This window comes from Mycolicibacter longobardus, from assembly GCF_002102265.1.
Taxonomy (GTDB): Bacteria; Actinomycetota; Actinomycetes; order Mycobacteriales; family Mycobacteriaceae; genus Mycobacterium; species Mycobacterium longobardum.
In genome coordinates, this window is record NZ_LQPG01000019.1 from 56512 (window position 1) to 112445 (window position 55934).

55 protein-coding genes, 1 pseudogene and 2 riboswitches (2 of these 58 only partly in view) are annotated in these 55934 nt (G+C 68.8%); of the genes and pseudogenes, 28 read left to right on the forward strand and 28 right to left on the reverse strand.

The window, feature by feature from the left end; genetic code table 11:
- Both AWC16_RS11090 and AWC16_RS11095 read left to right on the forward strand, forming a co-directional pair.
- Positions 1 to 437, forward strand: partial view of a M28 family peptidase gene (locus AWC16_RS11090; protein WP_085264800.1) — the 3' portion only. It extends 1021 nt beyond the left edge of the window; 437 of the gene's 1458 nt are visible here — the last part of the coding sequence; its start codon lies beyond the left edge, outside the window; its stop codon occupies positions 435 to 437.
- Between the two features lie 156 nt (positions 438 to 593).
- Complete coding sequence (locus tag AWC16_RS11095; protein WP_085264922.1) at positions 594 to 1832, forward strand: TetR/AcrR family transcriptional regulator; 1239 nt, start codon at positions 594 to 596, stop codon at positions 1830 to 1832.
- A gap of 19 nt (positions 1833 to 1851) precedes the next feature.
- Here the strand turns inward: AWC16_RS11095 and AWC16_RS11100 are convergent, their stop codons facing one another.
- Positions 1852 to 3336 (reverse strand): flavin-containing monooxygenase, encoded by a 1485-nt coding sequence (locus AWC16_RS11100; protein WP_085264801.1) that lies wholly within the window; start codon positions 3334 to 3336, stop codon positions 1852 to 1854.
- Positions 3337 to 3442: 106 nt separating this feature from the next.
- On the opposite strand from AWC16_RS11100, the gene AWC16_RS11105 reads away from it, so the two are divergent.
- Both AWC16_RS11105 and AWC16_RS11110 read left to right on the forward strand, forming a co-directional pair.
- Positions 3443 to 3631, forward strand: coding sequence for a hypothetical protein (locus AWC16_RS11105; RefSeq protein WP_085264802.1), 189 nt, complete (start codon positions 3443 to 3445; stop codon positions 3629 to 3631).
- A gap of 129 nt (positions 3632 to 3760) precedes the next feature.
- Complete coding sequence (locus AWC16_RS11110; protein ID WP_085264803.1) at positions 3761 to 4762, forward strand: beta-ketoacyl-ACP synthase III; 1002 nt, start codon at positions 3761 to 3763, stop codon at positions 4760 to 4762.
- A 5-nt stretch (positions 4763 to 4767) separates the two neighbouring features.
- Here AWC16_RS11110 and AWC16_RS11115 read toward each other — a convergent pair whose 3' ends face one another.
- From AWC16_RS11115 to thiC, 3 genes are read right to left on the reverse strand one after another with little or no spacing between them, the layout of a single operon-like run.
- The gene (locus AWC16_RS11115) at positions 4768 to 5385 is read right to left on the reverse strand and encodes an alpha/beta hydrolase family protein (RefSeq protein ID WP_085264804.1); all 618 of its coding nucleotides are present in this window, start codon (positions 5383 to 5385) and stop codon (positions 4768 to 4770) included.
- Entirely contained in the window at positions 5385 to 6221 is an 837-nt protein-coding gene (gene thiD / locus AWC16_RS11120; RefSeq protein WP_085264923.1) for a bifunctional hydroxymethylpyrimidine kinase/phosphomethylpyrimidine kinase, read from the reverse strand. Before thiD ends, AWC16_RS11115 begins: the two co-directional genes overlap by 1 nt.
- Positions 6222 to 6277: 56 nt before the next feature.
- Positions 6278 to 7918 (reverse strand): phosphomethylpyrimidine synthase ThiC, encoded by a 1641-nt coding sequence (thiC, locus tag AWC16_RS11125; RefSeq protein WP_109561369.1) that lies wholly within the window; start codon positions 7916 to 7918, stop codon positions 6278 to 6280.
- 5 nt (positions 7919 to 7923) lie between these two features.
- Positions 7924 to 8028, reverse strand: a riboswitch (TPP riboswitch).
- A 146-nt stretch (positions 8029 to 8174) separates the two neighbouring features.
- On the opposite strand from thiC, the gene AWC16_RS11130 reads away from it, so the two are divergent.
- Together AWC16_RS11130 and AWC16_RS11135 are read left to right on the forward strand one after the other, a co-directional pair.
- Complete coding sequence (locus tag AWC16_RS11130; RefSeq protein ID WP_085264805.1) at positions 8175 to 9920, forward strand: MFS transporter; 1746 nt, start codon at positions 8175 to 8177, stop codon at positions 9918 to 9920.
- Between the two features lie 81 nt (positions 9921 to 10001).
- Positions 10002 to 10169: riboswitch (M-box (ykoK) riboswitch) on the forward strand.
- 231 nt (positions 10170 to 10400) lie between these two features.
- Positions 10401 to 10595, forward strand: a complete 195-nt coding sequence (locus AWC16_RS11135; protein ID WP_085264806.1) for an Rv1535 family protein — start codon at positions 10401 to 10403, stop codon at positions 10593 to 10595.
- A 53-nt stretch (positions 10596 to 10648) separates the two neighbouring features.
- Here AWC16_RS11135 and AWC16_RS11140 read toward each other — a convergent pair whose 3' ends face one another.
- The 6 genes from AWC16_RS11140 to AWC16_RS11165 all read right to left on the reverse strand — a co-directional run bounded on the left by AWC16_RS11140 (position 10649) and on the right by AWC16_RS11165 (position 18401).
- On the reverse strand, positions 10649 to 10927 hold the full coding sequence (locus AWC16_RS11140; RefSeq protein ID WP_085264807.1) for a hypothetical protein: 279 nt from the start codon (positions 10925 to 10927) through the stop codon (positions 10649 to 10651).
- Entirely contained in the window at positions 10924 to 15396 is a 4473-nt protein-coding gene (locus AWC16_RS11145; RefSeq protein ID WP_207572305.1) for a cation-translocating P-type ATPase, read from the reverse strand. Before AWC16_RS11145 ends, AWC16_RS11140 begins: the two co-directional genes overlap by 4 nt.
- Positions 15397 to 15406: 10 nt before the next feature.
- Positions 15407 to 15898: a hypothetical protein gene (locus tag AWC16_RS11150; RefSeq protein WP_085264808.1), complete on the reverse strand. Its 492-nt coding sequence runs from the start codon at positions 15896 to 15898 to the stop codon at positions 15407 to 15409.
- Positions 15899 to 16058: 160 nt separating this feature from the next.
- Positions 16059 to 16862 carry an exodeoxyribonuclease III gene (locus AWC16_RS11155; protein ID WP_165759211.1) on the reverse strand — a complete coding sequence of 268 codons (804 nt, stop codon included), beginning with the start codon at positions 16860 to 16862 and terminating at the stop codon, positions 16059 to 16061.
- Between the two features lie 19 nt (positions 16863 to 16881).
- Complete coding sequence (locus AWC16_RS11160) at positions 16882 to 17796, reverse strand: N-acetylglutamate synthase, CG3035 family (protein ID WP_085264810.1); 915 nt, start codon at positions 17794 to 17796, stop codon at positions 16882 to 16884.
- A gap of 11 nt (positions 17797 to 17807) precedes the next feature.
- The gene (locus tag AWC16_RS11165) at positions 17808 to 18401 is read right to left on the reverse strand and encodes a peptide deformylase (protein WP_085264811.1); all 594 of its coding nucleotides are present in this window, start codon (positions 18399 to 18401) and stop codon (positions 17808 to 17810) included.
- Between the two features lie 245 nt (positions 18402 to 18646).
- On the opposite strand from AWC16_RS11165, the gene AWC16_RS11170 reads away from it, so the two are divergent.
- From AWC16_RS11170 to AWC16_RS11190, 5 genes are all read left to right on the forward strand, one after another.
- A complete protein-coding gene (locus AWC16_RS11170) occupies positions 18647 to 18955 on the forward strand; it encodes a DUF3263 domain-containing protein (RefSeq protein WP_024440118.1) in 309 nt (102 codons plus the stop codon).
- A gap of 77 nt (positions 18956 to 19032) precedes the next feature.
- Complete coding sequence (locus AWC16_RS11175; RefSeq protein WP_109561363.1) at positions 19033 to 19503, forward strand: LytR C-terminal domain-containing protein; 471 nt, start codon at positions 19033 to 19035, stop codon at positions 19501 to 19503.
- Between the two features lie 9 nt (positions 19504 to 19512).
- On the forward strand, positions 19513 to 20223 hold the full coding sequence (sodC, locus tag AWC16_RS11180) for a superoxide dismutase[Cu-Zn] (RefSeq protein ID WP_085264813.1): 711 nt from the start codon (positions 19513 to 19515) through the stop codon (positions 20221 to 20223).
- Positions 20180 to 21370, forward strand: coding sequence for a glutamate--cysteine ligase (locus tag AWC16_RS11185; RefSeq protein WP_234812219.1), 1191 nt, complete (start codon positions 20180 to 20182; stop codon positions 21368 to 21370). The genes sodC and AWC16_RS11185 overlap by 44 nt, the downstream gene beginning before the upstream one ends.
- The gene (locus AWC16_RS11190; protein WP_109561364.1) at positions 21370 to 21999 is read left to right on the forward strand and encodes an LON peptidase substrate-binding domain-containing protein; all 630 of its coding nucleotides are present in this window, start codon (positions 21370 to 21372) and stop codon (positions 21997 to 21999) included. Before AWC16_RS11185 ends, AWC16_RS11190 begins: the two co-directional genes overlap by 1 nt.
- A 172-nt stretch (positions 22000 to 22171) precedes the next feature.
- Here AWC16_RS11190 and AWC16_RS11195 read toward each other — a convergent pair whose 3' ends face one another.
- A complete protein-coding gene (locus AWC16_RS11195; protein WP_234812228.1) occupies positions 22172 to 22714 on the reverse strand; it encodes a TetR/AcrR family transcriptional regulator in 543 nt (180 codons plus the stop codon).
- 176 nt (positions 22715 to 22890) lie between these two features.
- Here AWC16_RS11195 and AWC16_RS11200 point away from each other — a divergent pair, with 176 nt between their 5' ends.
- Positions 22891 to 24171 (forward strand): cytochrome P450, encoded by a 1281-nt coding sequence (locus tag AWC16_RS11200; RefSeq protein WP_085264926.1) that lies wholly within the window; start codon positions 22891 to 22893, stop codon positions 24169 to 24171.
- Between the two features lie 7 nt (positions 24172 to 24178).
- On the opposite strand, the gene AWC16_RS11205 is transcribed toward AWC16_RS11200, so the two are convergent.
- A complete protein-coding gene (locus tag AWC16_RS11205; protein WP_085264817.1) occupies positions 24179 to 24568 on the reverse strand; it encodes a hypothetical protein in 390 nt (129 codons plus the stop codon).
- A 21-nt stretch (positions 24569 to 24589) separates the two neighbouring features.
- Here AWC16_RS11205 and AWC16_RS11210 point away from each other — a divergent pair, with 21 nt between their 5' ends.
- The 3 genes and pseudogenes from AWC16_RS11210 to AWC16_RS25085 all read left to right on the forward strand — a co-directional run bounded on the left by AWC16_RS11210 (position 24590) and on the right by AWC16_RS25085 (position 26006).
- Positions 24590 to 25195, forward strand: coding sequence for a TetR/AcrR family transcriptional regulator (locus tag AWC16_RS11210; protein WP_085264818.1), 606 nt, complete (start codon positions 24590 to 24592; stop codon positions 25193 to 25195).
- A 10-nt stretch (positions 25196 to 25205) separates the two neighbouring features.
- Positions 25206 to 25568: pseudogene (locus AWC16_RS25725) on the forward strand (bleomycin resistance protein); the annotation flags it as partial.
- Positions 25563 to 26006 (forward strand): SRPBCC family protein, encoded by a 444-nt coding sequence (locus AWC16_RS25085; protein ID WP_234812229.1) that lies wholly within the window; start codon positions 25563 to 25565, stop codon positions 26004 to 26006. The pseudogene AWC16_RS25725 and the gene AWC16_RS25085, both read left to right, overlap by 6 nt.
- A gap of 13 nt (positions 26007 to 26019) precedes the next feature.
- On the opposite strand, the gene AWC16_RS11220 is transcribed toward AWC16_RS25085, so the two are convergent.
- The 3 genes from AWC16_RS11220 to AWC16_RS24315 are packed head-to-tail and all read right to left on the reverse strand — an operon-like array spanning position 26020 to position 28843.
- Positions 26020 to 28212 carry an AAA family ATPase gene (locus AWC16_RS11220; protein WP_085264820.1) on the reverse strand — a complete coding sequence of 731 codons (2193 nt, stop codon included), beginning with the start codon at positions 28210 to 28212 and terminating at the stop codon, positions 26020 to 26022.
- Between the two features lie 44 nt (positions 28213 to 28256).
- Positions 28257 to 28601, reverse strand: a complete 345-nt coding sequence (locus AWC16_RS24310; RefSeq protein ID WP_165759208.1) for a type II toxin-antitoxin system PemK/MazF family toxin — start codon at positions 28599 to 28601, stop codon at positions 28257 to 28259.
- A complete protein-coding gene (locus AWC16_RS24315; RefSeq protein ID WP_165759209.1) occupies positions 28598 to 28843 on the reverse strand; it encodes a hypothetical protein in 246 nt (81 codons plus the stop codon). The genes AWC16_RS24310 and AWC16_RS24315 overlap by 4 nt, the downstream gene beginning before the upstream one ends.
- Before the next feature lie 86 nt (positions 28844 to 28929).
- Between AWC16_RS24315 and AWC16_RS11230 the strand changes: the two genes are divergently transcribed.
- Positions 28930 to 29490, forward strand: coding sequence for a chorismate mutase (locus AWC16_RS11230; protein ID WP_234812220.1), 561 nt, complete (start codon positions 28930 to 28932; stop codon positions 29488 to 29490).
- Position 29491: 1 nt separating this feature from the next.
- Here AWC16_RS11230 and pssA read toward each other — a convergent pair whose 3' ends face one another.
- From pssA to AWC16_RS11250, 4 genes are read right to left on the reverse strand one after another with little or no spacing between them, the layout of a single operon-like run.
- Entirely contained in the window at positions 29492 to 30397 is a 906-nt protein-coding gene (pssA, locus tag AWC16_RS11235) for a CDP-diacylglycerol--serine O-phosphatidyltransferase (RefSeq protein WP_085264823.1), read from the reverse strand.
- Positions 30394 to 31101 carry a phosphatidylserine decarboxylase gene (locus AWC16_RS11240; protein ID WP_085264824.1) on the reverse strand — a complete coding sequence of 236 codons (708 nt, stop codon included), beginning with the start codon at positions 31099 to 31101 and terminating at the stop codon, positions 30394 to 30396. The genes pssA and AWC16_RS11240 overlap by 4 nt, the downstream gene beginning before the upstream one ends.
- 9 nt (positions 31102 to 31110) lie before the next feature.
- Complete coding sequence (gene moeA, locus AWC16_RS11245; protein ID WP_085264825.1) at positions 31111 to 32346, reverse strand: molybdopterin molybdotransferase MoeA; 1236 nt, start codon at positions 32344 to 32346, stop codon at positions 31111 to 31113.
- Positions 32347 to 32360: 14 nt separating this feature from the next.
- Positions 32361 to 33284 (reverse strand): SDR family NAD(P)-dependent oxidoreductase, encoded by a 924-nt coding sequence (locus AWC16_RS11250; RefSeq protein ID WP_085264826.1) that lies wholly within the window; start codon positions 33282 to 33284, stop codon positions 32361 to 32363.
- 94 nt (positions 33285 to 33378) lie between these two features.
- Here AWC16_RS11250 and AWC16_RS11255 point away from each other — a divergent pair, with 94 nt between their 5' ends.
- Positions 33379 to 33891: a PH domain-containing protein gene (locus AWC16_RS11255; protein ID WP_109561370.1), complete on the forward strand. Its 513-nt coding sequence runs from the start codon at positions 33379 to 33381 to the stop codon at positions 33889 to 33891.
- Positions 33892 to 33984: 93 nt separating this feature from the next.
- Here AWC16_RS11255 and AWC16_RS11260 read toward each other — a convergent pair whose 3' ends face one another.
- The 3 genes from AWC16_RS11260 to AWC16_RS11270 are packed head-to-tail and all read right to left on the reverse strand — an operon-like array spanning position 33985 to position 36677.
- Positions 33985 to 34623, reverse strand: coding sequence for a hypothetical protein (locus AWC16_RS11260; protein WP_234812221.1), 639 nt, complete (start codon positions 34621 to 34623; stop codon positions 33985 to 33987).
- Between the two features lie 5 nt (positions 34624 to 34628).
- Positions 34629 to 36305: an alpha/beta hydrolase gene (locus AWC16_RS11265; RefSeq protein ID WP_085264828.1), complete on the reverse strand. Its 1677-nt coding sequence runs from the start codon at positions 36303 to 36305 to the stop codon at positions 34629 to 34631.
- A gap of 6 nt (positions 36306 to 36311) precedes the next feature.
- Complete coding sequence (locus tag AWC16_RS11270; RefSeq protein ID WP_085264829.1) at positions 36312 to 36677, reverse strand: type VII secretion target; 366 nt, start codon at positions 36675 to 36677, stop codon at positions 36312 to 36314.
- Positions 36678 to 36985: 308 nt separating this feature from the next.
- Between AWC16_RS11270 and AWC16_RS11275 the strand changes: the two genes are divergently transcribed.
- Complete coding sequence (locus AWC16_RS11275; protein WP_085264830.1) at positions 36986 to 38473, forward strand: PH domain-containing protein; 1488 nt, start codon at positions 36986 to 36988, stop codon at positions 38471 to 38473.
- 94 nt (positions 38474 to 38567) lie between these two features.
- On the opposite strand, the gene AWC16_RS11280 is transcribed toward AWC16_RS11275, so the two are convergent.
- Entirely contained in the window at positions 38568 to 40250 is a 1683-nt protein-coding gene (locus tag AWC16_RS11280; RefSeq protein WP_085264831.1) for a DEAD/DEAH box helicase, read from the reverse strand.
- 55 nt (positions 40251 to 40305) lie between these two features.
- On the opposite strand from AWC16_RS11280, the gene AWC16_RS11285 reads away from it, so the two are divergent.
- The 3 genes from AWC16_RS11285 to AWC16_RS11295 all read left to right on the forward strand — a co-directional run bounded on the left by AWC16_RS11285 (position 40306) and on the right by AWC16_RS11295 (position 44276).
- Positions 40306 to 41007: a M24 family metallopeptidase gene (locus AWC16_RS11285; protein ID WP_085264832.1), complete on the forward strand. Its 702-nt coding sequence runs from the start codon at positions 40306 to 40308 to the stop codon at positions 41005 to 41007.
- Between the two features lie 180 nt (positions 41008 to 41187).
- On the forward strand, positions 41188 to 42813 hold the full coding sequence (groL, locus tag AWC16_RS11290) for a chaperonin GroEL (protein WP_085264833.1): 1626 nt from the start codon (positions 41188 to 41190) through the stop codon (positions 42811 to 42813).
- 131 nt (positions 42814 to 42944) lie between these two features.
- Complete coding sequence (locus AWC16_RS11295; RefSeq protein ID WP_085264834.1) at positions 42945 to 44276, forward strand: bifunctional adenosylcobinamide kinase/adenosylcobinamide-phosphate guanylyltransferase; 1332 nt, start codon at positions 42945 to 42947, stop codon at positions 44274 to 44276.
- On the opposite strand, the gene AWC16_RS11300 is transcribed toward AWC16_RS11295, so the two are convergent.
- Both AWC16_RS11300 and AWC16_RS11305 read right to left on the reverse strand, forming a co-directional pair.
- Positions 44257 to 44658, reverse strand: coding sequence for a pyridoxamine 5'-phosphate oxidase family protein (locus tag AWC16_RS11300; protein WP_085264835.1), 402 nt, complete (start codon positions 44656 to 44658; stop codon positions 44257 to 44259). The two genes, AWC16_RS11295 and AWC16_RS11300, sit on opposite strands and share 20 nt — an antisense overlap.
- Before the next feature lie 26 nt (positions 44659 to 44684).
- Complete coding sequence (locus tag AWC16_RS11305; RefSeq protein WP_085264836.1) at positions 44685 to 45071, reverse strand: hypothetical protein; 387 nt, start codon at positions 45069 to 45071, stop codon at positions 44685 to 44687.
- Positions 45072 to 45132: 61 nt separating this feature from the next.
- Between AWC16_RS11305 and AWC16_RS11310 the strand changes: the two genes are divergently transcribed.
- Positions 45133 to 46149: an aldo/keto reductase family protein gene (locus AWC16_RS11310; protein ID WP_085264837.1), complete on the forward strand. Its 1017-nt coding sequence runs from the start codon at positions 45133 to 45135 to the stop codon at positions 46147 to 46149.
- 15 nt (positions 46150 to 46164) lie between these two features.
- On the opposite strand, the gene AWC16_RS11315 is transcribed toward AWC16_RS11310, so the two are convergent.
- Positions 46165 to 46977 carry a class I SAM-dependent methyltransferase gene (locus AWC16_RS11315; protein WP_234812222.1) on the reverse strand — a complete coding sequence of 271 codons (813 nt, stop codon included), beginning with the start codon at positions 46975 to 46977 and terminating at the stop codon, positions 46165 to 46167.
- A gap of 46 nt (positions 46978 to 47023) precedes the next feature.
- On the reverse strand, positions 47024 to 48748 hold the full coding sequence (locus tag AWC16_RS11320; protein WP_085264839.1) for an N-acyl-D-amino-acid deacylase family protein: 1725 nt from the start codon (positions 48746 to 48748) through the stop codon (positions 47024 to 47026).
- Between the two features lie 45 nt (positions 48749 to 48793).
- On the opposite strand from AWC16_RS11320, the gene AWC16_RS11325 reads away from it, so the two are divergent.
- From AWC16_RS11325 to AWC16_RS11340, 4 genes are read left to right on the forward strand one after another with little or no spacing between them, the layout of a single operon-like run.
- On the forward strand, positions 48794 to 49171 hold the full coding sequence (locus AWC16_RS11325) for a VOC family protein (protein WP_085264840.1): 378 nt from the start codon (positions 48794 to 48796) through the stop codon (positions 49169 to 49171).
- An 11-nt stretch (positions 49172 to 49182) separates the two neighbouring features.
- Complete coding sequence (locus tag AWC16_RS11330; RefSeq protein ID WP_085264841.1) at positions 49183 to 49725, forward strand: mycothiol transferase; 543 nt, start codon at positions 49183 to 49185, stop codon at positions 49723 to 49725.
- Between the two features lie 53 nt (positions 49726 to 49778).
- Positions 49779 to 51302: an aldehyde dehydrogenase family protein gene (locus tag AWC16_RS11335; RefSeq protein ID WP_085264842.1), complete on the forward strand. Its 1524-nt coding sequence runs from the start codon at positions 49779 to 49781 to the stop codon at positions 51300 to 51302.
- The gene (locus AWC16_RS11340; protein ID WP_085264843.1) at positions 51302 to 52132 is read left to right on the forward strand and encodes a hypothetical protein; all 831 of its coding nucleotides are present in this window, start codon (positions 51302 to 51304) and stop codon (positions 52130 to 52132) included. Before AWC16_RS11335 ends, AWC16_RS11340 begins: the two co-directional genes overlap by 1 nt.
- A 13-nt stretch (positions 52133 to 52145) precedes the next feature.
- Here the strand turns inward: AWC16_RS11340 and AWC16_RS11345 are convergent, their stop codons facing one another.
- Complete coding sequence (locus AWC16_RS11345) at positions 52146 to 54179, reverse strand: prolyl oligopeptidase family serine peptidase (RefSeq protein WP_085264844.1); 2034 nt, start codon at positions 54177 to 54179, stop codon at positions 52146 to 52148.
- Positions 54180 to 54244: 65 nt separating this feature from the next.
- Between AWC16_RS11345 and adh the strand changes: the two genes are divergently transcribed.
- Positions 54245 to 55768: an aldehyde dehydrogenase gene (gene adh, locus AWC16_RS11350; protein WP_085264845.1), complete on the forward strand. Its 1524-nt coding sequence runs from the start codon at positions 54245 to 54247 to the stop codon at positions 55766 to 55768.
- Positions 55768 to 55934, forward strand: the 5' portion of a protein-coding gene (locus tag AWC16_RS11355) for a DUF779 domain-containing protein (protein ID WP_085264846.1). Its footprint extends 235 nt past the window's final position; only the first 167 of its 402 coding nucleotides appear in the window; the start codon lies at positions 55768 to 55770; its stop codon lies off the right edge, out of view. The genes adh and AWC16_RS11355 overlap by 1 nt, the downstream gene beginning before the upstream one ends.

Here is a 55934-nt window from a genome sequence, read left to right on the forward strand (position 1 = left end):
CCTACGACGGTGATCAGTCCGCGCTGCCGAGCCGCGACATCACCCCCGACGACGTCCCGGCCGGATCGGCCGGTGTCGAACGCACCCTGGCCGGATACCTCAACCTGGTGGGCGTGCGGCCCGCCGACATGCCGCTGAGCAGCGACACCGATTACAGCCCGTTCGTGGTGGCCGGGGTGCCCATCGGGGGAATCACCACCGGCGCATCCCAACTCAAGACCACCGCGCAGGCTCGGCTGTGGGGCGGAAAGGCCGGTGCGCCGTTCGACCCGAACTACCACGGCCCCGGCGACACCGTCGAGGCGATCAACCAGCACGCGCTGGCGCTGACCGGTTCCGCGGTGGCGTTCGCGGTGGCGAACTACGCGCAATCCATCGGGGGGCCCAACGGTGTCCCGCCCCGCGACAAGCGCCACCGGGCACCATTGGGCCCCTGACCAAACGGGGCGGGATGTACGGCGCGGCCTCCTCTGCGGTACAAGATAGGCTGTGCTAATAATGCTGTGCTAACAAAAGAGTTGACCTGAGTTGATCGGGGGGTGGGTACCACGCTTGGTGACACGAACGACCCGGCGGGCCAGACCGGTGCCCGTATGAGGCGACGCCCCAAGGACCGCAAGGCGCAGATCACCCGTGCGGCCGCGGAGACTTTCAGCGCACAGGGCTACCACGCGGCCAGTATGGAGGCGATCGCCGCCAAGGTCGGAATCTCCGCCCCGGCGCTGTACCGGCACTATCCCAGCAAGTACGAGATGTTCGCCGTCGTCGTCGGCGCACTCGGACAGCAACTGGTCGACTCCACAGCTTTCATCGACGACATGACCGATGCCGAATTGGCACAAGATCCGCAGGCGGTACTGGACCGGCTGGTCGACGGACTCATCACATCGACGATTCTCAACCGTGAGGCCGGCGCGCTGTTCCGGTGGCAGGCCCGCTACCTGCACCCCGACGACCAAGCCAAGCTGTTCAGCCAGATGGAGACGGTCGGCAGGCGTGTGCAACGTCCACTCGCCGCGCTGCGCCCCGGGCTGACCCCGGTGGAACGGTGGACCTTGTCGTTGGGCCTGATCAGTATCTCCCGCAGCATCATCGGGCATCGGCTGCAGCTCCCAGATGAGGAAGTCAGGCCATTGCTCATCGCGGCGGCGCGGGCAGTCGCCGCAACACAACTTCCCCAAGCCGAAGACCTCGGGGTCAATCGTCCGTCGGTGTGGCGCATCTTCACACCGGACGCCGGACCCTATGAGGCGCTGTTGCACTCGGCGATTCTGCTGTTCGGCAGGCAGGGATATGCCGAGACCGGCGTCACCGAGATCGCCGAAGCCGTCGGTGTCCCAGCCTCCGGCGTCTACCGGTATTTCTCGAGCAAGGGCGACATCCTGACGACAGGCCTGCAGCGTGCCCTCGACCGGATCGCCGGGGAGATGGCGGCTATCGCGGGTGTCTTCGCCGAGCCGGCCGAGGCGCTGCATCGGCTGGTCGAGGCATACGTGGCCACGGTGTTCGCCAACCCCGAACTGGCGGCGGTCTATGACACCGAGCGGGTGAACCTGGCACCCGCCGAGCGGGGACGGCTGCGGGATTCCGAGCAGGCCTTCATCGATACCTGGACACAGCCGATGATGGCGGTCAGACCGGATCTGGATCCGGCGCACGCGAAGTTCTTGGTGCACGCTCTGGCCGCACTCGTGGACGACTTGGGCCGGGTGGCCCGGGGCGGCGAGGAGCAGACCGACGGCATGGTCCCGTGGAGCCCGGGTTACGCCCAGGCCTGCCTGCGTGAACTGATCGAGTCCATCGTGTTCGGCAGGACCGGCGACGACAACTGACGCCGAATACCCTTAGAGGTCAGGCGATTTGATAGTCCTCTAACGGGAAGTGGGAACCGTCGCGCACAGCGTTGCGCACCGTGGTGGGCCGCAGCAGGGTCGCTTCGCCGCTGGGATTGAAGTAGTAGGACCGTGACCCGGCGCAACTGCCGGCGTAAAAGACCGAGCGGTCCAGCCGCTTGGTCATGTCGTCGAGGAAGCGGGTGTTGGCGGCCTCGGTGACTTCGAAGGTCTTCGCGTCGCGGCGCTGCAGCTCGCCGAACAGCCGGCCGATGTGCCGCATCTGGTACTCCATCGTGTTGAAGAACGACAGACCGCAGAACGCGTAGGGGCTGGCCAGGCTCAGGAAATTCGGGAACGCCGGAATCGACACACCCTGGTAAGCCTGGAACCGGTTCTCCCGCCACCACTTCCCCAGATTGCGCCCGCCCTTTCCGACGATCTCGATCGCCGGGAAGTTGGCCTCCCACATGTCGAAGCCGGTGGCCAGCACCAGCGTGTCGATCTCGCTCTTGCGCCCGTCGAGGGTCACGATGCCGTTCGGCTCGATGTGATCGATCCCGGCTGTCTCCAGGTGTACGTGCGCCTTGTTGAAGGTGCGGTAGTAGTCGTTGGACCAGCTGGGCCGTTTGCAGCCGATGTCGTAGCTCGGGGTCAGCTTGGCCCGCAGCTCCTTGTCCCGGATCGAGATGAACCGGTGGATCTTGCACAGGTCCATGGCGCCGATCGACAGCCGGCGGAAATAGGGGAAGTTGAGGATCCCGACGAACGTCATGAACCCCAGCAGACCGTCGGTCACATACCGCACCGCGCGTTGGGTCATCGGAAGCCGGGCGAACAGTTTCTGCACGGCGGGGGAGATCCCGAAGTCCAGCTTGGGTGCCACCCAGATCGGCGTGCGCTGGTACACCGTGAGGTCGGCGACCGTCTTCGCCAGCTCCGGGATCAGCTGCACCGCGGTGGCGCCGGTGCCGATCAGGCCGACCCGGCGGCCATGGAAGTCGTGGCTGTCATCCCAGGCGGTGGTGTGCACCACCTTGCCGCCGAAATCGGCGATGCCGGGGATGTCCGGGGTGTGCGGCTGAGACAGGAAACCCGTCGCGGTGATCAGGTAGCGGGCGCTCAGGGTGGAGCCGTCGGCCAGACCCACCTGCCAGCGCTGGGCCTCCTCGTCCCAGCGCGCGCCCTCGACGGTGGTGTTGAAGCGCATGTGCCGGCGCACGTCGTACTTGTCGGCGACGTGTTCGGCATAGCGCTTGAGCTCCGAGCCGGTGGCGAACACCCGCGACCAGTGCGGGTTGGGCTCGAACCAGTAGGAGTAGGTGGTCGAGGGGATGTCGACCGCCAGACCGGGGTAGCGGTTGACATGCCACGTTCCGCCGAGATCGTCCTCACGCTCGAGCAGAACGATGTCGTCGTAGCCGAGCTTCTTCAGCTCGATCGCCGCGCCCATCCCGCCGAAACCCGCACCCACGATGACGACGTCGAACAGCTCCGTACTCATGAAATCACGGTACCTGACTCACCGGTAAGCAGCGAAGCTCCTCAGGCGGGCCGGGCGATGGGGGACAATAACGGTGCATGCTGTTCAGGGAGTACGGGAGGCGATCATGACCATCCGCGACAGCGAAGTCAGCGACGTGGATCTGGCCGGTCAGGCGGTGCCGATAGCGGAGCCGGATGAGGAGCGGCCGGATGCCGAGATCACCGCAGACCGCTACGCCGACCGTGCCGCCGAAGCCGATGTGATCGAGCAGCACCAGGGCGTGCCCCTGGGGGAGGACGACTACGACCGCTGAGCGGTCACCGGCTTTGCGCAGTGCCACTGAGATCCCGCGGGGTATCGGGGTCACCTGCGGCCGACGTTGGACGGTATTGTCTAGACGGTTTAACTAGCCGCCGCCGGCCCGCCACTGAAAGATCTTTCCTTGAGCGAGATTCGCCATCCTGCCGCCGCCCGACCGGTCGGCCTGCTCGGGGTCGGCGCGTGCCGCCCGCCGCGGGTGGTCACCAACGACGAGATCTGCCTGCGCATCGACTCCTCCGACGAGTGGATCTACTCGCGTACCGGGATCAGGTCCCGCCGGTTCGCCGGTCAGGGCGACACCGTCGCCGGTCTGGCCGTCGAAGCCGGCCGCAACGCGTTGTCCAGCGCCGGGATTGACGGATCCGCGGTGGAGGCGGTGATCGTCGCGACCAGCACGAACTTCCGCCAGACCCCGTCGTGCGCGCCGAGCGTGGCGGTCGCCCTCGGTGCGTCGGGAATACCCGCGTTCGACGTCGCCACCGGCTGCGCGGGGTTCGGCTACGCGCTGGGGGTGGCCGCCGACCTGCTGCGTGCCCGAACGATCAACAACGCGTTGGTCATCGGCTCCGAGGTGCTCTCGACGACCATCGACATGGAGGACCGCTCGAACTGCTTCATCTTCGGCGACGGGGCCGGCGCTGTGGTGATCGGTGAGACGCCGGTGAACGGCATCGGGCCGACGGTGTGGGGCAGCGACGGCGAGAACTGCGACGCCATTCGCCAGGACATCGACTGGATCAGCTACACCGAGCATCCCGACGGGCCCCGGCCCTTTCTGCGGATGGACGGCGGCGCCGTATTCCGTTGGGCGGCATTCGAGATGAGCGGCGTCGGCAAACGCGCGCTGGCGGCCGCCGGCCTGGAACCGCACGACATCGATGTCTTCATTCCGCACCAGGCCAACAGCAGGATCAACGCCGTCATCGCCAAGAGCATGGAACTGCGATCCGATGTCGTCATCGCCAACGACATCGAGACCACCGGCAACACCTCCGCGGCATCCATCCCGCTGGCGATGGAGCAGCTGCTGTCCACCGGCGCCGCCAAGTCCGGTGACCTGGCCCTGCTGCTCGGATACGGATCGGGCCTGAGCTACGCCGCCAGTGTCGTCGTCCTGCCCTGAGCGGTTCAGCCCAGCAGCCGTAGCGCCGCGTCGACCGCCAGCGCCGGGACATCGAGTGTTTTGGACGCCAGATCGTGGCGGGCGCCGGTGATCTCGACGACCTCGTGCCCGGCGGGCACCAGCGCGGCGGCGGCGTGGATCTCCGCCAACGTGCCGAAGGGATCCGAGCTGCCGTGGGTGAACACCGTGGGCACGCCGATCTCGGGCAGGTGCTCGGTGCGAGCACGCTCGGGCTTGCCGGGCGGATGCAGCGGATAGGAGAACAGCGCGAGCAGATCCACCGCAACGCCGCCGGCGGCCACCACCATCGAGGTCTGCCGTCCGCCGTAGGAGTGCCCGCCGGCGATCAGCGGACCGTCGGCCAGGCCACGGGCATACTCGATGGCCGCGGTGATGCCGTCCCGGTCGCCGGCGCCCGATCCCGACGGCGGGCCCTTGGGGCGGCGCCGCCGAAACGGCAGGTTGTAGCGGATCGCCAGGAGACCGCGGCGTGCCCACTCTTCGCAAAGGCGTTGCAGCATCGGCGAATCCCGGTTGCCACCGGCGCCGTGGGTCAGCAGCACCACACCGGTCGGGGTGCCGTCGGGACGGTGCGCGATGCCGGCGACGTCTGCCAGGCTCATCAGCGGCCCCGACCCAACCGGAACAACGGCGAGACCGGGCCGTGCCCGTGGCCCAGCGGATAGGCGGCGCGCAGGCATTCGGTCACCCACCGTTTGGCCAACGCCACCGCATCCGGTACGGAAAACCCGTGCGCCAGCGCGGCCGCCGTGGCCGCGGCCAGCGTGTCGCCGGCGCCGTGGTCGTCGGCGGTGGCCACCCGCGGCCCGGGGAACTCCAGGAAGTCGTTGCCGTCATAGAGCAGGTCCGGGCTGTGCTGCGCCGACGGCAGGTGTCCCCCCTTGACCAGCGCCCATCGCGGTCCCAGGGCGTGCAGCGCTCGCGCGGCCGCGCGCTGGGATTCGGTGTCGACCACCTCGATCCCGACCAGCAACCGCACCTCATGCAGATTCGGGGTGACCAGGGTGGCCAGCGGAAACAAGGTGTCGCGCAGTGCGTCCAGCGCCGACGCCGCCAGCAGCGCATCACCGTGCATGGAGGCCGACACCGGATCGACCACCAGCGGAACCGTCAGCCCGAGCTCTCGCCACGTCGCGGCCACCGCGGTGATGATCTGCGCCGACGCCAGCATTCCGGTCTTGGCGGCCTGGATCCCGATGTCGGGCACCACCGCCTTGATCTGGGCGGCGACGGTGTCGGCGGGAACCTCATGAAAGCTTTTGACTCCCACGGTGTTCTGCACCGTCACCGCCGTGACGGCGACGCAGGCGTGCACGCCGAGCAGCGCGCACGTGCGCATGTCCGCCTGAATGCCCGCACCGCCGCCGGAGTCCGATCCGGCCACGGTGAGAACCCGTGCCGGTGTCGACCCCGGCGGCGCCAGCGGCAGAAAATCCACTGTGCTGGATGAGTGGCGACCCGCTTCGCCCGGCTCCGCCGCGCTTGCGATCACCACTAGGACGAGATGGGCAGGTACACCCGATTGCCGTGGTCGGCGAATTCGGCCGACTTCGCGTCCATGCCCTCCTGGATCGCGGCGTCGATGTCCTCCTGGGTGTGCAACCCGTGCTCGGTGGCGTAGTCGCGCACGTCCTGGCTGATCCGCATCGAGCAGAACTTCGGGCCGCACATCGAGCAGAAGTGCGCGGACTTGGCCGGCTCGGCGGGCAGCGTCTCGTCGTGGTATTCGCGTGCGGTGTCGGGGTCCAGGGACAGCGCGAACTGGTCATACCAACGAAATTCGAAGCGGGCCTTGGACAGTGCGTTGTCGCGGTCCTGGGCGTGCGGGTGCCCCTTGGCCAGGTCGGCGGCGTGTGCGGCGATCTTGTAGGCGATCACCCCGTCCTTGACGTCCTTGCGATCCGGCAGGCCCAGGTGCTCCTTGGGAGTCACGTAGCACAGCATCGCGGTGCCGGCCTGGGCGATGATGGCCGCGCCGATCGCCGAGGTGATGTGGTCGTAGGCGGGCGCGATGTCGGTGGCCAGCGGCCCCAGGGTGTAGAAGGGCGCCTCGTCGCACCACTCCTCCTCCAGCCGCACGTTCTCGACGATCTTGTGCATGGGGACGTGGCCGGGACCCTCGATCATCACCTGCGCGCCACGGGATTTGGCGATCTTGGTCAGTTCGCCCAGGGTGCGCAGTTCGGCGAACTGGGCTTCGTCATTGGCGTCGGCGATCGAACCGGGCCGCAGCCCGTCGCCGAGGGAGAACGTGACGTCGTAGCTGGCCAGGATGTCGGCCAGCTCTTCGAAGTTGGTGTAGAGGAACGATTCCTGATGCCGCGACAGGCACCACGACGCCATGATGGAGCCGCCGCGGGACACGATGCCGGTGACCCGCTTGGCGGTCAGCGGCACATACCGCAACAGCACCCCGGCGTGCACCGTCATGTAGTCCACACCCTGCTCGCACTGCTCGATCACGGTGTCGCGGTACAGCTCCCAGGTCAGCTTGGTCGGGTCGCCGTTGACCTTCTCCAGGGCCTGATAGATCGGCACGGTCCCGATCGGAACCGGGGAGTTGCGCAGAATCCACTCGCGGGTCTCGTGGATGTCCTTTCCGGTGGACAGGTCCATGACGTTGTCGGCGCCCCAGCGGGTCGCCCATACCAGCTTGTCGACCTCTTCGGCGATCGAACTGGTGACCGCGGAGTTGCCGATATTGGCGTTGATCTTCACCTTGAAGGCCTTGCCGATGATCATCGGCTCCAGCTCGGGGTGGTTGTGGTTGGCCGGGATCACCGCCCGTCCGCGGGCGACCTCATCGCGGACCAGTTCCGCCGGTAATCCCTCGCGGGCAGCGATGAATGCCATCTCGGCGGTGATCTCGCCGGCCTGGGCCCGCTGCAGCTGGGTGCCGCGATCGGTCACCACGCCCGGCCGCGGCGGTAGGCCGCGGTGCAGGTCGATGTCGGCGTGGGCGTCGGTGTAGGGCCCGGAGGTGTCGTAGACGTCGAAGTGCTCACCGTTGGTCAGGTTGATCCGGCGGAACGGCACCTTCATCGTCACGCCGCCGGGAGCTTCGATCTCCCGGTAGGCCTTCTCGCTGTACGGGATGGGCCCGGTGGTCACCTGCGGCTCCACAGGTGCGTTCAAGACATCAGTCATGGTCTTCCTCTCCCTTGCCGGCATTACCCGGTCAGGTTCGTACGGTCGACGGCCCCGGCCGTCCTCTCAGCGCACTGGTTGCGCTCCCGCGGATCGGTGAATTTCTGCACTGCTCGTTCCTGCACTGCCACGCTATCGCAGCGCGGCACCGGGCGTAAGGCGCCGATCAGGGCACCTGTGACGCGGATTAGGCATCTGATCCTTTGATTAGCTAACATAAACGCTTCGGACCGAGGGAGCTTCGATGACGGCGCAGATCGAGCGGGTGAGCCCCGACGTTCAGGACCCGGGCGCCGCCCCTCGCCGTTTGCGCTACGACCGAGACCACCCCCGCTACAAGTGGATCGCACTGTCCAACACCACGCTCGGGGTGCTGCTGGCCACCATCAACGGCTCGATCGTGCTGATCTCGATGCCGGCGATCTTCCGTGGCATCGGCCTGAACCCGCTGGACCCGGCGAACGTCAGCTACCTGCTGTGGATGTTGATGGGATACCTGCTGGTCTCGGCAGTGCTGGTGGTGTTCTTCGGCCGGCTCGGCGACATGTTCGGCCGGGTGCGCATCTACAACTGGGGTTTCGTGGTCTTCACGGTCGCGGCGATCGCGCTGTCGATCGACCCGTTCGACATGGGCCGCGGCGCCCAGTGGCTGATCGCCTGGCGGGTGGTGCAGGGCGTCGGCGGGGCGATGCTGATGGCGTCGTCGTCGGCGATCCTCACCGACGCGTTCCCAGCCAATCAGCGCGGCATGGCGCTCGGCGTCAACCAGGTGGCCGCGGTCGCCGGGTCCTTCGTGGGCCTGCTGATCGGCGGGCTGCTGTCGGAGTGGGACTGGCGGGCGGTGTTCTGGGTCGGGGTGCCGATCGGAGTGCTGGGGACCGTCTGGTCACTGCGCTCACTGCACGAACTCGGTGAACCGGCACCGGCCAGGCTGGACTGGGCGGGTACCGCGACGCTGGGACTCGGCCTGACCGTGGTGCTGACCGCCATCACCTACAGCATTCAGCCGCACGGGGCTTCGCCGACCAGCTGGACCAGCCCCGCGGTGGTGGGCTCGCTGGTGCTCGGGCTGGCGCTGCTGGTGCTGTTCTGCTTCATCGAACTGCGGGTGGACGCTCCGTTGCTCGATGTGCGGCTGTTCGCGATTCCGGCGTTCGGGTTGGCCAACGTGGCGGGGCTGATGTCGGCGATCGGGCGCGGCGGCATGCAGTTCATGCTGATCATCTGGCTGCAGGGCATCTGGCTGCCGCTGCACGGCTATAGCTATGAATCCACCCCGCTGTGGTCGGGCATCTACCTGCTGCCGATGACGGCGGGCTTCCTGCTGGCCGGCCCGTTGGCCGGGTCGCTGTCGGACCGGCACGGCGCCCGCCCGTTCACGGTCGGCGGCATGCTGCTGATGGCGGCGACGTTCGTCGCGTTGGTTCTGCTTCCGGTGGACTTCGACTACCGAGTGTTCGCCGCGCTGGTGTTTCTCAACGGGCTCGGGGGCGGGATCTTCACCGCTCCCAACAGTGCCGTGGTCATGTCCAGCGTTCCGGCCGACCAGCGCGGGGCGGCCTCGGGCGTGCGGGCCACGTTCTTCAACGCCGGCACCTCGCTGTCGATCGGCATCTTCTTCTCGCTGATGGTGATCGGGCTGGCCAACACGCTGCCGACGGCGATGGACGCCGGATTGCAGCAGCAGGGGGTGTCGGCCGGGGTCGCCGACCAGGTGGCTCACACGCCGCCGGTGGGCAGCCTGTTCGCGGCGTTCCTGGGGTACAACCCGATCGCCGAACTGCTGGCGCCCTCCGGTGCGTTGACGCAGCCCGGCGTCGACGCCCAGGTGCTGACCGGGCACAGCTTCTTCCCGCAGTTGATCTCCGGGCCGTTCCACACCGGGCTGGCGGTGGTGTTCGCCGCCGCGGCGGTGATGATGCTGCTCGGAGCGCTCACGTCGTGGATGACACCGGGGCGCTACGCAAGCCAGGAACTGGTACGCAAGTGACTGGTGTGACTAGCGCACGCAACACGCCCGGGAATTTTCCCGAGTTGACCGCGGGCTCGTCGGCAGGCACTATGGACCTTGCAAGCACCTCGTTAGGTGAGGCGTCTGCACGGACATAGGCCACTGACCCCGAACGTCGAAAGACGCCCCGGGTCAGGACAGCTCCTCCCGGCTTAAGGGTTGAGCCCAAGTGGCTTCCCGTTAGGGACACGCCGTGCAGTGCCAAAGCTCTGACGAGAGGGGTGCGGTCTCCCGACAGTGGTCGGAGCTGCCTCCCAAAGCATGCGGTGAAACCGGTACGCCTGTGCGCGTGCCCGCGACCGAGAGGAGGTGAGGGACGAATGAGTTCCGGTGATAGTCCGAGCCGATATCTGACTTCTGTTCCGTCCCCATCCGAACGGTCGCATACCGCCTCCAGCTGAGCCACGATTCCGGCCTCCAGCTGAGCGCGTAGCGCCGTTACGCGACTAGGAGGCAATCATGGTTGCAATCGCATACACCGACATCTCGGCTCCGGCCCCGCGCGCCACGAGCACGCCCAAGAAGCTGGACCGGCGCCCGGCCGCGCCCGCGTCGGACCCGTTGGTCGACATGACCACCCGGCTGCTCAGCGGTCCGTTGCACCAGATGTACGCACTCCTGTGGCGCGCCGGAGTGCTGACCGTCAACAACTGAGCTCAAGCGTCGGCGAGGCCTTGGGGGGCCGAGCTGAGGCGGCTACTCCGCCTCTACTCAGCGTCCTCCAGGGCCTCGCCGAGTTGTTCGAGCACCTCGTTGTGCTGGTTGCTGGCCAGAATGTGGCCGGCAGCCACCGCGACGGCCACCGGCCAGTCGATGATCTCGAACGCGGCCAGCAGCGCCAGCCCGCCGTAATAGGCCAGTTGCTCAGGCCGCGGCACCGTCACCTTGCCGAACAGCGGCAACTCGACGGCGAAGCCCTCCGCCTGGCGAATGTGGGCCACCGCCTCCCGCTGGGACGCGCTGCGGCGCGGCTTGTCCGCCATCATGAACCTCCTGGTGGCGACGGGTCGCCGGATGATCGGGCCGCGACCGTTCCGCGGCGAGAACCAGTGTCCCCATTGTGCACAAGCCGCAACCGGGGTGCGGGGTGGTCATCGGGTGCCGGGGTGCCGTCCGGCCGCCGCGGCCCGGGAACCATGAACTCCTTGGGCACCGGCGCGTCGTCCCGCAGCGCGGACAGCAGCCGCGGTACCACGGCCGCGCCGACGGTCGCGACCGTCGCGGTACCCAGGGCCTGAGCCCAGCCCAGCGGGCCCAGCGGGGTGCAGCCCAGCAGTTGGCTGACACCCGGGATGGTGATCAACGTTCCCATCACGCCGAGCGAGCCCACAGCGGTTGCCACCACCAGCGGATCGTGCGAGTCCAGCAGCGTCTGGCCCAGCTGCGTGGCGACCAGCGACACCAGCGCGACCGTCGAGGCTCGCTGCTGGCGCCCGGTGACCGAGGCCAGGCCCCACGCACCCACCGCGGCCGAGGCCGTCGTCACCCCGCGCACCGCCACCGTGCGCCACAGCGCGCGCTCATCGGGACCGTGTCCGCCGTCGGCGGCGGTCTCGTTGAGGGAGCTGACAGCCAGCGCGGTGGCCGGCAGGGCGTCGGTCAGCATGTTGACCAGCAGCAGCTGGCGAGCGTTCAGCGGTGAGCGTCCGGTCAGTGCGCTGCCGATGATCGCGAATGCGACCTCACCGGCGTTACCGCCCAGCAGCACCGCCACCGCCGCCTGCACCCGCTGCCACAGCTCGCGGCCTTCGTCCAACGCGTCGAGCAGGGTCTCGATCCGGCCGTCGAGCAGAACCACGTCAGCAGCGGTGCTGGCCGCCTCGCTGCCGTGCGCCACCACGGCGATCCCGACGGTGGCGGCCCGGATCGCCGCGGCGTCGTTGGCGCCGTCACCGACCATCGCCGACACCTTGCCGGAGCGTTCCAGGGTCTGCACGATCTGCACCTTGTTCTCCGGCGACATCCGGGCGAACACCACCCGGTCGGCCACCGCCCGCTCCTGATCCTTGCGGGACAACGCATCCCACTGCGCGCCGCTGATCACCTGATCGCTGCTGACGTCCAGGCCCAGCTCCCGGGCGATCGCCGTGGCGGTCAGCGGGTGGTCACCGGTGATGAGCCGCACCGGGATTCGGCGACGCTCCAGGTCGGCGAGCAGTTCGGCGGCCTCTTCGCGCGGGGTGTCGGACAGCCCCAGCAGGCCGACGAACGTCAGTCCGTCGCTGCAGAACTCGGCGATCTCATCGGGTTCCGGGTCGTCGCCAAGCGATTTGCGCTCCCCGGGTGTCAGGTCGCGGCGGGCCACCGCGATCACCCGCAAGCCGTCGGCAGCCAGCGCAGCCACCGACTTCCGGACGGCCGGTCCGGCGCCGGTGCACGCCAGCACCACTTCCGGGGCGCCCTTGAGCGTCAACTCGGATCCGCGCACCGAGGCCGAGAACGCGCGCCCGGAGCGGAACGGCAGGTGCGCCGCGGGACCCTCGGGTGCCGGTGCACCGGCGGAGACCGCAGCCTCGATGATGGCGTTGTCGGTGGCGTGCACCTGGCGGGTGCCGTTGGACACCGGGGCCGCGCTCGCCGCGTAGCGCAGCACCTCCTCGTCGGTGAAGCCGGCCGCCGGATGCACCTGCGCCACCCGAAGCCGGTTGCGGCTCAGCGTCCCGGTCTTGTCGAAGCAGACCACGTCGACCCGGCCCAGCGCCTCGACCGAACGCGGCACCCGCACCAGCACGCCGGCCTTGGTCAACCTTCGGGCCGAGGCCTGCTGGGCCAGGGTGGCCACCAGCGGCAGCCCTTCCGGAATGGCCGCAACGCTGACCGCGATACCGCTGGACACCGCCTGACGCAATCCGATGCGGCGGGCCATGCCCAGTCCGGTCACCAGCGCGCCGCCGGCCAGGCTGATCCGCCACGCCTTGCTGGTGAGCAGGCTCAGTTGATGCTGCAGCCCGATCGCGGACTGGTCGCCGGCCACCAGCTCGGCGGCCCGGCGGCCCTGGGTGTCGGCGCCGGTGGCGGTCACCAGCGCCACGGCGGTGCCGGTCACCACGGTGGTGCCCGCGTAGACCATGCATTCCCGGTCCGCCAGATCGGCACCCGGAGTGGCCTCGACCTGCTTGACCACGGTCAGCGACTCACCGGTCAGCGACGATTCGTCGACTTCCAGATCGATCGCCTCGATCAGTCGTCCATCGGCGGGCACCACCTCGTGGGAGTGGACCTCGATCACATCGCCGGGGCGCAGCTCCGCGGCGGCGACCTCGCAGTGGCTGCCGTCGGGCAGGACCTTGCGGGCCGGTGGGACCTGTTCGTTCAGCAGCACACTGAGCCGGCGTTCGGCGACGAGTCGCTGCGCGGCCGCCAGCATCGCGTTGCCCCCCAACACCGAACCGACCAGCATCGCGTCCACCGGCGAACCCAGCACCGCGCTGGCCGCGGCTCCCAGTGCCAGCACCGGAGTGATCGGGTCGGACAGTTCACTGCGCACGGCATGGGCGAACTGCCAGAACAGTCGGGGCGGCGCGGTCCGCTGGGCGCCGCGGCGAGCCAGATCAACCGCCGCCAGCGCAGCCGCCGCAGCGGGTGCATGCTCGGTCTTGCTCGCAACCACCAGGTCCGGCGTGGGAAGCACCGTCCGCACCTGCTCGACTGACATCGCGTGCCACTCGTGCACCGGCGCCGGCCGCGGCGCTGCGGCGTCCACGGCACGGCGGGCCAGCCAGTAACCCGACAGTGCGCCGGCCGCCGCCCCGGTGGTCACCGGACCCGGCCCGCTGCCGCGCACCCCGGGCAGCATCAGCAACGACCCCAATATCGAAGCCCCGGTGGAGATCTCGATACCGCGGCTACTGGCGGACCGGGCGGCCGGCAGCGCATGCAGCACCCGCCACACCGCGGCCAGGTCGGTCAGCAGCACATCGGCGCACCAGGGCGGGGACCCCCCACCCGGCAGTACGCCCAGCGCAACGTCTGCTGCCGCCAGAGCCTCGACGGCAGCCGAGGACAGCACCGCGACGTCATGGCCATCGGCTTGGTAGGCGGCCACCGCGGCCGCCAGCGCCTCGTCCACCGAGGCGCCGTCCAGCGGCCGGATCTCATCGAAGATCGGCCGCAGCTCCCCAAGCGCCTCGGCCTCGACCGAGATCACCTCGACGTCGGCGTGCCGGGCCTCGGTCACCACCGCGGTGGCCAGCGGCAGCAGCGCGGGTTGGAACGACGCTTCCACGCCGGGGTGCGGGCCGACCCGGTGCCAGCCCGGTGTCAGCCCGGTGTCGCTCAGCCGGGATTGGGCCTGCGCCCACGCGGCGCGCAGTTCGTCGTCGTCGGCGCCGCGCACCTGCACCACCCTCAGGTCCTGGCCGCACAACACCCGCGGGTCGATGATCACGGTGTCGACCCGGTCGAGCTCACGCAGGCTGCTCGGCCGCAGCACCACGGCGCCGTGCTGGTCGGCCAGCCCGCGGCCCAGCGTCGCGGCGAACGACTCGCTTGCGGTGCGGGTGGCCTTCGGCGCGGCCACCGCCGCGGCGGTGCCGGCCAGGTCGGGATTGCGGGTCACGGCGGCGATCCCCCCGGCGCCGAGGGCCTGCACCCACGCGCTGCGCGTCAGATGGCGTTCGATCGGGCCCGGCGGCCGCGGTTCCGGCCGCTGCGAGACAGCGATCGGCGGGTGGTCGGCATAGTCGGCCAGCTCCGGTTCGCGGCGCCGCCAGGCCCGCGCCGCGGCACGTTCCTCGCCGGCGCGCATCGCCTCCACCGACAGGTCCACCGCCAGCGCCGTCGGAGCCTGGTTGAGGGTGTGCACGCCCGCGCTTGCCAGCGACAACAGTGCGTCGGTCGCCTGCTTGCCGATGCTGTCCTCCAGCAGCCTGCGCAGCCGCGGCTGGTAGTCGAGGACGACCACGCCGGCTTCCAGGCCCAGCGGCAGGCCCGGCAACCGCAGCAACCGGCCCACCGTCGCCACGCCCAGGCCGGCGACGTTGGCGCCGACCGTCAAAGTGCGCAGCACCTGCGTCAGGCCGTCACCGGGCAGGCTCGCCGGAGCACGGACGGCCACCGAGCGGTACCGGTTCTCGGTGTCAGAGACCACCCGGCACAGTTCGCGCAACGACACGACGTCTGCGGTGGTCTGGTCGAGCCCGACCACCAGCCGCGACAGTGGATGGTTCAACCGGACGGAGGTGACTCCGGGCAGGGCCCGGGCCGCGCCGAGCAGGGCTGTGGCCAACTCGGAGCCATCCGGTCCGTCGAGTCCACGGACCTGTACCCAGGCCCGCCCCTCGCCGCGGAAGCACCGCCGGGACAGCACCGGGCCCCCGTCGCCGTTCGGCAGGACCGCCGCGGCCAGCTCATTCGCGGTCTGGACCGACGCGTCTACCAACGCGGAGGTGAGTTGGACACCGAAGTTCGCTGCGCGCAGCGGGAAGGAACGCCTGATGGCGCGACTTAGATTCACTCGCACCCGATCAGTGGCGGGTGCGCGCACGGGCGCTGCTGCCGCTACCGCGCGACGGGCGTGCTGTTGCCTTCTTGGGCTGCGGGCTGCGCCGTGGCGCACTCGCCGACTTCGGTTTCGCCGGCTGCGCTGCCTTCACGGACTTCAACGGCCGTGACTCCGCGGTCGGAGGCTTCTTCGCCGGCGCCGCGGCCGGCGGCTTGCGGTCGTCGGACCGATTGCTGAACTGCTTGAGCACCAATGCGGTGCCGCCTACCGCCACCAGCACCGGCCACTCGACCAACCCGGCGACGCCGAGGGCGCCCAGAGTCAGTGCGGCCGCGGGGGTGGAGTGGCTGCCGGTGCTCAGGCCGCGTTGCGCGCCGCTGGCCGCACCCTTCAGGCCGCCGATCACTCCGTTGAGCGCGGCCCCGCCGATCGCGCCGGCCGCCTCAGTGGTCATGGTCGCCGCGCGGGTTGCCGCCCCGGCGACCTTTCGTACCGTCCCTGAGACGGCGTTCATGGGTATTCCCTGCCCTTCAAATGAGCACTCTGGATAGTCAGACCATCCTAGGCGTTAATCCGCCCGTACTCCGGAATCCACACCGAATTCATATAACGGCGGTTCAGCGAGGCTCGACGGAGGAGAGGGGAAGCTGGGACCGCCGCATATACACGGCGGTTCAATCCCGTTGGATCTCCACCAGTACCGGCGCGTGGTCGCTGGGCGCCTTGCCCTTACGTTCCTCCCGCACGATCTCGGCGTGCGCGACCCGGGCCGCCAAAGCCGGCGAGCCCAGGATGAAGTCGATGCGCATGCCCTGCTTCTTCGGGAACCGCAGCTGGGTGTAGTCCCAATAGGTGTAGACACCGGGGCCGGGCGTGAACGGCCGCACCACATCGAGGTACTGCGCTTCGGCCATCGCGTGGAATGCCGTGCGTTCCGGTTCGGAGACGTGTGTGGCGCCTTCGAAGAACTCCATGCTCCACACGTCATCGTCCTGCGGTGCGATGTTCCAGTCGCCCACCAGTGCGATCGGCGCCGAGGGATCGTCACGCAACCAGCCCTCGGCGGTATCACGCAGCGCGGCAAGCCATTCCAGCTTGTAGGTGTAGTGCGGGTCCACCAGGGTGCGTCCGTTGGGCACATACAGGCTCCACACTCGCACCCCGCCGCAGGTGGCGCCCAGCGCTCGCGCCTCAACCGTGGGGTCGGCGTCGGGCTTGGCCCAGGCCGGCTGGCCGGGGAAGCCGACCTCGATGTCATCGAGGCCGACCCGCGAGGCGATCGCCACCCCGTTCCACTGGTTCAGGCCGACATGGGCCACCTCGTAGCCCAGCTCGTGAAACGGCAGCGTCGGGAACTGCGCGTCGGTGCACTTGGTCTCCTGCATGGCCAGCACGTCGACCTCGGCGCGGGCCAGCCAGTCGGTCACCCGATCCACCCGAGTGCGGATGGAGTTGACGTTCCAGGTGGCCAGTCGCAGCGCAGTCACGCAAGCCACTTTAAATCGACGGCGGTGACCCGAGCCCCAGCGACCGGGCATCGATATAGCGGGTGCGGTGCTGCCCGGCGAAGCCGATCGCCTCGAAGAAACCGAATGCGCGGGTGTCATGCGGCACCTGCGCGTAGCCGCGGGTGGCACCGAGTTCGGCCCCCCAGGCCTGCAACGCGGCGCAGATCGCCCGCCCATGGCCCTGCCGGCGCCGCTCCGGCACCACCCGCAGGGCGGTCACCCCCAACCAGCGGGTCCCGTCCGGGGACTCGGTGACCGCACCCCGTCCGACCGCCACCCCGGGTATCGAGGCGAACACCACCTGGCCGTCGACCACCGCGGTGAGCACCCCCACCGGCATGTCCGTCGGCCAGTCGAGGCCGGGCGCGGCGGACAGTGTCACCTGCTCGGCTGGTGTCTCCGCGGGCAGCTCGCGCACCAGGGTGCGGGTCTCCAACCGCACGGGCAGGTCCTCCGGCAGCCTCAGCAGCCGCTCGGGGACCGCGAGCGTCGGTGCCAGATCCCGCCGGGCATACCAGTCGATGATCGCCGGGATGGTACTGGTGTGGGCGAACATATCCAGCGGCACAGCCGAATTCGTGGCCAACTCGGTTCCGGACCCGGCTCGCAGCAGCCAGCCGTCCAGCCACTCGTGTTCGCAACCCGGCCAGGCCAGCGCGGCGGCGTGCTCGACGGAGCGGATCGCCGAGTTCTTCACCGGCCGATCGGTCAGCCGCCGTACGTAGAGCACGTCTGCGTGCCGGCAAGTGTGGATCGCCCCGTCGGCCGAACGGACCCGCACCAGCGGCCCGGTCTCCACCAGATGTCCCACCACGTCGCCCATCGGCGGTTGCGAACCGGGCGGGCGCAGATAGCGCAGGCTCACCCGGACGCCCAGCCCAGGCAGTTCGGGCGGCTGGCTCATCACCGGGTCGATCAGTGCCCGAACGGGTCGGGCACATCGCCCGGTGTCCAGGACAGTCCCGGCACCCCCCAGCCGTTGGCCTTGACCGTCCGCTTCGCGGAGCGGGCATGCCGGCCCACCAGCATGTCCAGGTAGAGCAAGCCGTCCAGGTGCCCGGTCTCGTGCTGCAGCATCCGGGCGAACAACCCGCTGCCCTCCAGTGTCACCGGCTTGCCGTCGGCGTCCAGGCCGGTGACCCGTGCCCATTGCGCCCGGCCGGTCGGAAACGATTCGCCGGGCACCGACAGGCAGCCTTCCTCGTCGTCGTCCGGGTCGGGCATGGTCTCGGGTCGCTCGGAGGTCTCCAGCACCGGGTTGATCACCACCCCGCGGCGCCGGGTGGTCGAGCGGCGGTCGTCGGCGCAGTCGTAGACGAAGACCCGCAGGCCCACGCCGATCTGATTGGCGGCCAGGCCGACGCCGTTGGCGGCGTCCATGGTCTCGTACATGCTGGTGATCAGCTCACCGAGGTCGGCGGGTAACGATCCGTCGTCGCCGACGGGCACCGGGCTGGTCGGGGTGTGCAGGACGGGATCGCCCACGATGCGGATGGGTAGCACGGCCATGACCGAGAAGCTTAAGCGGGCGGAGAAGCGAGGCTCGACGCAGGAGAGGCGAAGCTGGGACCGCCGGATTTCATGTGGCCGTCGCGCATCAACTGCAGTGGCCACGGCGACTCGCGGGGCCGGCTCCCGGTTCAACACAGCTTGCCGTGATTCAATATTCGCTCAGGACAGGCCGCTGAAAAATCGACGCAAACAAGCAGACGTCTGACGTGAGAGAACTTTCCGGAAGGGTCCAGGAAAACGATATGGACGGCGCCATGGCGCAGGCGAATCGCTCAGGGGACGATTCGGAGCCCACTGACGGCCTGAGCCGTCGCGAACACGACATCCTGTCCTTCGAACGCGACTGGTGGAAGTACGCGGGCGCCAAAGAAGAGGCCATCAAGGAGAGGTTCGCACTGTCGGCGACCCGGTACTACCAGGTTCTCAACGCGCTCGTCGACCGGCCCGAGGCCCTGGCCGCCGACCCGATGCTGGTCAAACGGCTGCGCAGGTTGCGGTCGAGCCGCCAGAAGGCGCGCGCGGCGCGGCGTCTCGGTTTCGATATCACCTGAATCATCCCGAAGCATCCTGAACCCTTGATAGCTGGGCGTTTATCGGTTATGGCCCGCTCCTCGATACAGTGGTCGCAATGAACGACCACGTTCCCGACTCTTCTCGGCTCCCGCTCCGGGCCATGGTGATGGTGCTGCTGTTCCTGGGCACCATCTTCCTACTGGTCGGGTTTCAAGCCCTCGGATCGTCGGGCAGTGACGACGACGATGCGCACTCGCCGACGGCGAAACCCGCCGTCACCAGTTCGGCGCCGGCCAAGGCCGAACGTCCCGCCCGCAAGCCCGACGTGCGGGTGTACAACATCTCCGAGCAGGCGGGGCTGGCCGGGCATACCGCGGACCGGCTGCGTGAGGCGGGCTGGAACGTGACCGAGATCGGCAATCTCGAACTGCCCGAGGTCACCGAGACCACCGTCTACTTCAGCGACGCTGAGGGCGAGCAGGATTCGGCCCACGGCGTGGCGGAGGTACTGGGCGCCGTCGTGGAGCCGCGCATCCCCGACGTGGCCGAGCAGCCACCGGGAGTGATCGTGGTGGTCGCGGGTTAAGCTCCTCGCATGGTCACAGGTCACCGCAGAGCTCTTGCCGCCGTTGTCTTCGCCACCCCGGTCGTGATGTTGGCGGCGTGCAGCCCCCCCAACGAGGTGCCGTCGGACGTGCCGGGCACCACCCCGTCGGTCTGGACGGGTTCGCCGGCGCCGTCCGGCGTGGCGTCGGAGCCGGGCGGCTCGAGCAGCTCGGAGAATCTCGTCGCGCACCTGGCGACCCCCGATGGCGGCCAGATCGCCACCGCGACGTTCGAGTTCAGCAAGGCCGGCGGCAAGGAATTCGCCACGGTCACCGTGCGGACCACCAGCACGGGCGTCCTGACGCCCGGTTTCCACGGCCTGCACATCCATGGCGTCGGCAAGTGCGAAGCCGAGTCGGTGGCTCCCACCGGTGGGGCGCCCGGTGCCTTCCTGTCGGCCGGCGGGCATTTCCAGGCGCCCGGCCACAGCGAGCACCCGCAGAGCGGCGACCTGACCTCGCTGCAGGTGCGCTCCGACGGCAGTGGCCTGCTGGTGACCACCACCGACGCGTTCACCAAGCAGGAGCTGCTGGCCGGCGACGGAACCGCCATCATCATCCACGCTGACGACGACAACTTCGCCAACATTCCGGCGGACCGCTACACCCAGGTCAACGGCACGCCCGGCCCGGACCAGACCACGCTGACCACCGGAGATGCCGGAAAGCGGGTTGCCTGTGGTGTCATCGGCGCCGGGTAGCCCGCCGAGCAGCTGGGCTTCCTCGAGATCTGAAGCCCGAATCGACTTCGCCCGCAGCGCCCGGCCCACGATCGGCGTGGAATGGGAGCTCGCACTCGTCGACGCCCAGACGCGTGACCTGAGCAACGAAGCCAGTGCGGTGCTGTCCGAGCTCGGCGAAAACCCGCGTGTGCACAAGGAATTGCTGCGCAACACCGTCGAGCTCGTCACCGGCATCTGCGCCGACACCGGCGAGGCCATCGAGGATCTGCGTCAGACCTTGACGGCGACCCGGCCCATCGTGCACAGCCGGGGCATGGAGCTTTTCGGTGCCGGCACCCACCCGTTTGCGCAGTGGTCGGCGCAGAAACTGACCGACGCGCCGCGCTACGCCGAGTTGATCAAGCGGACCCAGTGGTGGGGCCGGCAGATGCTGATCTGGGGAGTGCACGTCCACGTCGGCATCTCTTCGGCGCACAAGGTGATGCCGATCATCTCGTCGCTGCTGCTGTACTACCCGCACCTGCTGGCGCTGTCGGCGTCGTCGCCTTGGTGGGCCGGCCACGACACGGGCTACGCCAGCAACCGGGCGATGATGTTCCAGCAGCTGCCCACCGCGGGGCTGCCGTTCCAGTTCCAGACCTGGTCGGAGTTCGAGGGCTTCGTCTACGACCAGAAGAAGACCGGGATCATCGATCACACCAACGAGATCCGTTGGGACATCCGGCCGTCGCCGCACCTGGGCACCATCGAGGTGCGGGTGTGCGATGGGGTGTCCAACCTGCGTGAGCTGGGCGCGCTGGTGGCCCTGACGCACTGCCTGATCGTGGACCTGGACCGGCGGCTGGACGCCGACCAGTCCCTGCCCACGATGCCGCCCTGGCACGTGCAGGAGAACAAGTGGCGGGCGGCTCGCTACGGGCTGGACGCCGAGATCATCCTCGATTCCGACAGCAACGAGCGATTGGTCACCGACGACCTCGACGATCTGCTCAACCGGCTCGAGCCGATAGCCGCGCGACTGCGCTGTGCCGACGAGTTGGCGGCCGTCGCCGACATCTACCGAACCGGTGCTTCATACCAGCGCCAGCGCCGGGTCGCCGAGGAGCACGACGGCGATCTGCGCGCCGTGGTCGACGCACTGGTCGCCGAACTCGACATCCCATGATGGAACTGCCGATGTTCCCGCTGGAGTGGGTGCTGCTTCCCGGCGAGGAACTGTCGCTGCGGATCTTCGAGCCGCGCTACACGGTGCTGGTCGAAGACCTGATGCGCAGCGGCGATCCGCGCTTCGGGGTGGTGCTGATCGCCCGCGGTCGTGAGGTCGGCGGCGGCGAGCAGCGCAACGACGTCGGCGCGATGGCCGGCATCACGCAATGCACGGAACTCGGCGGGGGCCGTTACGCTCTGCGTTGCCTTACCGGGGAGCGAATCCGGGTCCGCGAGTGGCTCGACGACGATCCGTATCCGCGGGCGATCGCAGAGATATGGCCGGATGAGCCGTCAGAACCGGTGAACGACAGTCAGTTCCGTGAGTTGGAGGACCGGATCGTCACGCTGCACCAGCGGATGGCCCGGGCCCGTCGCCGGTGGGTCACGCCGGGACGCAGCAGCCTGTTGGGTGGTCGCTCACTGGACCCCGTGCAGCGGCTGTATTCGCTGGCCTGTCGCGTACCGATGGGGGAGGCCGACCGCTACGCGGTGCTGGCGGCGCCGTCGCTGTCCGGCCGGATGACGGCGCTGCATGAGGCGATCGAGACCGTATCGGCCCGGGTCGAATTCGATCTCCCTCGTTGATTCTGCGCTGAGGGCGACAAAGTGCGAGTGAGCCCCGCCCCCAACGCGGAGTCAACGAGCTATTTGAGCGACCTTGCCCTCGACTCTTCCGCTCGTATCCGCACCTCCGATCTGTTGGTCGGTCGATCAGCAACGCTGGCACCGGTGGGGTGCGTTGTCAACCCGCCGGTAATCAGGAGGCGGTTGTCGGAGGTGCCAGTCGGCTCAGTTCGCGGTCGAACAGCGCGCGCACTTCGTCGTGTCCTCGGGTGACTCCGACGGCGTTTTCGTTGCACAGGTTGCGCGCGGTCTGCGCGATCAGCGTCGAGATCGCGACGGGGGGATAGTCGTCCAGATCGACGCCGTTGGCGCGCAGTGCCACCGTGACGGCCGCCGTCTCGATGTCACGCACCCGTTCCGCGTACGCCTTGAGTTCGGCCCGGATGGCCTTGCGGTGGTTGGCCAAGGCCATGAACTCGGTGTTCAGGCTGGTCATTCGCGTATCGCTATTGATCGCCCACAACGCCCGGAGGGGGTCGTCGTCGGTCAGGACGGCTCGCATCCGCTCCAGCGCGACGTCGGCGCCGGCCCGCAGAACCTCCACGAAAAGGTCGTCCATGGTGGGGAAGTAGTAGTACACCAGGGCCTGCTTCACGCCGGCCTCGGCGGCGACCCGGCGCGACGTCGCCGCGGCGTAGCCTTCGTCGCGCATCAGCCGCGCAGTCGCCTCGATCAGGCGGCGGCGGGTGGCGTTGTCGGTCGATTTGGCCTTGCGCGGAGCAGCCATTCAGAGCGTCCCGGTGGTGCGATTGCTTGACCGTACGGCGCCGCGCGTGGTAGGCATGAGGCATTCTAGCAATTTGATCGGTCGATCAGCACGATGAGGTCGTGAGCGAAGGGGCGCGCCGGGTGATGACAGATCTCGCGGCGGTGGACTACTTCTCCGACCCAGCCGTCACGCAGGATCCCTACCCCTATTACGAATATCTCCGGGCACAAGGACCGGTGTTTGCCGAGCCGCATCACGGCGTGGTCGCCGTCACCGGCTACGACGAGGTGTATGCCGCGTTCAAAGATCACGATTCGTTCTCGGCGGTGAACGCGATCGGCGGGCCGTTCCCGCCGCTGCCGTTCGAACCCGAGGGCGACGACATCACCGAGCAGATCGAGGCGCACCGGCATCAGTTCCCGATCTTCGAACACGTCGTTGTCATGGACCCACCGGCGCACACCCGGGCCCGCTCGTTGCTGAGCGGGCTGCTCACGCCGAAGCGGCTCAAGGAGAACGAGGAATTCATCTGGCAGCTCACCGATACCCAACTCGATGAGTTCATCGGGAACGGCCGCTGCGAGTTCCTGTTCGACTACGCCAAACCGTATGCGACTCTGGCTATCACCGATCTGCTCGGCGTCCCCGAGGAGGACCGAGCCGAGTTCCGCAGGGCATTGGGTGCGGGGCATCGCGAGGGCCAACACGTCGGATCTCTTGACGGGACGCCGGTGGGCCTGAATCCTCTGCGCTACCTCGATGAGAAGTTCAGCCGCTACCTCGCCGAGCGGCGACGGCAGCCCCGCGGCGACGTCCTGAGCAGCCTGGCCACCGCCACTTACCCCGACGGGTCGACGCCGGAACTTCTCGAGGTGGTCCACCCGGCGACCTTCCTGTTCGGCGCCGGTCAGGAGACCGTCACCAAGTTGCTCGGTGCGGCGGTGCAAACCCTGTGCGATCGACCCGAGTTCCAGCAGACGCTGCGTGAGCGCCCCGAACTGATCCCCGCGTTCATCGAGGAGGCGCTGCGGATCGAGAGCCCCACCAAGATCGACTTCCGGCTGGCCCGCAAGACCACCACGCTCGGCGGGGTGCCGATCAAGGCCGGCACGGTGCTGATGCTGTGCCTGGGAGCGGCGAACCGGGACCCCCGCAAGTTCGATAACCCCGACGAGTTCCGGTTGGACCGCAAGAACGTGCGCGAGCACATCGGTTTCGGGCGCGGCATCCACACCTGCGCCGGTGCCCCGCTGGCCCGGGTCGAAGGACGCATCACCATCCGCCGGATGCTGGATCGGATGCGCGACATCAGGATCAGCGAGGCACACCACGGCCCGGCGGGACGGCGGCACTACTCCTACGAGCCCACGTTCCTGCTCCGGGGGCTGACCGAGCTGCACATCGAGTTCACCCCGGTGGAATAGGCAGGAACTAAACGGCGGCGGCGGCCCGTCGTACCGCCGCCGCGATACGCCGAAGCATCAGCTGCACCACGACGCGGTGGCCGCCGCTGCCGATGACCAGCGCGCGATAGACCTTGCCGTGCAGTCCCGGAAACGCAGCCCAGGTCTGCGAGCGCACCCGGGTGCGCCCGGCGCCCAGGTCGTCCAGCTCGAACACCCAGCGATACACCGCGAACGGATGCCGGCCTTTCAGGGCGAACCGTCGCGGCGGCGTCGCTTCGTCGAGTGCGAACCCCAGCGGCACCGACGTCGGATCGGCGGGGTTCCGACACAGCACCGCCAGCAGTGCTGTCCATGTTTCTGCCGGTGACGCGTCGATCGTTATGGCATGCTCATCGATATAGGGTAACTGTTCCATATAGAAGGACTGTACTAGATCGTGGCACCTCCGCGAAAGCATGAAACCGATGCGATCCTCGACGCGACACGCGCCCTGGTGCTGACCGACGGGCCGCGCGCGGCCAGCGTCGCCGCGATCGCCAAGGCCAGCGGTGCTCCGGCCGGCACGCTGTATCACCGGTTCGGCAACCGCGACGGGATCCTGGCCGCAGCCTGGCTGCGCGCGCTGGAGCGTTTCCAATCGCGAGCGCTCGGTGCCGCTGCAAGCACACCGACCGACACCGCCGTGGCGATGGCCGTGGCCGCCGTCCGCTTCGCGCGCGAGCTGCCCGACGATGCCCGCCTGCTGTTGACCATCCGGCCCGGCGACCTGCTCGACGGTGTGCCCGACGCGGAGTTTCAGGAGACGCTGTCGACGATGAACGCGCCACTGTTCCAGCGGGTCGACGAGCTGGCCCGGGAGCTCTACGGCAGCGATGACCCGCGGTCTGCGCACGCCGTCGCCCGGGCCGTCGCGGATCTGCCGTACGCGGTGGTGCGTCGGCACGCCTACGATGACGAGATGCCGTCCTGGCTGGAAGCCGATGTCGCGGCGGGCGCGCGCGCACTGCTGGACAGCTTTTCGCCGGACCCGGCTGGCGGGTGACACCGACGCCATGACCGACATCGCGTTCACCGCAGTAGCACCGATCATTCCGGTGCGAGACCTCGACGCCGCGCTGGATCGTTACCGCCGGCTCGGATTCACCGTCCATGCCTACGGCGGCCCGGCCCGGTACGGGTTCGCCGATCGCGGTTCGGTGTCGTTGCACCTTTCCGAGTGGGCCGAGCATGATCCGCTGCGTACCGCCGCCAGCGTGTATCTCTACGTCGACGACGCCGACGCGCTCTATGCGCAGTGGACGGCGTCAGGAGTGCAGGGACGCTTTGTCGAACCGGCCGACACCGACTATCAGCTCAGGGAATTCGCCTACGTCGACACCGACGGCACCGCGCACCGTGTCGGGTCGCCCCTGCCGGCCAGGCTTGTCAGCGCCACCAGGGTGATCGCCGCGCCGGCGAAACGGATCTTCGAATTCATCGCCGATCCGACGCGCCAGCCCCGCTGGGACGGCAACGCCAATCTGGCCGAAGCTCAACCCGGACAACGGGTTCATGCCGTCGGCGATGTCTTCACCATGACCCTGAGCACGGGCGCCGTGCGGGAGAACCACGTGGTGGAGTTCGAGGAGGGACGCCGAATCTCCTGGCGCCCGGCGGAACCCGGTTGCGCGCCACCGGGGCACCTGTGGCGGTGGGAGCTCGAGCCGCTGACTCCGGTGCGCACCCGGGTCACGCACACCTACGACTGGTCGGAACTCTCCGACCCGAACCGTCTTGCACGCGCCCGCGCCACCACCGCGGACAAACTCGCGTCCTCGCTGTCCCGGCTCGCGGCGCTGGCCGAGGAGGTTTGAGGCCGCCCGACGGCTATCGGTTGTCGGCAAAGGAACGCAGCAGCTCGATCTGAGTGGGATCCAATGAGGGCCGGACATTTTCGCGGGCGGCGGCGACGTCGGCCATGGTGACGTCGGCGGCGTCGATGGACCGCCGCATCGCGGTGAGCGCGGCCTCACGCAGCAGCGCCACACAGTCCGCCGCGCTGTAACCGTCCAGGTCGGCGGCCAGCGCATCGAGGTCGACGTCCTCATGCAGTGGCACGGATTTGCCGGCCACCCGCAGGATCTGCCGGCGGGCCTCGGCGTCCGGCGGCTCGACGAACACCAGTTTCTCCAGCCGGCCCGGCCGGGTCAGGGCCGGATCGATCAGCTCGGGACGGTTGGTGGCGCCGACCACCACCACGTCGCGCAGCGGGTTGGCGCCGTCCAGCTCGGTGAGCAGGGCGGCCACCACCCGATCGGTCACCCCGGAATCGAAGCTCTGTCCGCGTCGCGGCGCCAGCGCGTCGATCTCGTCGAGGAACACCAGCGAGGGCGCGGAATCGCGGGCCCGCTGGAACAGATCCCGCACCGCCCGCTCGCTGCTGCCCACCCACTTGTCCATCAGTTCGGCGCCCTTGACGGCGTGCACACTGACCCGCCCGGAGCCGGCCAGGGCGCGCACCACGAACGTCTTGCCGCACCCGGGCGGGCCGTAGAGCAGCACCCCGCGCGGTGGGTCGACGCCGAGCCGGGTGAAGGTGTCCGGATGCTGCAGCGGCCACAGGACCGCTTCGGTCAGCGCCTGTTTGGTGTCCACCATGTCACCGACGTCGTCGAGGGTGACCGAGCCGACGGACACCTCGGCGGCCGCCGAACGCGACAGCGGACGGATCACGCTGAGCGCCCCGATCAGATCTTCCTGGGTGAGCTTGGGCTCCTCGTCGTTGTCGCTGGCGCGCGACGCCGCCCGCATCGCCGCCTCCCGCACCAGCGCAGCAAGGTCAGCGGCAACGAAACCCGGTGTGCGTTCGGCGATCTCGCTCAGCGTCAGGTCCTCGGTGGGAACCGAGATCAGCAGGGTGGTCAGCAGCGCAGCCCGGGTCGCGCCGTCGGGCAGGCTCAGCCGGATCTCGCGGTCGCACAGCTCCGGCGCCCGCAGCCGGGGATCGACATGGTCAGGCAGCGCCGAGGTGGCGATGAACGCCACCCCCTCGGTGGCCACGGTGTTCCGCAGTTCGGCCAGGATCAGCGTCGCAACCGGTTCCGGCGGTTCGGGCAGCAAGGTGTCCACGTCGGCCACCAGCAGCACACCGCCGCCGTCGCAGACCTGCGCCACCGCCGAGCGCACCGCGGCCAGCCGTTCATCGGCGGTCAGCGCGCCGACCTCGGGGCCGTCCAGCTCGATCAGCCGCCGTCCCGCGCATACCGCCCGAACCATGGTCGTCTTTCCCACCCCGGCCGGACCCGACACCAGCACACCGAGATTCGTTCCGGCGCGCAGGGTCTTGAGCAGCTGGGGCTCGTCGAGGGCGAGCTTGAGCCATTCGGCGAGTTTGGCGGCCTGGGCTTCGCAGCCTTTGAGTTCGTCGATCGCGATCCGGGGCGGGGCGACCGGCCTGGCGACGGTCGCCACCGCAGCGGTGGTGGCGCTTCCGAAGGTGACCAGCGAGTTGGGCTGCACGCTGACCGGACCGGTGGGGTCCACACCGGTGACGGTCAGCAGCTCCGAGGTCCAGCTGATCCCCACCGAGGACGCCAGGGCGGTGGTGGCCGCGGACGTCGACGTGCCGGGTCCGAGGTCGCGGGGCAGCAGGGACACCGCGTCGCCGACCGTCATCACCTTGCCCAGCAGGGCCTGGCGCAGCGTGGTCGGTGACAGCGACTGCGAGGCCAGAGTCGAGCCGCTCAACGTCACCGACCGTGCGCCGTAGACGGTCACCGCGGCCACCACCACCTCGGTGCCGTCCCGCAGGCCGGCATTGGACAGCGTCACGTCGTCGAGCAGCACCACACCGGCCGGCGCATCCGGGCTGGCCAGCGCGGCCACCGCCGACGTCGTGCGAGACCCGGTCAGAGACACCGCATCCCACTCCCGGATACCCAGGGCGGCAACGGCTTCGGGATGCAGTCGGACCACACCGCGGCGGGCGTCGACGGCGGAGGTGTTCAGCCGGGCGATCAGCGTCAGGTGCCGGGAGGTGTCTACTCGGCGGTGTTCTTCGCGCTCTTCAGTGGAACCCACCCGGACATTATCGGCATAGACGTGGCCGGTCTCCCCGGTACCGTTCAGATGAACAGCATCTGCGCCAGGATTTCCCGCACCTCGGTGAGCTCGACATGGGACAGCTCGATCTCCGGTGCGTACCGCCGGAACCGCTCGACGGACACCGTGCGGATCTGTTCGGTGATCACCCAGCCGCCGCCCGAAGCGACAGGTACACGATGCAGCCAGCCACGTCTTTCGGTGTTGGTCAACGGCAGCACACAGGCCAGCTGTCCCAGTGTCACGTCGAGGTGGAATCTGGACGAGACGATCAGCGCGGGCCGGTCCTTGCCCTGCTCGTGGCCCCGTACCGGATCGAAGTCGACAAACCAGACTTGGCCCGGCTCGATCGGGGGCCGTCGGCTCACTTGGTGTCGTCCCAGCCGTCGGTGATCGGGGCGTCTGCCTGGCTGGACGCCTCGGCGTCGGCGATGTACGCCGACCAGCCTTCGGGATCGGTCTCGCGGTAGTTCCGCACCGCGGCAACAGCCTTTGCGCGCCAATGTTCGTCGATGAGGCGACGCACGGTCTCGTCCGCCGACGCGCCGCCGAATTCTTCACGACCGATCCGCAGAATGCGGTCTCGGGTTTCATCGCTCACCCGCAGCATGAATCCAGTGTACGGTGCTGTAAACAATAATGTTTACAGTCACCGACGAGCTGTGACGGAGCGACCAGCAGGATTGAATGGTCCCCGTGCGGTCCGGCCCTCTGACTTCGGCGATCTGCGCGGCCCTGCTGTTGGCGGCACCGCCCCCGGCCCGGGCCGACGACGCGTCCCCGCTGTCCGAGTTGGTCGACGCCGCCGCCCAGCGGCTCCAGGTCGCCGACGACGTGGCGGCGGTCAAGTGGCAGACCCGCGGCGCCATCGAGGACCCGGCCCGGGTCCAGCAGCAACTGGCATCCCTGGCCGCCGCCGCGGAGTCTGAACATCTCGACGCCGGCTACGTGACACAAGTCTTCACCGACCAGATCGAAGCCACCGAGGCCGTGGAGCACCACCGGTTCGCGCAGTGGACGCTGAACCCGGCCACCGCGCCGGCCGTCGCGCCCGACTTGGCGATATCAAGGGCGCGCATCGACGGCTTCAACCACGTCATGCTGGACCAGATCGGCCTGCGATGGCAGCAGCTGCATTCGCGGGAGTGCGCCGCACAGCTCGATCAGGCGACCCGAGACGTCAGCGATGCGCGGCATCTCGACGAGTTCTCCCGGCAGGCGCTGACGGCCGCGACGCGGGACTACTGCGACGGGTAGTTCAGCGACCCGGCTTGCGCAGCCGCAGCCTGGCCATCGATTGCCCGCTGGGCCTACGGATGACCCGCCGCACTCCGGGCCGGCGGCCCGGCTGCGACCGGCGGATCGCTCGGCGCGCGGCCCGGCGTTCCTTGGGGGCGTCTTCCCAGGCCTCCGGGTGTGCGGCCACCCAGCGCTGGCTGCGGACGGAGAACGGGATGGTGCACAGGTAGGCCACGATCAGCACCAGCACCAGCACGTAGGGGAACAGGAACGCCGCCGCGGCCACCAGCGCCAGCACCGCCAGCAGTACCGCGGCCAGGTGCGGCGGCACCGACACGGCGTGCATCTTGCGCATAGGGATCCGGCTGACCAGCAGCATGGAGGTGCCCACCACCCAGGCGCAGGTGAACCACTGCGACGTCCACCACCCGTCGCCGAACTGCAGCTTGGCGGCCAGCAGGCCCATCAGTGTGATCGCTCCGGCCGGGGCGGGCATGCCGACGAAGAACTCCCGCGTGTAGGCGGGCAGGGTGGCGTCGTCGAGCAGGGCGTTGAACCGGGCCAGCCGCAACACCACGCACACCGCGTACAGCAGCACCACGATCCAGCCCGCCGGCTGCGTCGACAGCAGCGACACGTAGATCACGATCGCGGGCGCCACCCCGAAGTCGACGGCGTCGGCCAGGGAGTCGATCTCGGCGCCCATCCGCGACTCGGCGTCCAGGATGCGGGCCACCCGGCCGTCCAGACCGTCGAGGATGGCTGCCGCGGCGATCAGTGCCATCGCGACGTGCACCTGGCCATCCAGTGCGTACTTGATCGAGGTCAGGCCGGCGCAGATGGCCAGCACCGTCATCGAACTGGGCAGAATGTGCAGGCCCACCGCGCCCCGGGAGCGGACCGTCGTGCCGGGGGTGCTCATCATGACAGTTCGGCCAGTACGGTTTCGCCGGCGACCATGCGCTGCCCGACGCTCACCAACGGCTGCGTCCCCACCGGCAGGTACACGTCCAGTCGCGACCCGAACCGGATCAAGCCGTAGGTGTCACCGATCGCCAGATGGTCGCCGGGCCGGGTGTCGCAGATGATGCGTCGCGCCACCAACCCGGCCACCTGCACCGCGACCACCTCGGCGCCGTCGGGGGTACGGATCCGGATGCTGTTGCGCTCGTTGTCCTCGCTGGCCTCGGTCCGGTCCGCCGAGCCGAACCGGCCGGCCCGGTGCAGCACCTCGATCACCTCACCGCCGATCGGGGCCCGCTGCACGTGCGCATCGAACACCGACATGAAGATGCTGACTCGCGGCAGCGGGGTGTCGGGCAGGTCCAGTTCCGGGGGCGGGGGCGCCGAGTCGACCAGGCAGACCATGCCGTCGGCCGGAGCCACCACCGCACCGGGGCGGGTGGGCGGCACCCGGTGCGGATGCCGGAAGAAGCCGGCGCTGGCGCCGGCGACCAACAGCCCGGCCCCGCGCAGCCAGCTCTGTTTGCGGCCCAGCAGCGCCAGGCCCAGCCCACTTCCGACGAACGGCAGCCCGGCGCGGTGCATCGGCGGCACCGTCGAGCGCACCAGCTCGATCAGATGCCGAAGACCGCCGGGATCGTCTGCTGCACGGGGGCGTCTGGCCATTGGGTCATCTTAGGAGCTGCCGGTCAGGTCCCAGACCTCTACCGGGGTGCCCAGCGGCAGTTCGGTCACTTCGTCGGCGATGTCCAGCAGGCAGTTCGCCGACGCCAGGTAGCGCAGGTGGTGCGAAGCCGGCGGGCCATAGTTGGTCACGGTCCCGGTTTCGTGGTCCAGCAGACCGCGCCGGAACTGCCGGCGACCGGCAGGCGAGGTCAGTTTCTCGCTCAGCACGGCGGTGCGGCGCGGCCGATCCGGCGCCGGCAGGTCCATCGCGCGCCGCAGCGCGGGCCGGACGAACACCTCGAAGGACACCTGTGCGCTGACCGGGTTGCCTGGCAGGGTGATGATGGCCGCTCCAGATCCAGGCGAGCCCACTCGCCCAATGCCCTGCGGCATTCCGGGCTGCATGGCCACCTTGACGAAGTGCACGCCTTGGTCGCCGTCACGGCCGAAGACGTCTTTGACCACCTCGTAGGCGCCCGCGCTGACCCCGCCGCTGGTGATGATCAGATCCACGGCGCCGTCGTGCACGCCGTAGCGGTCGAGCACCCCGGTGAACTCCGCGATGTCATCGGCGACGGTGGCCGCGGCCACCACCTCGGCGCCGGCCTCACGCACCGCGGCGGCCAGCATCACGCCGTTGGATTCGTAGATCTGGCCCGGCGCCAGCGGGGTGCCCGGCTTGACCAGTTCGGAACCGGTGGAGATCACCAGCACCCGTTGCCGGGGCCGCACCGTCAACTCGGGCAGGCCCAACGCCGAGGCCAGGCCCGCCGCCGGCGCACTGACCAGTTGCCCGGCCCACAGCACGGTGGAGCCCTCGGCGACGTCGCCTCCGGCCCGTCGGATGTGGCGCCCGCGGGCGGTGGCAGCGCTGATCTCCACCACGTCCACGCCGCCGTCGGTGTCCTCGACGGGAATCACCCCGTCGGCGCCGTTCGGGATGGGTGCGCCGGTCATGATGCGGTGCGCGGTACCCGGAGTCAGGGTGGGGATATCGGTGCGGCCGGCCGGAATGTCTTCGGGCACCGGCAATTTCACCGGATGCTCGGGTGCGGCGCCAGCCACGTCGTCGGCCAGCACGGCGTAGCCGTCCATCGCGGAGTTGTCGAAGACCGGCAGCGAAATCGGCGCGATCACATCCTGTGCCAGCACCAGGCCCTCGGCGTCGGCCAGCGAGACCGTGACCGGTCGGCGGGGCCGGATCAGATCGGCGACAGCACGCTGGTGCTCTTCGACAGATCGCATGTCGACAGTCTGACTCAGACCGGGTAGGTGATTCCGGTCAGCTCCTCGGAGACCGCCCACAACCGCTGCTGCAGCTCGACGTCATGCGCCTGCTTGCTGGCGTCGACCAGCTTCGGGTGACCGCGCTGCTCACCGATGCCGCTCGGGCCGTAGTACTGCCCGCCGGCCACCTTGGGGTCGGTGGCGGCACGCAGCGTCGGCAGTGCGCCCATCGCGGCGCTCTGGACGACCAGCGGCATCAGCAACCGGTCCGCGGGCCGCAGCAACGGCGGCAGGTAGCGGGTCAGCTCGGTGTTGGCGGTGCCGGGGTGCGCGGCGACGGCGATGGTCGAGCGGCGTTTGGCGGCCAGCCGGCGCTGCAGCTCGTAGGTGAACATCAGGTTGGCCAGTTTGGACTGCCCGTAGGCGGCGATCCGGTTGTAGCCGTTCTCCCACTGCAGGTCGTCGAAGTGGATCGCCGCCATGATCCGGTGCGCCATGCTGCTGACCGTCACCACGCGAGAGCCCTTCACCCGCGCCATCCGGGGCAGCAGCAGACCGGTCAGGGCGAAATGACCCAGATGGTTGGTGCCGAACTGCAGCTCGAAACCGTCGACGGTGGTCTGCTTGGGGGTGTACATGACACCGGCGTTGTTGACCAGCAGGTCGATCCGGGGGTGGGCGGAGCCCAGGGCTTCGGCGGCTTCGCGGACCGACGCCAGTGAGCTCAGATCGAGTTCTCGCACCTCGATGGCGGCCTTCGGGTATGCCTCAGTGATCCGTTTGGCCGCCGCGTTGCCCTTGTCGAGGTCGCGCACCGCCAGCACCACCACGGCGCCGTGTCCGGCCAGCGCCTCCGCGGCGTGATAGCCAATTCCGGTGTTGGAGCCGGTGATTACCGCGACCCGCCCGGTTTGATCCGGCACATCCGCCGCAGTCCACCTGTCCCGGCTACTCATGTGACAAACGATACTCAGGTGACGCAGCTTGCGTCGGGTCAGTTTTGGCACAGTCCCGGTGCGGCCGGGCCCGCGCCCTGACATCCTCTCCTACATGGCCCAGCACGCAGACCGCTCGACGGCGATCACCATGATTGACCCCACCAATCCGCCGAGCTCCCGCGCGCCGCTGGTGTGGGCCATGGTCGGCGCGGTGCCCTGGCTGGTGCTGGCCGTGCTGCAACTGGGCTGGGCGGTCGCCGATGAGCGGTTGGCCTGGCTGCACGTAGCCGCCCTCGCGGTCACCGCGCTGGGCCTGCTGGTCTCGGCGGTGGTCGCGCCGCTGTGGCGTTACCGCGTGCACCGGTGGGACATCAGCGACCAGGCGGTCTACACCCGCACCGGATGGTTGGTGCAGGAGCGCCGGATCGCGCCGATCTCGCGGGTGCAGACCGTCGACACCTACCGGGGCCCGTTGGATCGGCTGCTCGGGCTGGCCAATGTGCGGGTGACCACCGCGTCGTCGGCGGGGGCGGTGCACATCGTGGCACTGGATGCCCCGGTCGCCGACCGGGTGGTGGCGCAGCTGACCGACATCGCCGCGCTGGGCGCCGAGGACGCCACGTGACTCGCGCGGTTGCGCATGCCGGCGCGGTTGGCGATGGCCGTGGAGATCTCATCCTGATGGGCGGCGATCCATTCGGCGGTGCGGGGCATACGGTCATCCAGCTCCGGCCGTGATCGTCATCGGGAACGGAATGTCATCGCGGACCAACTGAGTGGGGAAGCAGGGCGAGGTACCCGTGATGTGGGGTGATCCGGGAAGCCCCGGAACGCCAATATGTAGCTCGTAGCCGTCCGGCGAAAATCCGGAGCGGTTGGGCTTGTGGATACCGTCGCGCTCGAAGACCCACCAGCCCCAACGCTTCCACACGTCGCCAGCCATAGCGACGAGTTGCTCTGGATGGATGTCCGGCGACGCTTTCAGATCGCCCAGCGCAGAGAACAGCTCAGTGGCGCTGTGGGGTTTGTCTTCGCACGGTGTATTACCTCCGGCGGTGCCGTAGCGGCTGGCGTCGAAAGTGGCACCGTTCGGCAACTCGTCGATCGTCTCTTTGAGGTACCGCAGCACCGTGTCCTGGGCTTCTTGCTGGCTGGTGGGAATGACGGGGTGCAATTGCCAGCCCGAAGGGGGCGGGGGTGCCGATGTCATGGTGGAACCTCCCAAAATAGTTGCCCCAGTGGGGACAGGGGGACCTAGCGGCTGTTCGGTGTGGCAGCCGACTGTCAGAAACCCGAGCAGCGCAAGCGCGGTGAATCGCCGGATCTGCGCGATGCCGCGTCGGTACTCGTTGCGCACGATGTCTAGCCTCCTGCCGGGTAGGGCGCTTGCACGCCGGCGATCACCGCGCCGAGGTTGGCCAGTGACGGGGTGTTGGGGTTCCAGTAGCTGCCGTGCGTGTGAAGGCCCGGCAAGAGCCCGGCCGGCCCTGTGCCCGCGCCACTTCCGGCGTAGAGCTCACGTGCCCCGAAATCCGCGCCCATGGGGTTGGGGCCGAGGGTGTTGGACGTGAGGATGTTGGCGGGGATGATCGGATCGGACGGGTCAGTCATGGCATACACCGTGCCCCCAGGATTGATGTTCAGGTCGCTGGCATGGTCTACCAGCATGCCTGGGCTGGCGAGCGCGATGACATTGTCGGCGGCCAGCTGGTGGCCGTCACTGGCCGCCGCGCCGACCAGGGTGGTGCCGTAGCTGTGCCCGATCACGGTGTCAGTAGACGGTGCTCCGACGTGCGAGGCTCGCATTCCGTCCTGGAACGCGTCCAGGGCGCCGGCCCCATGTTGGGCATAGCTCGGCCAGGGAGCCTGTCCTATCACAGACATCGGGCGGTCGTAGTCCATCCAGGTCGTCACCGACACATCGCCAGCTTTGAGATTGGGGTTGGCCGCCACAGCTGCGCCGTGCATGTCCGCAGCGCGTTTTGCGTTTTCGCCCATGGTGGTCAGGTCAGCCCCGGTACCGGGAACGAATGTGGCGTTGCGTGTGGCGTTGTCGGGGTCGCCGATAGAGACCGCGGCATGTCCTTGGTTGTCGAGGTAGCCCAGGTAGCGCGTCGGCCCGTCGGGGTCGGCCTGCATGGCCTGTTGCACGGCGCGGTACCCGTCGAGGTTGTGCTTGGCCTCTTGGAGCTGCGAATCGAGCACGCCCAGTTTGGACAGGGTGGCCATGTTGCCGCCCGGTGTCAGAGCGAGCTGATCGCGGCTGGCCTGGAGACGATCGATGTCGGCCTGGGTACTGGCCATCAGCTCAGGCAGGTGGCGCTCGTTGTAGTGGGTTCTGTCTGCGAACGGCATCCCCGGGTGGTTCCCGATGAAGTGGTCGCGGTCGTAGACGGCGTCTTTCCGTTCCTGGCTCAGCTCACTCCACCACTGCGTGAACTGCTTCGGGTCCTGCGGCGGTGGCCCCGGCGTGTGGTTGTCCGCTGCACCCGCCCCGCCGTCTGTCCCCTCGTCGCCGAAGGAGAACCCGTGCAGGCCCGCGGTGGCGGTGGTGAGGTTGCGGGCGATCTCGTCTTCGTTGTTGGCCAGGGTGTAGACCCTGGAGGTGATGAAGTCGGCGTGGCGCTGGGCATCAGTCAGCCGCTGCTCCTGTTCGGCGGCGGAGGTGTAGTAGGTCCAGTTGTCGGTGACGGAGAAGAACTCACCGACAGTGAAGTCTTCGCGTTCGGCGGCGTTGACGGCGTCGATCACCGACTGCTTGTTGCCGTCTTGCGCATCGGCGCCGCGGCTGGCGATCCCGGCTGCTTTCACCAGCATGTCGGCGGCGCCGCGGACTTTCACCACGTCAGCGGCGGCGCGCTGCTGGAACGCTTGCGCGCCGGCACCGGTCCATGGGTTGCCGCCGGGGTTCACCGAGGCGTCGCGGATCTCGGTGAACGCGGCCTCCCAAGTGTGGGCCAGGCTGCTCCAGGCGGCGGCGTTGACCCGGAGGAAATCCCAGCTTGCGCCCTCGACCTGCGACAGCGTCGGAAAAGACATCCCGCGCTACCTCGGCGTCCCGAACCCGCCGGCTGCGCCGCCGTCGACGCCCGAGGCGCGCCGGACCAGCGGGGTGAAGCCCGCTCCACCGTTGGGAACCGCGGCCAGAGCAGCGGCACCGTTGTTGTCCATCGACTCGTATTCCTGCGTTGCCGTGGTGAGCTTGCCCGAGCCGGCCGTCATCCGCCCGCGCATCGCCGTCGCGGCGGTGCTGGTGACGACGTTCGTGGTGCTCGCCGCCGCGCCGCTGGCCTGCCATGCCGATGCGCTCGCCGCGGGGAGCGCCGGTGCGACCCCATCAGCGAGGGCCACGCAGCGCTGCGCCAACTGGCGCAGGTTGGCAGGGGTGACCCGCAGGACGGGAGAAGTCATGGAGGAACTGTATTGATGATGTCGGCTCCGGTCGAAAACTGAGCAGTTCTTCCGGGTCGAAAAGTGAGCAGGTGTGCTTACGGGGTTGTGTGTTCAGCCCTGGCATCAAAAAACGTGCCCGGGGCCTCGCCCCGGCGAGGAGTGGGTGACGACTTCCGGTGGTGGCTTGCCATATGCGGCAGGGTTGCCGCATCTTGCCTAGCGGTCACTATGCAACTTTTGCGGCTACGGTTCCAAGCGGGGCGCGGTGACACGCGGGGCCCCGGTCGGGAATTTCTAGGGGCACGGGTACGGCACGGAGACAGCGAATGAACAGCACGCAAGGCTCTGAACAGTGGCAACGCCTTAGCCCGCGGATGCTGCTGGTGCATCCGCTACACGAGGTGCTGCGGGAACTGCCACTGCTGATCGCGGTGGTGGTGTTCGGCTCGGCGACCGACAACCGGGCCTGGGTGCTGGCGGTGGTGGGGGCGATCGCCGCGGTGGGTGTGACTCGTTGGTTCACCACCACCTACCGCATCGAGCCCGACCCCGAGGCTGGCAGGGTGCAGCTGCGGACGGGTCTGCTGCGCCGCAAGGTGCTCTCGGTGCCGCGGAACCGGATTCGCTCGGTGGAGACCGACGCCCGGCTGTTGCACCGGCTGCTGGGATTGACGGTGCTGCGGGTCAGCACCGGCCAGCAGGGCACCGGAGACACCATGTTCGAGCTGAACGCGGTCGACAGCAGTCAGGTGCCTCGGATGCGGGCGGCGCTGCTGGCGCACACCGGGCAGCCCACGAGGGCCGAGGCAGTGCTCACCCGGACGACGGTGCTGGCGCGGTGGAGTCCGTCGTGGTTGCGCTACAGCCCGTTGAGCATGTCCGGGCTGGTGATGGTCGGCGCGGCGGTGGGCGCGCTGTACCAGACCGGGGTCTGGGCGACGCTGGAGGATTCGTCACGGAGCCGGGCGTGGCTGGAGGCCGCAGAACAGTTCGGTGTTCAGCAGGGTGCGGTGGTGATCGCCGCCGTGCTGCTGGTGGTCTCGATGTTGCTGGCGGTGCTGCGCTCTTTGCTGACGTACGGAAACCTGGTGCTGTCCCGCAGTTCCGGGGCTGCCGGGGACGTGCTGGCCTTGAGCTACGGGCTGCTGCGGGTGCGCGAGCACAGCTACGACATGCGCCGGCTGCGCGGCGGAACGCTACGACGGCCGCTGCTGGTGCGGCTGTTCGGCGGCGCCCGACTGGACGCCGCGATGACCGGAATCACCGGCGAAGGCCAATCCTCGATCCTGCTGCCGCCCTGCCCCCGAGCCACCGCCGAGGAGGTCCTGACCGGGCTGGTCGCCGACCCCGTCGTGGTCACCGGGCCGTTGCGCAGGCACGGGCCGGCGGCGGCACGCCGTCGCTGGACTCGGGCGCTGATGGCGCCGGCGGCTCTCGGGGTGGGGCTGACCGTCGCAGCCGCGGTGGACGGTGTGCCGCCGTGGTGCTGGCCGGTGTGGGCGGCGCTGACGGTGGGCGCCGCGCTGCTGGCCGCCGACCGGGTGCGGGCCCTCGGGCATCGCGTCGATGCGCATTGGCTTTCGGCTCGCACCGGCAGCTGGGAGCAGCGCCGTTACGGCATTGCCACCGCGGGCATCATCGGCTGGACAGTGCGCCAGAGCTGGTTTCAGCGCCGCGCCGGGGTGGCCACGCTGATCGCGGCCACCCCCGCCGGCGTCAAGGCCTACCGGGTGATCGACGTGCCGGCCGAGTGGGCGTGGTCGGTTGCCGCCCAGGCCTCGCCCTGGGTGGCGCGTAGCAAGTGGGCTCGCTGAGTTCCAGTCGGTGCTTCGCCGAGCGTGTAGTCAGCGCGAGATCTGCCCCCGATTTTTCGTGCTGAGAACACGTTCGGCGGGGCGGGGGAATGAGCTACAGCTGCCGGATGGCCTCGATGCGCGCCCGCAGCTGATCCGACGTCGCCGCCGCCACCGGCGGACCCCCGCAGATCCGGCGCAGCTCGTTGTGGATCCAGCCGTGCGGCTTGCCCAGCCGATGATGCGCCGCCGACACCAGCGCGTTGAGCTCGTGCCGCAGCGCCCGCAACTGGCCGTGCGTGGTCACCGGAACGGGAGCACCGGCAGCTTTCGACCGCCGGTCCAGTTGCTCTTCCTGCCTGCGCCGCAACAGGTCTCGCATCTGGTCTGCGTCGAGCAGCCCGGGGATGCCCAGATAGTCGGCCTCTTCCTCGCTGCCGGCCGGGGTCGCGGTGCCGAACGAGGCGCCGTCGAAGATCACCTGGTCCAGCTCGGCGTCGGCCCCGAGTGACTCGAAGGTGTTCTCCAGCTCGGACGGCTCGGTGCGACGCCGTTCGGCGAGCTCGTCCAGATCCCCGAAGGACTCCCGGTGCGGCTTGCCCAGGACATGGTTGCGCTGGGCCTCCAGCTCACTGGCCAACTGCAGCAGCGATGGCACCGACGGCAAGAAGATGCTGGCGGTCTCGCCCGGCCGCCGCGACCGCACGAACCGGCCGATCGCCTGTGCGAAGAACAGCGGGGTGGAGGCGCTGGTGGCGTAGACGCCGACCGCAAGACGCGGCACGTCGACGCCTTCGGAGACCATCCGCACCGCCACCAGCCAGCGGCTGGTGGACGCGGAGAACTGCGCGATCTTGTCCGAAGCGCCCGCATCGTCGGAGAGCACCACCGTGGGGGCCTCGCCGGTGAGCGTCTTCAGCAGCTTGGCGTAGGCGCGGGCCGTCTTCTGATCCGAGGCGATCACCATGCCGCCGGCGTCGGCCATGCCGCCGTCGCGCAGCTGGCGCAGCCGCGTGTCCGCGGCGGTGATCACCGCCGGCATCCACTCCCCGGCCGGGTCCAGCGCCGTGCGCCACGCCCGGGCGGTGTGCTCGGCGGTCAGCGGCTCGCCGAGCCGGGCCGAATACTCCTCGCCGGCGCTGTCCCGCCAGCGCGCCTCGCCCGAGTAGGCCATGAACACCACCGGGCGCACCACGCCGTCGGCCAGCGCGTCGGTGTAACCGTAGCTGTCGTCGGCCACCGATCGCAGCGCACCGCTGCCGTCGGGCTCGTAGTTGACGAACGGGATGGGGCTGTCGTCGCTGCGGAACGGTGTGCCGGTCAGCGCCAGCCGGCGGGTGGCGTCGGAGAACGCCTCCCGGATGCCGTCGCCCCAGCTCTTGGCGTCGCCGCCGTGGTGGATCTCGTCGAAGATCACCAGGGTCTTCGCCGCCTCGGTACGCACCCGGTGCCGGGCGGGATGGCTGGCGACCTGTGCATAGGTGACGACGACGCCGTGGTACTCCGAGCTGGTCTGGGCGTCGGAGTTGCTGAACCGCGGATCCAGGGCGATGCCGTGTTCGGCGGCGGCCGACGCCCACTGCACTTTCAGGTGGTCGGTGGGGACCACGATGGTGATCCGCTCGACGGTGCGATCGGCCAGCAGTTCGGCGACGATCCGCAGCGCGAACGTCGTCTTACCGGCACCTGGGGTGGCCACCATCAGGAAATCTCGCGGCTTGGCGGTCAGGTATCGCACCAGAGCCCGGCGTTGCCAGCCCCGCAAAGCCCGGGTGCTGGGCGCTGCGTCAGCCCGCACCCGGTCTCCTATCTGATCGAGATGCAGTCTAGGGCAAGCCGATAGCATCGCTGGTGTGTCCACCCCGGGCGAGCCGGAATCCGTCCGCGTCGAGCGGTTACTCGACGCACAGACCAAAGCCGTCGCACTGTTCGACGAAATCGAGCGTCGCGGATTGGTCCGCCCGGGCGTCGGCGAACGCCAGCTGTCCGATGAGATCCGTGACCTGGCCGCCGACATGTTCGGCGTGACCCGGCATTGGCACAAGCGGGTGGTGCGTGCCGGGGAGAACACCCTGCAGCCGTTCCACGCCGACCCGCCGGATCGCCTACTGGCCGACGACGACATCGTCTACCTCGATCTGGGACCGATCTTCGAAGAGTGGGAGGCCGACTTCGGCCGCACCTTCGTTCTCGGCGACGACCCGGACAAGCTGGCGCTGCGCGACGCACTGCCGCGGGTGTGGAGTGCCGGCCGAGCTTTTTTCGAGGCGCAGGCCGGCGTCACCGGCGCGCAGCTGTTCTCCCACGTCGTGGAACTGGCGCGGGCCGAGGGTTTCGAGTTCGGCGCTCCGATCGCCGGACACCTGGTGGGGGAGTTTCCGCACAAGAAGATCTCCGGCAACGACGCGCAGTTCTACATCACGACCGGATCCGACGAGCCGATGCGCCGGACAGACCGCACCGGCCGGGTCTGTCACTGGATCCTGGAAGTGCACCTGGTGAACCGGGCGCGGGGTTTCGGGGGCTTCTACGAGGAGCTCCTCGATCTCCAGTGACCTTGCACTCTCCATAGGCGAGTGCTAAAAATGACGTTGGCACTCGCGACCGGTGAGTGCTAGGTCGGGACGGTGAGGCACGGGGCCGCACACCTGCGGAGCACACCCAACGCCGTCCGTCGCGGGCACTGCACCCGACCGACAAGACGTGCACCCCCTAACCGGAGGAATCACTTCGCAATGGCTAAGCAAATTGCGTATGACGAAGAGGCCCGTCGCGGCCTCGAGCGGGGCCTGAACGCCCTCGCCGACGCGGTCAAGGTGACGCTGGGCCCCAAGGGCCGCAACGTCGTCCTGGAGAAGAAGTGGGGCGCCCCCACGATCACCAACGATGGTGTGTCCATCGCCAAGGAGATCGAGCTGGAGGACCCCTACGAGAAGATCGGCGCCGAGCTGGTCAAAGAGGTCGCCAAGAAGACCGACGACGTCGCCGGTGACGGCACCACCACCGCCACCGTGCTGGCCCAGGCCCTGGTCAAGGAAGGCCTGCGCAACGTGGCCGCCGGCGCCAACCCGCTGGGCCTGAAGCGCGGCATCGAGAAGGCCGTCGACAAGGTCACCGAGACCCTGCTCAAGGGCGCCAAGGACGTCGAGACCAAGGAGCAGATCGCGGCCACCGCCGGGATCTCCGCGGGCGACCAGTCCATCGGCGACCTGATCGCCGAGGCGATGGACAAGGTCGGCAACGAGGGTGTCATCACCGTCGAGGAGTCCAACACCTTCGGCCTGCAGCTGGAGCTCACCGAGGGTATGCGCTTCGACAAGGGCTACATCTCGGGCTACTTCGTCACCGACGCCGACCGTCAGGAAGCGGTTCTCGAGGACCCCTACATCCTGCTGGTCAGCTCCAAGGTGTCGACGGTCAAGGACCTGCTGCCGCTGCTGGAGAAGGTCATCCAGGGTGGCAAGCCGCTGCTGATCATCGCCGAGGACGTCGAGGGTGAGGCTCTTTCCACCCTGGTCGTCAACAAGATCCGCGGCACCTTCAAGTCCGTCGCCGTCAAGGCCCCGGGCTTCGGTGACCGTCGCAAGGCGATGCTGCAGGACATGGCGATCCTCACCGGTGGCCAGGTCATCAGCGAAGAGGTCGGCCTGTCGCTGGAGACTGCCGACATCTCGCTGCTGGGCAAGGCCCGCAAGGTCGTCGTCACCAAGGACGAGACCACCATCGTCGAGGGCGCCGGTGACTCCGACGCCATCGCCGGGCGGGTGTCGCAGATCCGTGCCGAGATCGAGAACAGCGACTCCGACTACGACCGGGAGAAGCTGCAGGAGCGGCTGGCCAAGCTGGCCGGCGGCGTTGCGGTGATCAAGGCCGGGGCTGCCACCGAGGTGGAGCTCAAGGAGCGCAAGCACCGCATCGAGGACGCGGTGCGCAACGCCAAGGCCGCCGTGGAGGAGGGCATCGTCGCCGGTGGTGGCGTTGCCCTGCTGCAGGTGGCGCCGTCCCTGGACGAGCTGAAGCTGTCCGGTGACGAGGCCACCGGCGCCAACATCGTCAAGGTGGCGCTGGAGGCCCCGCTGAAGCAGATCGCCTTCAACGCCGGCCTGGAGCCGGGCGTGGTGGCCGAGAAGGTGCGCAACTCGCCCGCCGGGACCGGTCTGAACGCCGCCACCGGTGAGTACGAGGACCTGCTGAAGGCCGGCGTTGCCGACCCGGTGAAGGTGACCCGCTCGGCGCTGCAGAACGCGGCGTCCATCGCGGCACTGTTCCTCACCACCGAGGCCGTTGTCGCCGACAAGCCGGAGAAGGCGGCCGCACCCGCGGGCGACCCGACCGGTGGCATGGGCGGCATGGACTTCTAAGTCAGTAGCCAACGGGAAAGCCCGGTCCCCTCGTGGGGCCGGGCTTTTCTTTTGTTGCCGAGCAGACGCAGAATCGCACGGGAATCGACACGACTGTGCGATTCTGCGTCTGCTCGTGAGGGGGAGGTGCCGTGGAAATCCTGCTGCTGGGCACCGGCAGTGCCGACGGCTGGCCGAATCCGTTCTGCCGCTGTGACTCCTGCCGGTCGGCGGCCGGTGCGATAAGGGGCCAGACCGCCGCCTTGGTCGACGACGTCCTGCTGCTGGACTGCGGACCGGAGGCGCCGCGCGCCGCCATGCGCTTCGGGCGGTCGCTGGCCGGCGTCCGGCACATCCTGTTCACCCACGGTCACCCCGACCACGTCGGGCCCGCCGCACTGCTGATGCGGCACTGGACCGGGGCCGGTGAGCCCCTGGACGTGGTCGGCCCGCCCAGCGCGCTCGATCAGTGCCGGCACTGGGTGGGGCCGAAGGACCCCGTCCGGTTCGTGACCGTGCAATCCGGCGACCGAATCCGGCTCGGCGACTACCATCTACGAGTGCTGGCCGCCGCGCACGGCGCCGATATCGGCGGTGACGCGGTGCTCTACGACCTGGAATCTGTTGACGGCAGGATCTTCTGGGCCACCGACACCGGTCCGCTGCCCGACGAGACGCACGCCGCGGTGGCCGGCGCCGGCTACCACGCGGTATTTCTGGAGGAGACCTTCGGCAACTACACCGAGCACGGCACAGAGCATCACGATCTACCCGCGTTCGCGGCAACCCTGACCGGGCTACGCGGCTCCGGCGCCGTCACCCCCAGCACCGACGTCGTCGCGGTGCATCTGAGCCATCACAATCCTCCCGAGCCGGAATTGACTGCCGTACTGTCGGATTCGGGAGCTCGACCGGGGCGCGACGGTGAGGTGGTGCGGGTGGGCACAGCCGGAGAGACGTCGACCCGAACACTGGTGCTCGGCGGGGCGCGCTCGGGCAAGTCCGCGCACGCCGAAGCGCTGTTGGCCGGGCAGGCCGTGACCTACCTGGCCACCGGCGGCGCGCGCGAGGGGGATCCGGAGTGGGCCGAGCGGGTGCGGCTGCACCGGACCCGGCGCCCGGCCTCCTGGCGCACCATCGAGACCACCGATGTCGCCGACGAGCTGCGATCCGCCGAAACCCCGTTGCTGCTGGACTGTTTGGGCACCTGGCTGACCGCGCGGATGGATCTGCGCCGGGCCTGGGATGGCGGCTCACTGGACGACGTGCACGCTGACATCGACGAGCTGGTGTTGGCCTGGCGCGGCTGTCCGATGCGGGCGGTGGCGGTCAGCAACGAAGTCGGCAGCGGGGTGGTGCCCGCCACCTCCTCGGGGCGGCTGTTCCGCGACCTGCTCGGGGTCCTCAACGCGCGGATCGCCGCCGAGTCTGACGAGGTGGTGCTGATGGTGGCCGGGCGACCGCTCAGGCTCCCCGCGGAGTGATCTTCAGGTCGACGCAGTCGCTGTAGCAAGGGGTTTCGCCCGGCGACTCCCGCGTGGCGACCCGGATCAACACCGCGCGACTGGGGGCGATCGCCACGCTGGCCAGCTCACCGGCGTCAGACACCTCGGCGGCGCCGTCGACGATGACGGTGTAGCCGCCGGGGACGGGCGGTGGCCACATCACCGTGACGTCGCTGCTGCGCGCCAGATTCGCCCGGCTGCGCCGGCCCCCGAGCGCTTCGATGTGCACGGTGTCGCCTCGCAGCTCCGGCATCACCGGCACCGGGTGCGGCCGGTTCTCGGCGTCGACCGTGATCAGGTAGGCGTAGTCGTAGCCCACCAGCTTCGCTGCGAGCCGCGCGAAATCCACGTTGGAAGCCACGTGGGCGAGCCTAAACCCGCAAGCTGTCAATCCGCCTTGAGCTGCACGCAGTCGTGCACGGTGCCGACCGCCCGCTCGTTTCCGGCCTCGAACACCGGCCGGTGTAGTAGGGCCTTGGTCGGTGTCACCAGCACCGGCCCAGACGGGTCATCGGGAAGCTCGGCGCGTCCGTCGACGAACAGTGAGTACTCGCCGACCTCGCGGGCCGGCCAGATCAGGGTGACGTCCGCGTGGGCCGCCATGTTCTCCCGGCCGTGCGAGCCGACCGGACCGATATCCACCCGGGCGCCGTCGAAGGTCGGGGTGATCGCGGTGGTGCGCACCCGGTAGTCGTCGCCGACGGTCACCAGATAGCCGAAGGGGTAGCCGGGGAGCAGCTCGGCCAGGCGGGCGAGGTCGATGGACTTGGCCATGGTGTCGAGGATAGTTAGTCCAGCCGCAGACACCCGGTACGCCGTGCGCCAAGATGGCCTTATGGAATTTCGCTACCTGGGCAACTCCGGTCTGCAGATCTCCGAGATCACCTACGGGAACTGGCTCACCCACGGCTCGCAGGTCGAGAACGACGTCGCCACCGCCTGCGTGCATGCGGCGCTCGATGCCGGGATCACCACCTTCGACACCGCCGACGTATACGCCAACGGACGTGCCGAGGAAGTGCTCGGTGCGGCGCTCAAAGGTCAGCGGCGGGGCGCCTTGGAGATCTTCACCAAGGTGTACTGGCCGATCGGGCCGGCTCCGTTGGGCCGCAACGACACCGGCCTGTCCCGCAAACACATCATGGAAGCCATCGACGGGTCGCTGCGTCGGCTGGGCACCGACTACGTCGACCTGTATCAGGCGCACCGCTACGACTCCTTCACCCCGCTGGAGGAGACCATGCAGGCCTTCGCCGACGTGGTCCGGGCAGGCAAGGCGCTCTACATCGGCGTCAGCGAATGGACGCCCGAGCAGATCCGCAACGCGCACGGGCTGGCCCGCGAACTCGGAGTGCCGCTGATCTCCAGCCAGCCGCAGTACTCGATGCTGTGGCGGATCATCGAACCCGAGGTGGTCCCGACCTGCCGGGAGCTCGGGCTCGGCCAGATCGTCTGGTCGCCGATGGCTCAGGGCGTGCTGTCGGGCAAGTACCTGCCCGGGCAGCCGCCGCCGGCCGGATCCCGCGCCACCGACGAGAAGGGCGGGGCGAACTTCATCAAACGGTTCATGACCGACGATGTGCTGACGCGGGTGCAGCAGTTGGCGCCGATCGCCGCGGAGCTGGGGCTGACGACGGCACAGCTGGCGATCGCCTGGGTGCTGCAGAACGACAACGTCGCCGCGGCGTTGGTCGGTGCGTCCCGCCCGGAGCAGGTCGCCGAGAACGTCAAAGCCTCGGGCGTGCGGATCCCTGACGAGCTGCTGGCCCGCATCGATCAGGTGCTGGGCGACGCGGTGACCAGCGACGCCGAACTGGTCGCCCGCTCCACCCCGCAACAGCGGTTGCTCTGAGTCTGCTCCGGGTGGTCAGACCCGGCACAGGATCTGGCTGTGCGGGATCATCAGCCAGCCGTCCGGGTGATCCGCCCAGTCCCGCCAGGCCTGCGAAATCACCTGCAGCTTGGCCTGATCGGCGGCGCCGCTGTCCCGCAGCTGTTCGGCGATGGCGGATTGCAGGATGCGGTCGGCCCACATGCCGCCCCAGTGCTCCCGGTCGGCCGGCGTGGCGAAACACGACGCGCTCGCCGTTGGGGTGACGTCGGTGAAACCGGCCGCGTGCGCCCAGGCCAGCAGATACCGGCCCGCGTCGGGTTCGCCGCCGTTGGCCCGCGCGGCGTCGCGGTAGAGCCGCAGCCAGTCGTCCAACTCCGCCGATGCCGGATACCAGGTGAACGCGGCGTAGTCGCTGTCGCGGACGGCCACCACGCCGCCGGGCTTGCACACCCGGCGCATCTCGGTCAGCGCGGTCACCGGGTCGGCAACGTGCTGCAGCACCTGATGGGCATGCACCACGTCAAAGCTGTTGTCGGGGAACTGCAATGCGTGCACGTCGGCGACCACGAAGTCGATGTTGTCCTGCCCTCGCTCGCGTGCGCAGGCACGCGCCAGCTCCAGTGCCTCGGGCACCGGCTCGACCGCGGTCACCCGGCCTGGCGCGACGATGCCGGCCAGATCCGCGGTGATGGTTCCGGGGCCGCAGCCGACGTCCAGCAACTCCAAACCCGGTGCCAGCGACGACAGCAGATAGGGCGCGGAGTTCTGCGCCGTGCGGGCACGGTGGGCGCGCAGCACCGACTCGTGATGGCCGTGGGTGTATTTGGGCTCTGCGGGCTCAGTCACATCGGAAAACGGTACTCGCCGAGTCAGCCGCCCGACGGCTGAAAACTCAGGCCGGGGCGGGTTGGCGGCCGCGCACCAGCCTGCCGGGACGGGCGGCGGTGGGTTTGCCGTTCTCCGCGATGATCTCGCCGGAGACGATTGTCGCCACATAGCCGTCGGCGGTCTGATCGAGCCGGCGCCCACCGGCCGGCAGGTCGTAGGTGACCACCGGTTTGTGCAGGCGCAGGTTCTGGTGGTCGATCACGTTGAGGTCCGCCTTGTAGCCGACCGCGATACGGCCCCGGTCTTCGAGCCCGGCGACCCGGGCCGGGGTCGACGTCAGTTCCCGGACCGCCTCGGCGACGCTGAGCCGGTCGGAGGCGCGGTCACGGGCCCAATGGGTCAGCACATAGGTGGGAAAGCTTGAGTCGCAGATCATCCCGTAGTGAGCACCGCCGTCACCCAGCCCGAGCACCACGTCGTCTCGGCGCATCAGGGTCCCGGCGGTGTCCAGTGAGTTGTTCTCGAAGTTGGCCAGCGCGTTGAGCAGGATCGCATGCCCGTCGTCGTCGAGCAGCCGGTCATAGGCCTCTTCCTCCGGGGAGACACCTCGAGCCCTGGCCCGCGCCGCAATGCTTTTCGAGGGATCCGGTTCGTAGTCCGGGTCATCGCCGAGCGGGAAGGTCCAGTCCCAGGACTGGGCGAGATAGGCGATCGGGTTGGTCGGCACGACGCTGGGCCGGTCGGCCAGAATCCGCTGCCGCACCTCAGGTCTGCGCATCTCGGCGACTCGCTCGGCCAGCGGCAGGTGCGTGATCGGCTGGTAGCTCGGGTACAGCACGAACGGATGGATGCTCAGGTCCAGCCCGGCCATGAGTCCGATCGGTCGCGGGAAGACCTGCGCGGTGACGGTGGCGCCGGAGCTGTTGGCCTTCTCCAGCATGGCGATCGCGTCCGGCCAGATCGATTCACCGGCGTTGCCGATCAGCAAAGTGAAGGTGACCGACAGTCCGGCATCGGTGGCCGCGTCGAAAACCTGCTGCAGCACCGGCTGATACGAACGATCCGGGAGGTCCGGGACGAACTGGACCAGGCCGCCACCGCCGTCGGCGATGCCGCGACCGATCTCGAGGATCTCGCTGTACTCGGCGTTATAGCTGGGTATCTGCGAGCCGGCCCAGGTGCGATGGGTGACCAGCCGCGACGACGAGAAGCCCAGTGCCCCGGCCTCGGCCGCCTCCCGGGCCAGCCTGCGCATGTGCGCCAGATCCGCGGGTGTGGCCGGCTCGCGGTCAATACCGCGTTGCCCCATCACGTAGACGCGCAGCGGCGAATGCGGCAGGAACGCCGCCACATCGATATCCCGTTGCCGCATATCGACGGCATCCATGAACTGCGGGAACGTCTCCCAGGTCCACGGCAGTCCGTCGGTCATCACCACGCCGGGAATGTCTTCGACGCCGGCCATCAGGTCCACCAGCACGTCGTGGTCCGCCATCCGGCACGGCGCGAAACCCACCCCGCAGTTGCCCATCAACGCGGTCGTCACCCCGTGAGCCGAGGAGGGATTGAGGCGATCCGACCAGATCGACTGCCCGTCATAGTGGGTGTGCAGGTCGACGAAACCCGGTGTCACCAGCAGTCCGGTCGCATCGATCACGTGCTGGGCGTCTCCGGAAACCCGGCCGACCTCGACGATGACGCCGTCGCGGACCCCGACATCGCCGGTGTAGGGCTGCCCACCCAATCCGTCGACAATCGTGCCGTTGCGGACCGCGAGGTCGAGGCTCATCTAGTCAATCTACGACCGTCTCGGTACTCATGCCAGGATGTTTCCGTGATCGACCACTTGGGCATCAATTGCGCCGACTACGGCAGATCGCAGGAGTTCTACGACGCGGTGCTCGGCGTCCTGGGCTACACCCGGCAGTTGGATGTCGGCGTGGCCATCGGCTACGGGCGTGACGGAAAGCCGACGTTCTGGATCGCCGACGCCACCGCGGGCGACGCCTCGGGGCCCAACCGCGAGGTTCACGTCGCGTTCAGCGCGGCCGACCATGAGCAGGTCCGGGCGTTCTACGACACCGCCGTGCAGGTCGGTGCCGAGTCGCTGCACGCGCCGCGGTTCTGGCCCGAATACCACCCGGGCTACTTCGGCGCCTTCGTCCGTGATCCGGACGGCAACAACGTCGAGGCGGTCTGTCACCAGGCGTAGCGTCGGGCGGTATGACGGGCACCGAGACTGCCGCAACCGCCGCGCTGCGGGATCTGCTCCGGGACGCGTTCACCCGGTTGGTCGAACACGCCGACGAACTCACCGACGGGCTGACCGATGAGGTGGCCAACTATCGGCCCACGGCGCAGGCCAACAGCATCGCGTGGCTGCTCTGGCACAGCGCGCGGGTGCAGGACATCCAAGTGGCCGACGTCGCCGGCGTCGAACAGGTGTGGACTCGCGACGGCTGGGTGGACCGGTTCGGTCTGGACCTGCCGCGTGATGACAGCGGATACGGCCACACCGCGGCCGATGTCGCCAAGGTCCGGGCTCCGGCGCAACTGCTGGCGGGCTACTACCGCGGTGTCCATCAGCTGACGCTGGCCTACCTGGACGGCATCACCGGCGAGGAGCTGGCCCGGGTCGTCGACACCCATTGGGATCCGCCGGTGACGGCGGGCGTGCGGCTGGTCAGCATCATCGACGACTGCGCCCAGCATCTGGGCCAGGCCGCATACCTGCGGGGCCTGAAGGTGGAAGCACCCCAGACTTGACACCTGTCGAGGCCCGGTGCGACCGGGATCACAGCCCGGACTAGCATGGCGCCATGACCACCACGAACTCAGCCGCCACGGCTTTCTCCGGCACCGGCACCGTGCTCAACCCCGCCAGCGGGGAGGTTGCCGGTGAGGTCCGTTGGACGGATCCGTCCGACGTGCAATCCATCGCCACCGGGCTGCGCGCCGCCCAGCGGGAATGGGAGCGGCGCGGCGCCAAGGGCCGCGCCAAGGCGCTGGCCCGTTACGCGGTGTGGCTGGGCGACAACCGCGAGGAGATCGAGAAGCTGCTGATCGCCGAGACCGGCAAATCCAGCACCGACGCCGCCCAAGAGGTGCCGTTGCTGATCATGATCCTGTCGTACGTGATCAAGGTGATGGACAAGGCGGTGGCCCCGGAGATCCGGCCGGCGTCGCTGCCACTGATGCGGGTCAAGAAGATCGCCATCCACTACCGTCCGCGGCCGGTGGTCGGCGTGATCGCACCGTGGAACTACCCGGTGGCCAACGCGTTGATGGATGCGATCGGCGCATTGGCCGCCGGCTGCGCGGTCCTGCTCAAGCCGTCCGAGCAGACCCCGCTCACCGCGGAACTGCTGCGCCACGGCTGGCAGCAGTCGGGTGGCCCGGACGTCTTCGCCGTGGTTCAGGGCGCACGCGAGGTGGCCGAGGCGGTGATCGACAACGCCGATTACGTGCAGTTCACCGGCTCCACCGCCACCGGCCGCAAGGTCGCAGAGCGGGCCGCGCAACGCCTGGTGCCGGTCAGCCTCGAGCTGGGCGGCAAAGACCCGATGATCGTGTGCGAGGACGCCGACATCGACCTGGCCGCGCACGCCGCGGTGTGGGGGGCGATGTTCAACGCCGGACAGACCTGCGTGTCGGTTGAGCGGGTGTATGTGCTCGAGTCCGTCTACGACAAGTTCGTCGCCGCGGTCGTCCGCGATGTGGAGGCCCTGCAGATGGGCGCCGGTGAGGGCAAGCACTTCGGGGCGCTGATCAGCGACCAGCAGCTGGCCATCACCGAACGGCACGTCAAAGAGGCGGTCGCTGCCGGGGCGCGGGCGCTGACCGGCGGTCGCCGCGCCGCGGGTCCGGGCAGCTTCTACGAGCCCACGGTGCTGGTCGACGTCGACCACTCGATGTCCTGTATGACCGAGGAGACCTTCGGGCCGACCCTGCCGATCATGAAGGTCGCCAGTGTCGAGGAGGCGATCCGACTCGCCAACGACAGCGTCTACGGGCTGAGTGCCTCGGTGTTCTCCCGCGATGTCTCACGGGCCAAAGACATTGCACTCCAATTGGACTGCGGGGCGGTCAACGTCAACGACGTGATCTCCAACCTGATGTGCACGTCGGCGCCGATGGGCGGCTGGAAGACGTCGGGTATCGGGGCGCGCTTCGGCGGCGAGGACGGGATCCGCAAGTTCTGCCGGCAGGAGACCGTGGTCGCGCCGCGCACCAACCTCGGCGCCGGCGGGAACTTCTACAACAACTCGCTCAAGACACTGGCCCGGACCAACCGGATGGTCACCCGGATGGCACTGGCGCGACCACGCCGCACCGCGAAATAGTGCGCGTCTTCACGGCGACGCTGTTCTGGTTGCTAGCCACCGTCAGCCTGGCGGTGGCGCTGCCGACGGCGTGGGCGCAGACCAACCTCATCGATGCCGACGGCTACGCGCGGCTGGCGGAGCGGGCTGCGGCTCAACCTGCTCTGCAGGACGCGGTTGCGGCCGAACTCAGCTCCCAGACCGTGCAGCTGATCCGCGCCGCCGGTTTCGGCATCGACCCGTCGGAGGTGCGGGAGGCCGCCCGCGAATACACCGCCGGGCCGTCCTTCCCACCGCAGTTCGTGAAGGTCAACCGGGAGGGGCACGCGTGGCTGTTGAACGTCGGCGACCCCGGCCCGTGGGAGATCGACGTGGCGCCGATGCTGCGAGACCAGGCGTTTGCCGAACTGCTCTCCATCTACCCGGTGACGTTGCCGGCGTCGCTCACCGTGCCGCTGACGTCGACGTCCACCGAGGTGATGCGTCCCGACGGGCTACACCGGCTGGCGGTGTGGGGGCCCCTGCTGAGTATGGTGCTGGCCGCGCTGGCCGGCTTGTGCGCCGTTCTGACCCTCGTCGCGGCGCGGCACCGCGGCCGGGCCTTGGCGAGTCTGGGTGTTTCGGCGCTGTTGGTGGGCGCGGCGGGGTGGTCGGCGATCGAAGTGGCGCGACGCTACCTCAACCATGTGCTCAACCAGGCGACCGGCGACATCCGCCGGATCGCCGGTGCCCTGGTGGACGTGGCCGAAGGCAGTCTGCATCTCTGGCTCAACCTCACGCTGGCGGCCGGGGCGGTGTTGGTGCTGGTGGGGGTGGGTGTCGCGCTGCTGGGTGGGTTGCGTAAGTCCTGACCGGTCCCCGCGGTCAGCCCAGCATCCGCCATAGGAACGAGAAGCTCAGCGCGGACTTGAACGCCGCCTGCGCGTTGTCCGCCGCCCCGCCGTGCCCGCCCTCGATGTTCTCGTAGTACCAGACCCGGTGCCCGGCTTCCTGCAGCGCCGCGGTCATCTTGCGGGCATGCCCCGGATGCACCCGGTCATCGCGGGTGGAGGTGGTGATCAGCACCGGCGGGTATTGCTCATCGGCCGAAATATTCTGGTACGGCGAATATTTGCTGATGAACTCCCAGTCGTCCGGGTTGTCCGGGTCGCCGTACTCGGCCACCCAGGATGCCCCGGCCAGCAGCAGGTGGTAGCGCCGCATGTCCAACAGCGGCACCTGGCAGACCAGCGCACCGAACAACTGCGGATACGCGGTGAGCATGATGCCCATCAGCAGACCGCCGTTGCTGCCCCCCACCGCGCCGAGCTGTGCCACGTCGGTGATGGCCCGATCCGCCAGATCGGCGGCCACCGCGGCGAAATCCTCTGCCACCAGGTGTCTTCCGGCGCGCATCGCCTGGGTGTGCCAACCCGGCCCGTACTCACCGCCGCCGCGGATATTGGCCAGTACGTAGGTTCCCCCGCGCTCCAGCCACAGCCGGCCCAGCACACCGTCGTAGCCGGGGGTGCGCGCCACCTCGAATCCGCCGTAGCCGCCCAGCAGTGTCGGGCCGGTCGCACCGGCCGGGCGCACCACGAAGTAGGGGATCGCGGTGCCGTCTTTCGACGTGGCGAAGTGCTGGGCGACCTCCAGGCCGTCGGTGTCGAAAAATGCCGGGGCGGACTTGATCTGTGTCAGCGGCCCGTCCACCGGACCGTGCAGCAACCGCGACGGACGGTCGAATCCGCTTGAGTCCAGGAAGATCTCGTCTCCGGTGTCGTCGGCGGCCGCGACCACGGTGTTGGTGTTCGCCGGCACCTCGGCGACCGGCCGTCGCTGCCAGCTACCCGGCGTGACCACCTCCACCCGGCTGGCCACATCGTGCAGGGTGACCAGGACCAGCCGGTCGCGGGTCCAGGCGTAGTGATGCAGTGCGGTGTGGGCGTCGGGTTCGAATACAACGCTTAATGTCGCTGTTCCATCAAGGAATTCGTCGTAGTCGGCGGCCAACAGGGAGCCGGTCCGATACGACGCGGTGCCGGTGTCCCAGTCGGTGCGCAGATCGATCAGGATCCACTGCCGGTGCACCGACACCGTGGCGTCGGTGGGCGCGTCGATGCGGATCAGCTCTTGGTGGCCGGGGCGGCCGCGCAGTTCGTAGACCTCATCGTTGAAGAAGTCGATGGCGCGCGACACCATGGTTCGTTCGAAGCCGGGAGTGCGATCGCAGCCCGCGGCCACCACCACATCGGTTGTCGCCCCGGCGAACACCGTCTCCGCCTGGATGAGATCCTGACCGCGCCGCCAGCGCTTCACCATCCGCGGGTACCCGGACTCGGTCAGCGAGTCGGCGCCGAAATCGGTACCCACCAGCACGGTGTCGGGGTCTTCCCAGCTGATCCGGGTCTTGGCCTCGGGCAGCTCGAATCCCAGCGCGTCGGGGCCGACGAATTCCCGTGTCGTCATGTCGAATTCACGCACCACCACGGCGTCCGAGCCGCCGCGGGACAGTGAGATCAGCGCCCGGGTGTGGTCGGGTTCGATGACGTTGGCGCCGCCCCACACCCAGTTGCAGTCGTCGGCTCGACTGACCTCGTCCAAGTCGATCAGCACATCCCAGTCGGGAGTGTCGGAACGGTAGCTGTCCAGCGTTGTGCGTCGCCACAGCCCGCGTGGGTTGGCGGCGTCGCGCCAGAAGTTGTAGAGGAACTCGCCGCGGCGACGCACGTATGGGATGCGGGCATCGGTGTCGAGCACCTCGAGGGCGGCTGCGCGCATCGCTTCGAAGTCGACCCCGGTGAGCTCATCCACCGTCGGCGCGTTCTGTGCACGCACCCAGCCGAGTGCGTCGTCGCCGGTGACGTCCTCCAGCCAGAGATACGGGTCCTCGAAGTCCTCAGCAGGCTGGGCAGGCATAGCAGTCATTGTGACCGCGACGGTAATGTGAGTTGAGTAACACCCATGGGTAAGGAGCAGCACCGATGACCGTTTTCGCACGTCCGGGTTCCGCAGACGCGCCGATGAGCTACGAGTCCCGCTACGGCAACTTCATCGGCGGGCAGTGGGTGGCGCCGGTCGGTGGCGAATACTTCGAGAACACCACGCCGGTCACCGGCCAGCCGTTCTGCGAGATCCCCCGCTCCACCGCGGCCGACATCGACCTTGCACTCGACGCCGCGCACGCAGCCGCGCCCGCGTGGGGCAGGACCTCTCCGGCCGATCGGGCGGAGATCCTCAACAAGATCGCCGACCGCATCGACATCCACCGCGAAGAGCTGGCGGTCGCCGAGGTGTGGGACAACGGCAAGCCGGTCCGGGAGACCCTGGCCGCCGACATCCCCTTGGCCGCGGACCATTTCCGCTACTTCGCGGCGGCGATCCGCACCCAGGAGGGCGCGCTGAGCCAGCTCGACAACGACACCGTCGCCTACCACTTCCACGAGCCGCTGGGCGTCGTCGGCCAGATCATCCCGTGGAACTTCCCGCTGTTGATGGCCGCCTGGAAACTGGCGCCGGCACTGGCCGCCGGCAACGCGGTGGTGCTCAAACCTGCCGAGCAGACTCCCGCGTCGATCCTGTTCCTGATGAGTCTGATCGGCGACCTGCTCCCGCCGGGTGTCGTCAACGTGGTCAACGGATTCGGCGTCGAGGCCGGCAAGCCGCTGGCGTCCAGCAACCGGATCGCCAAGATCGGCTTCACCGGCGAGACCACCACCGGGCGGCTGATCATGCAGTACGCCAGCCAGAACATCATCCCGGTCACCCTGGAACTGGGTGGCAAGAGCCCCAACATCTTCTTCTCCGACGTGCTGGCGGCCAACGACGACTTCCAGGACAAGGCTTTAGAGGGCTTTGCGGGATTCGCGCTCAACCAGGGCGAGGTATGCACCTGCCCGTCGCGGTCCCTGGTCCAGGCACCCATCTACGACGAGTTCTTGGAGCTGGCCGCTATCCGCACCAAGGCGATCCGGCAGGGCGACCCGCTGGACAGCACCACGATGATCGGGGCACAGGCCTCCAACGACCAACTGGAGAAGATCCTGTCCTACATCGAGATCGGCAAGGGGGAGGGCGCGAAGGTCATCACCGGCGGGGAGCGCGCCGAACTCGGCGGCGAGCTGTCCGGCGGCTACTACGTGCAGCCGACGATCTTCGCCGGCCACAACAAGATGCGGATCTTCCAGGAGGAGATCTTCGGTCCGGTGGTGTCGGTGACCTCGTTCACCGACTACGCCGACGCGATCGAGATCGCCAACGACACCCTCTACGGGCTGGCCGCCGGGGTGTGGAGCCGCGACGGCAACACCGCCTACCGGGCCGGCCGCGACATCCAGGCCGGACGGGTGTGGGTCAACTGCTACCACGCCTATCCCGCGCACGCCGCGTTCGGCGGCTACAAGCAGTCCGGTATCGGCCGCGAGAACCACAAGATGGTGCTCGACCACTACCAGCAGACCAAGAACCTGCTGGTGTCCTACTCCCAGACGGCGAACGGTTTGTTCTGATGGGCGCACCGGACCGGGTGCTGATCACCGACGCGGCTGCTGAGTTGGTGGCGCGCCTGGTCGCGCGTCACGGTCCGGTGATGTTCCATCAGTCCGGCGGCTGCTGCGACGGCTCGGCGCCGATGTGCTACCCCGACGGTGACTTCATCATCGGCGACCACGACGT

Bases quoted from the DNA above. Each gene is read 5' to 3' on its own strand.
- AWC16_RS11095 (WP_085264922.1), top strand. From the start codon at position 594: ATGAGGCGACGCCCCAAGGACCGCAAGGCGCAGATCACCCGTGCGGCC.
- AWC16_RS11100 (WP_085264801.1), bottom strand. From the start codon at position 3,336: ATGAGTACGGAGCTGTTCGACGTCGTCATCGTGGGTGCGGGTTTCGGC.
- AWC16_RS11105 (WP_085264802.1), top strand. From the start codon at position 3,443: ATGACCATCCGCGACAGCGAAGTCAGCGACGTGGATCTGGCCGGTCAG.
- AWC16_RS11115 (WP_085264804.1), bottom strand. From the start codon at position 5,385: ATGAGCCTGGCAGACGTCGCCGGCATCGCGCACCGTCCCGACGGCACC.
- AWC16_RS11130 (WP_085264805.1), top strand. From the start codon at position 8,175: ATGACGGCGCAGATCGAGCGGGTGAGCCCCGACGTTCAGGACCCGGGC.
- AWC16_RS11135 (WP_085264806.1), top strand. From the start codon at position 10,401: ATGGTTGCAATCGCATACACCGACATCTCGGCTCCGGCCCCGCGCGCC.
- AWC16_RS11140 (WP_085264807.1), bottom strand. From the start codon at position 10,927: ATGATGGCGGACAAGCCGCGCCGCAGCGCGTCCCAGCGGGAGGCGGTG.
- AWC16_RS11150 (WP_085264808.1), bottom strand. From the start codon at position 15,898: ATGAACGCCGTCTCAGGGACGGTACGAAAGGTCGCCGGGGCGGCAACC.
- AWC16_RS11160 (WP_085264810.1), bottom strand. From the start codon at position 17,796: ATGAGCCAGCCGCCCGAACTGCCTGGGCTGGGCGTCCGGGTGAGCCTG.
- AWC16_RS11165 (WP_085264811.1), bottom strand. From the start codon at position 18,401: ATGGCCGTGCTACCCATCCGCATCGTGGGCGATCCCGTCCTGCACACC.
- AWC16_RS11170 (WP_024440118.1), top strand. From the start codon at position 18,647: ATGGACGGCGCCATGGCGCAGGCGAATCGCTCAGGGGACGATTCGGAG.
- AWC16_RS11175 (WP_109561363.1), top strand. From the start codon at position 19,033: ATGAACGACCACGTTCCCGACTCTTCTCGGCTCCCGCTCCGGGCCATG.
- sodC (WP_085264813.1), top strand. From the start codon at position 19,513: ATGGTCACAGGTCACCGCAGAGCTCTTGCCGCCGTTGTCTTCGCCACC.
- AWC16_RS11185 (WP_234812219.1), top strand. From the start codon at position 20,180: ATGCCGGAAAGCGGGTTGCCTGTGGTGTCATCGGCGCCGGGTAGCCCG.
- AWC16_RS11190 (WP_109561364.1), top strand. From the start codon at position 21,370: ATGGAACTGCCGATGTTCCCGCTGGAGTGGGTGCTGCTTCCCGGCGAG.
- AWC16_RS11200 (WP_085264926.1), top strand. From the start codon at position 22,891: ATGACAGATCTCGCGGCGGTGGACTACTTCTCCGACCCAGCCGTCACG.
- AWC16_RS11205 (WP_085264817.1), bottom strand. From the start codon at position 24,568: ATGGAACAGTTACCCTATATCGATGAGCATGCCATAACGATCGACGCG.
- AWC16_RS24315 (WP_165759209.1), bottom strand. From the start codon at position 28,843: ATGCTGCGGGTGAGCGATGAAACCCGAGACCGCATTCTGCGGATCGGT.
- pssA (WP_085264823.1), bottom strand. From the start codon at position 30,397: ATGATGAGCACCCCCGGCACGACGGTCCGCTCCCGGGGCGCGGTGGGC.
- AWC16_RS11240 (WP_085264824.1), bottom strand. From the start codon at position 31,101: ATGGCCAGACGCCCCCGTGCAGCAGACGATCCCGGCGGTCTTCGGCAT.
- moeA (WP_085264825.1), bottom strand. From the start codon at position 32,346: ATGCGATCTGTCGAAGAGCACCAGCGTGCTGTCGCCGATCTGATCCGG.
- AWC16_RS11250 (WP_085264826.1), bottom strand. From the start codon at position 33,284: ATGAGTAGCCGGGACAGGTGGACTGCGGCGGATGTGCCGGATCAAACC.
- AWC16_RS11255 (WP_109561370.1), top strand. From the start codon at position 33,379: ATGGCCCAGCACGCAGACCGCTCGACGGCGATCACCATGATTGACCCC.
- AWC16_RS11265 (WP_085264828.1), bottom strand. From the start codon at position 36,305: ATGTCTTTTCCGACGCTGTCGCAGGTCGAGGGCGCAAGCTGGGATTTC.
- AWC16_RS11270 (WP_085264829.1), bottom strand. From the start codon at position 36,677: ATGACTTCTCCCGTCCTGCGGGTCACCCCTGCCAACCTGCGCCAGTTG.
- AWC16_RS11275 (WP_085264830.1), top strand. From the start codon at position 36,986: ATGAACAGCACGCAAGGCTCTGAACAGTGGCAACGCCTTAGCCCGCGG.
- groL (WP_085264833.1), top strand. From the start codon at position 41,188: ATGGCTAAGCAAATTGCGTATGACGAAGAGGCCCGTCGCGGCCTCGAG.
- AWC16_RS11305 (WP_085264836.1), bottom strand. From the start codon at position 45,071: ATGGCCAAGTCCATCGACCTCGCCCGCCTGGCCGAGCTGCTCCCCGGC.
- AWC16_RS11310 (WP_085264837.1), top strand. From the start codon at position 45,133: ATGGAATTTCGCTACCTGGGCAACTCCGGTCTGCAGATCTCCGAGATC.
- AWC16_RS11320 (WP_085264839.1), bottom strand. From the start codon at position 48,748: ATGAGCCTCGACCTCGCGGTCCGCAACGGCACGATTGTCGACGGATTG.
- AWC16_RS11330 (WP_085264841.1), top strand. From the start codon at position 49,183: ATGACGGGCACCGAGACTGCCGCAACCGCCGCGCTGCGGGATCTGCTC.
- AWC16_RS11335 (WP_085264842.1), top strand. From the start codon at position 49,779: ATGACCACCACGAACTCAGCCGCCACGGCTTTCTCCGGCACCGGCACC.
- AWC16_RS11345 (WP_085264844.1), bottom strand. From the start codon at position 54,179: ATGCCTGCCCAGCCTGCTGAGGACTTCGAGGACCCGTATCTCTGGCTG.
- adh (WP_085264845.1), top strand. From the start codon at position 54,245: ATGACCGTTTTCGCACGTCCGGGTTCCGCAGACGCGCCGATGAGCTAC.